Genomic DNA, 57,671 nt, shown 5'->3' on the forward strand with positions numbered 1-57,671 from the left:
CGCGCCGGCCACTTCCTCGCCTTCATCCATCTCGCCGCAGCTATGTTATGGATGCGCTGAATGTCGATTCAGCCTAGTTTTCACCGGTGAATTGTGATGCATCTTGTTCAGATCCTGCTCCCCTGCTCGGACAACAACGGCCAGCCTTTCGCTCAAGAAGATTTCGACCGCGTGAAGGAAGAACTGGCGAGTCGCTTCGAAGGCGTTACTGCTTACCTTCAGGCGCCTGCCGACGGTTTGTGGAAAAAGGGTGCCGAGTCCAACGCCGACAAGATTGTGATCTTCGAAGTCATGGCCAACGAGGTCGATCTCATCGACTGGCGTGAACGCCGGATCGCACTCGAGCGGTGGTTTCGACAGGAGAAGGTGGTTATCCGCTACATGCCGATCGCGCTGGTGTAGTCGTTCTTGTCCATGCACGGGAAATCAGAGCCGGCGCCTCTCCTCCCGGCGTAGCTCAGATGAGTTCGCTCGGCCCGTCGGCATCAGCCGGTCCCGAACCATTCGATGGCCGGGCGGGTGATCATCAGCCATAAGATAGCGGCGACCGCGCCGAAGGCCGGAAAGCCGAAGACGAACCAGAGCCGGAAAAGCCGGTGATAGCGCAGCGGAAGCAACTGGCCGGCTTTCGCCGCCGCCAGGGCAAGATCGCGCATCTCCATCTGCATCCAGACCACGGGAAGCCAAAAAACACCGGTCACGACGTAGAGAAGGATCGACAGCGCGATCCAGCCGTCCCAGAGCGAATAGCCGACGAGCCGGGCAAGCGCGACGCCGGTGATCGGTTGCGCTACAACTGCCGTTGCCGTGAACAGGAAATCGGCAATCACGACAATGCGCGCGACCGCGGCCACGGTAGCCGGGTTGCCGGTCCGGTGTGCAAGCAGCATGAAGAAGGCGATGCCAGCGCCCGTCCCCAGCAGAACCGCCGCGCCCACGATATGGAGATATTTGAGACCGAAGTAGAGCATCAGCGCTCCTCCAGGATCGCCAATGCGACGAAGTGCAGAAGAACGATCGGCAGGATCTTCATCAGCGGGCCGAGCGGTTCATTCCACAGATCGGGCCGCAGGAGCGTGCCGGCCAATGCATAAAAAACGCATACGCCGATCGCTCCCCAGAGCCCAACGCGCGCGGTTTTGCGAAGCGCGATGAGAAGGCCGATGACCAGGTCGGCCAGCGCGCCGGCGATGACCAACGGCGCCGCCAGCGCGCTCACCGCGGTACCGATCAGGAGTTGGACGCCGCTCTGCCATCCGGTTGTCAAGGATATGATTCCGGTCATGATCCAGAAGAACGGCAGCACCGTAAAGATCGCGGGTTTGATGAAGTAGAGGCCGGCAAACCACCTGTCCTGCACCGTGGCTGGGTTTGCGGCGAGTGCTGTCGGGAGACCTCGCGGCTCGATCCCGGTTATCGCCTTCCAGGGTCCGGGATCACCGGTTGCTCCCCGGCTGATCTCAAGGGCGGCGTTGGTGCGCATGGGAGGGCGCCATCCCAGCACACTGACGGCGTCACCCAGCCGATAAAGTAGACGCGCCGCCCATCTCGGGAGAGCCAGGACGCGAGCCTCGTCCCATCCAAGCCACCTGCGGTAATGCGCGACTACCTCCTCCATGGCGAAGGCGTCCGGACCAGCAAGGTCGAGAGCGATCCGTGACGGGCTGTCAGGGCTGAGGAAAAACGCCACCGTTTCGACCACGTCCTCAAGTTGAACCACCTGCAGACGGCCGGAGCCGGGCATGGAGGGCAGTAGAGCAAGCGCGGCAAGGCCGCGAAACAGGGCGCTCGCTCCAAAAACGGGGCGGCCCAGAACGACGGAGGGTCTCAGCACGACCCAATCCAAGTCGAGCGTCATCAAGGCCTCATCGCCGGCATATTTGCTGGCGGAGAAGGCCGAGGGTTGCTCACGATCGACGCCGATAGCGGAAAAGTGGATGACCCGGCGCACCCCGGCTTGCTGGCAGGCACGAAACAGCGCCGCTGCGCCCAATGCATGAACCCCTGTCGTATTTTCGCTGGCGCTGTCCTGCAGAACACCGGCACAATTCACCACCACGTCAACGCCTTGAAGAGCACTGCCCCAGTTCTCGGGGGCGAGCGCCTTCGCCATATCGATGGCGACCGTTCCCGCCTCCCCCGCCCGGCTTGATCGGCGTCGTGAGGCCCGCACGACCTCGTGCCCTGACGCGACCAAACGCGCGCACACCGCTGTGCCGATGAGACCGTTCGATCCCGTTACGAGAACCTTCATTGCCGATGTCCCGCCGGACAAGACAGCGCGGCGGGCCGAAGGGTCGGATCGTTCCGCAGAACGCGCCGCCCGGTCACCGGCTTCTCCTCTCGGCTTGCTGGTCGAACGCCTCGATGGCGGCGCGTTCCATCTCTCTCAGTGATCTCGAAAGCGTCAGGCCCCAAACGACATGAGCTGCAATCATCAGCATGTTTCTCCTGATGGGGTGGCGGTGCGCCGGGGTCAGAATGCGGGCGGCGGGAATCCAACCGAGATAGCTCAGCGCCCAGATGCATAAGCCGTAGGCGATCCCGCTCCCTCGAGTGGTGGGCAGCAGGGCAAACAAAGCACCGGTGAGACCGCCAAACCCGAAATGCGCAAGCAGTGTTCTTGAACGTGCTTCGCGCTCGTCAACAGCTGGAAAAGTGCGGTCGACGATCCCGCGAGGCGGAAGCGGATAGCGCTCGTCGTCGGGCAGGACTGCGTGCAGGCGCCTCATCGTTGCTGTCATCGCCATGGTCGCCGCGACGCCTGCCACAGCCCCAAGCAACGCCTTATCGAGCGGCCGCATTGCTCACCATCTCTTCTCCATTGGGATCGAAAGACGACCTTTGCGTCCAGCCTGACGTCGACGCTTCAGGCCAGAAGCAAGAATCAACGCCGTCGTCCTCGACCCTCACTTCGCTTTAAAACCTCCATCAACCCGGCAAGCCGGTCAGGGAGCCACCTCTCGGTCCGAAACAGCGGAAGTGCACGCAGATGGCGCCTCATTATCTCACTGGAAAACTGGCGCCTCAGTAGCTGCGCAATCTGCTCATTATTATGTCTTCTATGTCCAACCATTTTCGTGACCGCAATCGGTTCGGTCACCAAACCGGAAAGACTTGCAGTTTGTTCCTGGACAGCTGAGCTCTTCTGCCGGCTCCATCATGCTAAGTGCTCGTCGTCCTGTTCTGAGGTTGGCCATCCGTGTTTTCGCCGAATTGCACCCGACGACGGGCGCCGATATTGGAGCACGACCGGGGCGGGTCGCACCAAGAATGGTGACATGGGCGGCGCCGCCAACATCCAGAAGGCGCCGGCGCGGGCAGCAGCCGCCACTCGCAGAACCAGGTAATCCTATTGGCCGCGAAGCAAGCTCTCGAAAGCTTCCTCGAACAGCCTGGCCATCTCGGCATAGCCGTCGTCGGACGGATGCAGGCCGTCGCCGCAATCGAAGGCGGCGAGCAGCCTCGACGGGTTGGCGGGATCGGCCAGCGCGCGCTCGAAATCGACGACGGCATCGGCTTCGCCCGATGTCCTGATCCAGGCGTTCACCGCCTCGCGGTCGCGCTCCTTGGTCGGAGAGTAGAAAGTTCTGAGCGGCTGGCCTTCGAAGGCGCCACCGAAGGGCGGCAGCGTGCCAAGCAGCACCTTGATGCCGTTGAGGCGGGCGCGTGCGATCAATTGCCGGTAAGCCGCGATCAGGCTTTCGACGGCGACGGCCTCCTGAGGGCCGGCAAGCATGGTTTCCGGCCAGCCGATGTCGTTGATGCCTTCCAGCACCGAGACCCACCGGACGTTGGGAAAACCCAGAACGTCGCGGTCGAAGCGGGCGAGCGCGTTGGCGCCGCGGGCGCGGCTGGCAAGCACGCGGTTGCCGCCGATCCCCTGGTTGAGGACGCCGATGCCTGACAGCCGGCCGCTTTTCGCAAACCGCTCCGCCAGCCGGTCCGGCCAGCGCGCATTGCCGTCGACGGTCGAGCCGAAGCCGTCGGTGATGGAATCGCCGAGACAAACCAGAGAGCCACTGTCAGGCCCGCTCTCGACCAGCACGGCGCTGAGGAAATAGCGGCTGGTCGAGGTCTGCTGCACCGGCAGTTCGGCTGCGTCGGCGAAGTCGCCGATTTCGGAGATGTAGGCGGTCTGCTGCGCCTCGTAGTGATAGGTCTCGATCGGCGCGAAATCGGGGAAATAGAGGCTGATCGCGATCTGCCCGAGATCGGCAACCGATAGGTCCACAACATCGCCGAGCAGCGGCGCGCCGGGCGCCAGATCGGTCTGCCGTTCGCCGCCGAACGTCACCTGCCGGATGCTGCCGGCGTCGACCTCGCCGTCTTTCGCGGCAAGCGCGACGGTCGCGGCGCCGATCCGAATCGGCGAGCCGCCATATTCATTGGACAGCCTCAATCGGAACCTCTCACCGCCGGTGCTGACGCGCACGACTTGGCGTACCGTCTGCTGGTGGAAGCCATAGAGCACGGCGTCTCCCGGCCAGACGTTCATCGGGCTTGCGCTCCAGGTTCCGATCCAGTGCTTCATTCTCTCCATCCCTTCGGTTTCGACGCGCGGCCCTCCGCCAGACAGATAGTCGCGGCTTGCGGCGCGAGCTACCGGTTGCGCTTTCCCCGACACATAGATTTTTGACTCCGAATGCAACGCGCCGGAGGTCGAGCATGTTGTAGCGCAGTCGTAATCGCGGCCTCGGCTTTCACTAGCGGAATCAAAAAAGTACTAACACCCGCCCCGGAACGTGGTGGCTGGCCGGATAGCGCGCGCCTAGCCTGATCAGATCGTCCGGGGGAGGAAACGTTCCGGGGGATGTTTGGGGCTGAGTGCCCCGCCGGGCGGGCTTGGTGGAAAGCTCTACCGGCAAAGATTCCAACCATTTCAGGGAGCGAGACATGGGTTGCGAGACCAAGAGCTTAACATTGAACCGCCGCGCGCTTTTGCAGGGCGCGGCAGCCACTGCCGGCGGCCTGTTGCTGGCGGGCGGCGAGCGCGCCGCGGCGCAAGGCACGACCTCCAAGGTTGTGGCTTGGGAGACCGGCTATCTCGGCTTCTTCTTCTTCGTCGTGCTGCAGGAGGCGCTGAAGCGCAAGGTCGAAGGCCTCGGCCTGGAATTCGTCGGCAAGGACGCCAATGGCGATGCCAACGCGCAGGTCAACGACTGGAACAGCCTGCTCTTGCAGAAGCCGCGCTACCTCATTTCCGACGCGCTGGATTCGGAGCTGCTCATCCCACTGAGCAAGAAGGCGAAGTCGCTCGGCGTGCCGCTCGGCATGGTCGACACCGTGCTTACCGGCGGAGAAGTAGCCGCTTCGGTGACCTTCGACAACAAGCAGTCGGGCGTCATGGCGGCGGAGAAGACCGCCGAGCTGCTCACCAAGAAGCACGGCTCGCCGAAGGGCAGCGTGCTCAACAATTACGGCTCGCTGACCGCCGTGGCGCTGCGCGATCGCAAAGACGGTTTCGAGGACACGCTTAAGAGCAAATATCCCGACATCGAGATCATCTCGCGGCCGCAGAACAACCAGCATGAGCAGGCGCTCGCCGTGGTCTCGGCGACGCTGCGCGAGCGGCCGGACCTCGACGCCATCCACATGCCGACCGACATCTTCGTCGTTGATGCCCGCAAGGCACTCGAAACGCAGAAACGGCTGTTTCCGGTCGGCCATGAGAAGCACATCATCCTGACCAGCATCGATGCCTCGCCGAATGCGCTGGAATGGGTGAAGGCCGGCGAGATCGACGCCGACATCGCACAGGACCCGATCGCCTATGTCGAGATCGTCGTCGACCTGTTGGAAGAGTACACGCTGAAGGGCAAGCCGGTTCCGACCGGACCTTACGAAAACAAGAAGTATTTTTGGGAGAAGGGCACGATCGCCGACAGCCCGTCCGGCCCGCTGCTCACCATCCCGCCCTACTTCCTCACCAAGGAAAATGCCGACGACCCGCGCCACTGGGCCAATGTCGTGACCCAGGTGTGGAAGATGCAGCAGAACGCCGGCTGAGATCGCAGCCGACGAGGCGGGTGAGAACGCGCCCATCGCGTTCTCACCTCATTTCGAGATTGCCGGTTATCCCAATGGTCAACGCCGACGGCACAATCGTGCCCGATAGCCTTGCGCAGGACGGTGCCAACGCTGTTCTGACCGTCGACAATGTCTTCAAGCGCTTCGGCCCGCTTGCGGTGTTGGACGGCGTCTCGCTGAGCGTGTCGCGGGGCGCGATCCATGGCCTGCTCGGCAAGAACGGCGCTGGCAAATCGACGCTGTCCAACATCATCGCCGGGCTGTTGCGTCTCGACAGTGGCACCATCCTGTTGAATGGGGAGGACGTGTCGGCTCTGCCGTTGACGGCGCGCAAGAAGCGCGGGCTCCACCTTCTGTCGCAGCATTCGGAGATCTTCGAAGACCTCTCGATCGGCGAAAATCTTCTGCTGCCGGATGTGCCGAGACGCTACGGCTTGACCGACTGGCCCGCGCTCCGCCGCCGGGCGGTGCGCCAGCTCGAAAGCCACGGCATGCCGGTCGATCCGAGGCGGCGCGCCGGCGACCTCGGCGCCAGCGACAGGCGAAGGCTCGCCATCATCAAGGCGGTCGCGGCCGAAGCCTCGCTGATCATCCTCGACGAGCCGACCGCAGGCCTTGCGGCGGCCGAGCGGCTGCATCTGCTGGAATGGGTCGAGAGCCTCACCCAACGCGGCACGTCTTTCATCTACATCTCGCACCACAACGACGAGGTGCGCCAGCTCTGTTCGGAATACACGGTGCTGCGCGACGGCAAGGTGACCGCCAGCGGCAAAGCGGCGGAGCTTTCGGCCGAGGCCATGGCGCGCGTCATCACCGGCGCCGACGTCGCCGAATTCCACCGCGCCCGCAAGGATCATGGCGCGGCCATCGAGCTCAGCGGGCTATCCTTTTCCGGCGGCGGCCCGGTCGATCTTGCGATCGGCCACGGCGAGATCGTCGGCCTCGTCGGCCTGCTCGGCGAAGGGCCGCAGGAATTGATGCGGGCGCTGGGCGGCCTGCTGCCCATCGAGGCCGGTGCCGTCCTGATCGATGGCCGGGAAGCGCGTCTCGGCTCGCCGGGGCAGAGCCTCGGCTCGGGCATTGCCTACCTCACCCATGACCGCATCGGCGAAGGCCTGGTCGGCTCGATGTCGGTGACCGAGAACCTCAACCTCGGCAATTGGCCGCTATCGCTCGGCTGGCTGGTGAGCGGCGCCGGCATGAACCGCCGCATGCGCGAGGCGCGCGGCGCCATGGAGATCGTCATGGGCAGCGGCGCCCAGGAGATCGGCGAGTTGTCTGGCGGCAACCAGCAGAAGGTGCTGCTTGGCCGGCTGCTGGAACGCAAGCCGAGATTGCTTCTGCTCGACGAACCGACCGTCGGCGTCGATGTCGCCGCCAAGGAGCAGATCCACCGCCTGATCGACGATGCGACGAAGGAGGGCGTTAGCGTGCTTCTGCTCGCGCAGGACCCGGAAGAGATGCAGCGCCTCGTCGACCGTGTGGTGATCTTCTCCAAGGGTCGAATCGCGCGAATGCTGAGCGGCGCCGAGATCACCATCGATGCGATCGCCGAAGCGAGAGCGGCGCGATGACAGGGGCAGTATCAGACATGACCAGCAAGAAATTCCTTCTCGACAATGTGGTCTGGATCCTGATCATCGTGTTCAGCATCCTCGCCGGCTTCCTCAATCCCTTCTTCCTTTCGGAAGGCAATCTGCAGAACGTGCTGGTGCAGGCGACCACGCTGGGCGTGCTGGTGCTGGCGGTCTCCTTCACGCTTCTGATCGGCGAGATCGATCTCTCGGTGGTCGGCAATCTGGTCTTCTCGAGCATGGTCGGCGCCTATGCCATGCAGCAGTTCGGCGTCCACTGGACGCTGGCCGTACTCATCACCATCGTTGCCGGGGTACTCGTCGGTCTGCTCAACGGCTACTTCGTCGCCTATTTGCGCATGAATTCGCTGATCGCGACGCTGGCCATGGGGCTTTTTCTGCAAGGCGCGGTGCTCGGCGCCACCCAGGCCCGCACCATGGTGGTGACCGATGAAGGCTACAGCTACATAGGCAGCGCCACCATCGGCAGCTGGCCGGTAATGCCGATCGCCCTCTTCGTCGCCTATCTCCTGGCGCATGTCGTGCTTGCTTATTCGGCCTGGGGTCGCAACCTCTATGCCACCGGCGGCAACCGCCGGGCGGCGAATGCCGCAGGCATCAACGTCAAGCGCGCGAGGCTTGGCGCCTTCAGCGCTTCCGGCTTCCTCGCTGGAGTGGCCGGCTTCCTCTACACCTCCTATCTCGGCGGCGTCAGCGTGACCGTCGGCAGCACGACGCTGCTCTATGCCGTGGCAGCACCCGTCATCGGCGGCGTCTCGCTGTTCGGCGGCCGCGGCCGCGTCATCGGCATGCTCGGCGGCACGCTGCTCATCACCGTCATCCAGACCGGCCTGCAGCTCATCAACGTCTCGGCCTACTACATTCAGATGATCGGCGGCGCGATGATCCTGCTTGCGATCGCCGTCGATGCCTTCCGCATAAGGAGCGAGGAACGCGGCGTCGTTTGAGGCGCCGCTCAGCGCCGTGGAGGCTCAGAATAGTCAAAAAAGTACCAATGGTGTGACGCGAACATGGTGGCGAAGATCTTGTCGGCTCGATAGCTTGGCTGACATGAGGCCGAAACCGACGGCGCGTCGTAGAGGGGACGCGCCTTGGCTTCAATACGGGAGGAGCAGCGATGAAACCCGATCTTGAAGTTGTGCAGATCAGGCCGGGCGAGTCTTTCACTGCCTGGTCGCACGGTTACCCGTTCCGCACGGTGCGCTGGCATTTCCATCCGGAATACGAACTGCATCTCATCGTCGCCACCCGCGGCCGCTATTTCGTCGGCGACTTCATCGGCGAGTTCGAGCCGGGCAATCTGGTGCTGACCGGCCCCAACCTGCCGCACAACTGGGTGAGCGATGTGCCAAAGGACGCGACGGTGCCGCTCCGCTGCCGCATCATTCAGTTCAATGAGGGCTTTATCGAAGGCGCTATCAACACCTTCCCCGAGCTCGCGGCGCTGACGCCGGTGCTCGAAGCCTCGCGCCGCGGCGTGCTGTTCAGCCGCCAGACCAGCAAGCAGCTTGGCCCGCTGATGGAAGAGATCATGAATTCGCAAGGCGTGCGCCGCATCGAGCTGTTCATGATGATAATGGGTCTGCTCAGCCGCGCCGAAGGCGCGCGCATGCTGGCCAGCGCGAGCTACCTGCCCGATCCGTCGGGCTATATGTCGGCCGGCATCAACAAGGCGCTTGCCTATCTGCGCGAGAACCTGACCCAGCCCTTCAGCGAGACGGACCTGGCCGCCATCGCCGGCCAGTCGCCCAGTGTGTTCTCCCGCTCCTTCCGCCAGCACACCGGTATGACGCTGGTTCAGTATGTGAAGCGGCTGCGCATCAACCTGGCCTGCCAGATGCTGATGAGCGACGAGCAGGCTTCGATCACCAGCATCTGCTTCGAGGTCGGCTACAACACCCTTTCCAACTTCAACCGGCAGTTTCTCGCCGAAAAGGGCATGACGCCCTCGCATTTCCGGCGGCTGACACTGCACAACATCAACCTGGCGAAAGCGGCCTAGCCAGCCGGCACGACAAGCAGCGGCGTCGAATTGGCATGGGCAAACGTGCGCGGCAAGGCAAAGCTTTGCCTGCGCCGCTAGCCGGAACGGCAACACCGATAGGGAACGAAGGTGACATCACCGTCCGCGACCTTGTCATCCTGCCGCAAAGCAATGACCTATAGCAACCGAACGGATCGGGCGAAGGATCTGAAGTCATGAGCAGTCATTTCATCGGCATCGACATCGGCACCGGCAGTGCCCGCGCGGGCGTCTTCGACGAAGCGGGCGCCATGCTTGCGTCCGCCAAGGCCGACATCGCCACCTGGCATGCCGAAGGCCATATCGTCGAGCAATCGAGTAATGACATCTGGCGCGCCGTTGCTACGACCGTCCGCGAGGCGGTGTCGCTTGCCGGCATCTCGGCGCAGTCGGTGCATGGCGTCGGCTTCGACGCCACCTGCTCGCTTGTCGTTCTAGGGCCGGGTGGCGAGCCGCTGACGGTCAGCCCGTCAGGGGATCGCGAGCGCAACATCATCGTCTGGATGGACCACCGCGCCACCGAGCAGGCGCGCAGGATCAACGGCACCGGCGAGGATGTGCTGCGCTATGTCGGCGGCACAATCTCGCCCGAGATGGAAACCCCGAAGCTCTTATGGCTCGCCGAGAACATGCCGCGGACCTTCGCCGCGGCATGGCAGTTCATGGATCTCGCCGATTTCCTCACCTGGCGCGCCACCGGCAGCCTGGCGCGCTCGACCTGCACGGTGACTTGCAAATGGACCTATCTCGCGCATGAGGCACGCTGGGATGATGGCTATTTTCGCAAGGTCGGGCTCGGCGCGCTCGCGGATGAGAAATTTGCCCGGATCGGCACCGAGGTCGTGGCGCCGGGGAGCGCGCTGCCCAACGGCTTGAGGAGCAAGGCGGCGGCCGAGCTTGGCCTTTTGCCCGGAACGCCGGTCGCCGCCGGCATGATCGATGCGCATGCCGGCGGCATCGGCTCGGTCGGCGCGCGCGGCGGCGCCGGCGATGTGACCACGCGCATGGCCTATGTCTTCGGCACTTCGGCCTGCACCATGACGACGACCGAGCAGGCGGCTTTCGTGCCGGGCGTGTGGGGGCCCTATTTCTCCGCGATGGTGCCGGGGCTGTGGCTGAACGAAGGCGGCCAGTCGGCCGCGGGCGCCGCCATCGATCGCCTGGTCGGCATGCACCCCGCCGCCGTCGAGCTGGCCGGGATCGCGGCGCGAGGCGGCCAGAACCTCAGCCAGTGGCTGGCGCAGGAGGCGGAGCGGCATGGCGGTGCGGCGAAGGCGGACAGACTGGTCGGCGGCTTGCATGTCGTTCCCGAATTTCTAGGCAATCGTGCCCCCTTGGCCAATCCCGACGCGCGCGGACTGGTCGCCGGCTTGGACATGGCGACCGGGGCCGACAGTCTCGTCGCGCTCTATGTCGCCGGCCTCTGCGGCCTCGGCTATGGCGCCCGCCAGATCCTGGCCGCCATGCATGGCCGCGGCATCAACATCGATACGATCGCCATCAGCGGCGGCGCAGGGCAGAGCCCGCTCGTGCGACAGCTCATCGCCGACTCCACCGGCAAGGTGGTCTACGCGCCAACGTCCCCCGAGCCGGTGCTGCTCGGCTCAGCGATGCTCGGCGCGGTGGCCGCCGGGCGCCACTCCGACCTTCGCGCGGCCATGGCGGCGATGTCGGAGGTGGGCGAGGTCTATTCGCCGAACGCCGCGCTCGCTGCCTGCCACGACGGGCGCTTTGCCGCGTTCGAACTCCTGCAGGCTGCTGCGCTGTCAGTTTTGGCTGTGTGAGATATCCAGCCGTCGCCCGCCAACATTCACCGTCACTTGCCCTCTTGGGCCGGAACCATCGCCGGGCGGAGGGGTTGTGTCGTCAGACTTCGATACATGGAAGGAAAGACGATGCGGACATTGACGATGATGCTCGCTCTTTCGACCCTTGCCCTGGCGCAGTCGGTCTCGGCTCAACACGCCGATCCGCAACCGCCCCAGGTTCTGCCACCGGCTGAACAACCTCGGCTCGACCAGGTGCAACCCGATCCGCCAAGTTCCGGCCAGACCGTTACTAACGTCGTGGTGGTGGCGATGGAGGACCTGCCCGCGGAGATCAAGGTTCAGGCCGAAGCCGTGGTCACCAGGACAACCGCCACGGACCTGGCCAAGCTGCAGAAATCGATCGATGCCTCGCCCGAGGCGGTATCGGTGCTGCATGCGAACGGGCTGAATTCCTCGCAGGTCGTCGCGGCCAACATCGATGGCGACGGCACGCTGACGCTGATCATCCAGACCACGACATGATCAGCGGCGCCGCGGGCGGTTGACCCGACTGCAGCGGCCAAACAAAATGAGAGTCCGCGAAGAGGCCGCCATGGCCGAAACCGCAATTCGCAACTTCACGCTCAACTTCGGACCGCAGCACCCGTCGGCGCATGGTGTGCTCAGGCTAGTGCTGGAACTCGACGGCGAGATCGTCGACCGCGCCGATCCGCATATCGGCCTGCTCCACCGCGGCACCGAGAAGCTGATCGAATACAAGAACTATCTGCAGGCCCTGCCCTATTTCGACCGGCTCGACTATGTGGCGCCGATGAACCAGGAGCATGCCTTCTGCCTCGCCGCCGAGAAGCTGCTCGAAATATCGGTTCCCCGGCGCGGACAGCTTATCCGCGTCCTGTTTTGCGAGATCGGCCGGCTGTTGTCGCACCTGCTCAACGTCACCACGCAGGCGATGGATATCGGCGCGCTGACGCCGCCGCTCTGGGGCTTCGCCGAGCGGGAGAAGCTGATGGTCTTTTATGAGCGCGCGTCGGGCGCGCGCATGCATGCCAACTATTTCAGGGTCGGCGGCGTGCATCAGGATCTGCCGGGAGAGTTGCTCGACGACATCTGGAATTTCTGTGATCCGTTCCTGGGAACTTTGAGCAATCTCGATGAACTCCTGACCGAAAACCGTATCTTCAAGCAGCGCAATGTCGACGTCGGCGTGATCGGACAGGACGATGCTTGGGCATGGGGTTTCTCCGGCCCGATGGTGCGCGGCTCGGGCGCGGCCTGGGATTTGCGCAAGGCGCAACCCTATGAATGCTATCCCGAAATGAATTTCGACATTCCGGTCGGCAAGCACGGCGACTGCTACGACCGCTATCTCGTGCGCATGGAGGAGATGCGGCAGTCGGTTAGGATCATGAGGCAATGTCTGGAGAAGCTGCGCTTGCCCGACGGGCACGGCCCGGTCGCCGTACCGAACCAGAAGATCACGCCGCCGCCGCGCGCCACCATGAAGCGTTCCATGGAGGCGACGATCCACCATTTCAAGCTCTACACCGAAGGCCATCATGTGCCGCAGGGCGAGGTCTACGCCGCGGTGGAGGCGCCCAAAGGCGAATTCGGCGTCTATCTTGTCTCTGACGGCAGCAATGTTCCGTACCGCTGCAAGATACGTGCGCCGTCTTTCGCCCACCTTCAGGCGATGGACTTCCTGTCGCGCGGGCACATGATCGCCGATGTCGCGGCCATCATCGGATCGCTGGATATCGTGTTCGGAGAGATCGATCGCTGAGTGGAGGTGCGGCGCGGGCAGCCCTAAGAGCAAATTCCAGACATAGTCCCAAACTTCGCGCGGGGAATTGCATCAACAGCAGAATGAGCGAAGCAAAAAGATAGAGCGGTTCGACGTTCTCGCAAAACGGTGAATCGCTCTAGCTACCGACGGCTGGGGACAACTCCCCTCCGTCTCCGATAAGGATTGAACTTGCCGCGGTTCTTCGAACCGCGGCAGTCGTCTTAGTGCATGAACACCGATCTCAGCCAGGCAAGAATGCCCGAGCCTGGAGAGATGGCCGCGCGAACGCGGGACGCCGCCCAGCGTGCCGGCAGATTGGCGCCGACATGGCAATGGCAGACGACCTCGTGCAGTTGCCAGTCGCTGAGTTCGAAGAAGCGCTTTGCTTCGCCGTAGGTGTCGTCCTTCAGGCCCTGAGCACGAAAGATCGGGTCTTCGAAGGCGACAGTAATCGGCGATCCGGTGGAACGCATCTTTTCGCGCACGTCGGGTGTGGCGTATTCGGTGCCCGCAAGCGCCATAAGGCGCCGGCCGGGATCCTGCTCGAGAAGTTGCGCCCAGCGTTCGAGGCGTTGGCCACGACTGGCGATGAGAACCGCTGCTTCAGCATGAACGTCGGCAACGGCATTGAGTTGGTCTACGGTTTGGTGCTTCAAGGCCGCCTCCTATGTCGGCAGATGATCACCCGCCCCGCAAACGGAACTAAGGCGCTGCATGGCGCCGGCAAGGGCGAAATGGGCGACGGGAAATCATTTGATCGTCATTCGTGTCCGACCCCGCCGAAGCGCGGCGGGATCGCTGTGGAACCATCCCCGGTCGAGGCCGTTCTGCCATGCGTCAGCCGCCGGTGATCAGGTGTCGATGAAGCGTCGGATGAGGCGGCTCTACCCATCATGTTCTGGTCGGGCAGATACCGGTTGCCCAAACCGCATCTCGCGGACTGCTCTGCCAGCGCAACGAGGGACGACCTTATGGCTATTCTCCCCACTCCCGACCCCACGCCAACGCCGGTCCCCACGCCGCCGCCGTTTCCCGACCCAAAACCGATGCGCGAACCAGATCCGGAGAGGCTGCCGGACGAGGAACCCGTTCCCAATCCGGATGAGAACGACGTGCCTCCCAAGCACTCGGGTGCGCTCGGTGCAGGGCCACGAGGCCATATCGGTGCGGGACATCATCGATGAGGCCGACCTCGGCCGCTCGGCTGATTGGCCACACGTCGGCCGGTCGCGCCGCCCCGCATTGTAAAGCGGATTGAACGATTCAAAGCACCAAGCCGGCGTCTATTCAAACCGCGCCGGCGTCCAGGCTCCTCCGGCCGCGTTCGACTCCACTGCCGCCGCCAGGAACTTCACACCACGAGCGCCGTCGACGACGTCCGGCACCTGCGCCGCGCGCGCAACATCGACCGCAGCGCCCGCTCGATGCGCGCGGATGATGTCGGCGGCATCGCGGTAGAAATTGGCGAAGGCCTCGATATAGCCCTCGGGATGCGCCGCCGGCATGCGCGAGACGCGCCGGGCTTCCGTCGTCGAGCCGTGGCCGCCGCGCACCAGCGTGCGTGCCTCCTCGCCATACGGCGCGAAGCGCAGTTCCTCCGGCCGCGTGCCCGACCATTCGAGCCCGGCCCGGTCGCCATAGATGCGCACCGAGAGATCGTTGTAGTGGCCGGGCGAAGTCTGGCTGGCGAGGATGGTGCCGCGCGCCCCGCCGGTCCAGCGCACGAGGACATGCGCGTTGTCGTCGAGGCGACGACCTGGCACGGCGGTGAAAAGGTCCGCCGATACGGCGTCAGCCTCGAAGCCGGAGATGAAGCTCGCCAGGTTGAAGGCGTGCACGCCGATGTCGGCAAGCACCGCCGATTGCCCGGCGCGCGCAGGGTCGGTGCGCCATTCGGCCTGCTTCTGGCCTTGCGCGTCGATCGGCTGCGTCAGCCAGTCCTGGATGTAGGCACCGTGCACGGATAGGATGCGGCCGAGTTCGCCCGCTGCCACCATTTCGCGCGCCTGCCGCGCCATGGCGTAACCGGTGTTGTTCAATGTGACGAGGAAGCGGCGCTTCTTGGCTTTCGTCAGCGCCACCAACGCCTCAGCCTCGGCAAGCGTTGTCGACAGCGGCTTGTCGCAGATGACGTCGATGCCGGCTTCTAGGAAAGCAGTGGCGATCGGCGCATGCAGATGGTTGGGCGTGACGATGACCACCGCCTCGATGCCGTCCGTCCGCGCCGCTTCGGCCTTTGCCATCGCATGGTAGTCGTCATAGCTGCGCTCCGGCGCGATGCCGATCTCAGCGGCGGATGCCGCAGCGTTCTCGGCATCCGAGGACAGCGCACCCGCCACCAGCAGGATCTGGTCGTCGAGCCGCATGGCCAACCGATGAACCGCGCCGATGAAGGCGTTGCGACCGCCGCCGACCATGCCGACCGTCAGGCGCCTGCGGAAGGTTCCGTCAGCGGTTGCGTAGACCATGGTTCGAGTCCTCCCGGATGCCGTCCAGCACAGGGACTATAGGAGGCGCCTCGCCAATTTCGAACAGCCTTTCCAAATTTTGTTTTGTAAAACGATCGTGCCGCACTAGCCTTATGCGAGACCGGTGGAGGAGGGTTCGAATGGTGAAGCGTCGCATGGCTACCTGCCGGCTTGTCCAGGCGATGGAAGCAAGACAATCGCTTCAGGTTTTGAATTCTCCCCTTTCTCCAAACGTCGACAATTGGCGATCTTCATCGCAAGTTCGGGGCGCCTCAGGTACAACAGCTCGAATCCGGCCCATCTGATGAGCGGCGCACGAACCTCACCCGGCGAGAGCGTTACCCGGAAACGCGGCCGTTCGCTGGCGGCACTTGGCCACACGAAACCACAAACCTATGAGGAGCTGCGCGCGGTGCTCTCCTCCGGCACCGTGCATTTCCCGAAAAGGATGCGCCAGGTCGCCATCTTCCTATGGCAGCATCCGAGCGACGTTGCGCTTGGCACCATCGCCCAGGTGGCGGCGCAGGCAGGCGTGCAGCCCTCGACGCTGGTACGCTTCGCGCAGATCTTCGGCTATGCCGGCTTTTCCGACTTCCAAGGCCTGTTCAAGGACCACATGAAAGGCTCCTGGCCGGAAGGACGCACGCGCGACAACAAGGGACCGGCAGCAGCCGAACCCCACGCCGACTTGCATTTCCTCAACGGCATGGTCGGCGCCTCGCAGGCTTCGCTCAACCGCATCGGCAATGGTTTCGACACCGACAGCTTCGACAAGATGGCCGACTTGCTGGCGGGAGCCGAGCTGATCTATGTCATCGGCAGCAAGCGCGCTTTCCCGGTCACCACCTATCTGTCGCTGACGCTGTCGCAACAGGGCGTGCGCAACGTGTTGGTCGACAATGTCGGCTCGACCGCGCTCGATCAGGTCGGCTGCATAAGCCAGCGCGACGCGGTGCTCGCCGTTTCCTTCAGCCCTTACAACTCGATTACGCCAGACCTGGTCGCCCTCGCCCATGATCGCGGAGCACGCATCGTCGCCATCACCGACAGCACCTTCTCACCGCTGGTGAAACTCTCCGACACCTGGCTGGAAGTGGTGGAACAGGACTTCGCAGGCTTCCGCTCGCTCGCCGCTTCGCTCGCCGTCGGCATGGCTTTGGTCCACGGCGTCGTCGCGCGGCGGACAGGCTGATCGGCGCAGTTGACTGCAAGGAACTGTCGTTCCATATTCGAGAAAATAGAAACTTTGTTCCGGGAGGAGGAATGGAGGTTCGGCTCGACGGCAAGGTCTTGTTGATCACCGGTTCGACCCAAGGCATCGGCCGCGCGATTGCCTGGACGGCCGCCCGTTCCGGCGCCGAAGGTTTGCTGATCACCGGCCGCAACCGGCAGCGCGGCGACGCGGTCGCGGCGGAACTGTCGGCGATCGGGGCGCCGTCCGCTTTCCTGGCAGCCGACCTCGGCGTCCCGGAGACTCCGGCCCTGCTCGCCGCCGCATGCACCGAGCGCTTCGGCCGCATCGACGGGCTGGTCAATGCAGGGGCTCTGACCGACCGGGCCTCCTTCGTCGATGCCGGCCTCGACGACTGGACATCATTGTTCGCCGTCAATGCGCGTGCGCCTTTCTTCCTGATGCAGGCGGCGATCGCCGACATGAAAAAGCGCGGACAAGGCGGCGCCGTCGTCAACATCCTGTCGATCAATGCGCATTGCGGCGCGCCGGATCTCGCCGTCTATTCCGCCACCAAGGGCGCCCTGGCGACGCTGACCAAGAATGCCGCCAACGCGCACCGCTTCGATCGCATCCGCGTCAACGGCATCAATGTCGGCTGGACCGACACGCCCGCCGAACGCGTCATGCAGGCCGAAACGCTCGGCCACGGCCCGGGCTGGCTAGACGCGGCCAATGCCGCGCAGCCCTTCGGCCGGCTACTCTCCGTTACCGACGTAGCGAACCTCGCCGTCTTCCTGCTTTCCGACGCGGCCGGGCCGATGACCGGCGCGCTGATCGACCAGGAGCAATGGGTGATCGGAGCGAACCGGTGAGCATCTCACCCTCCGCCAATCTCGGCCCCGCCCTGCTCGGCGGCCTGCCGCCTGAAGTCCGCAAACCGGCTTACGCTCGCTCGGCGCTGCAGCCGGGCATTGCCCATATCGGCGTCGGCGCCTTTCACCGCTGCCACCAGGCCGAATACACCGATGACCTCCTGGCGGATGATTTCGACCGCTGGGGACTGGTCGGCATCAACATCCGGCCTCCCGTGCTTGCCGCGACGCTCGGCCGGCAGGACGGCCTCTATACGCGGCTCATCCGTCAGAACAACGAGGTCGAGGCCCGCGTCATCGGCAGCATCGCCCGTGTGGTCGACAGCCAGCACAGCGCCGCGCCCGCACTCGAGGTGCTCGCCTCGCCCGATATCGAGATGGTCACGATGACGGTGACCGAAAAGGGCTATTGCCACATCCCGTCGAGCGGCGCGCTCGACCTAGACCATCCCGACATTGTCCGCGACCTCGCCAACCCCGAGGCCCCGCGCAGCGTGCCCGGCATCCTGGCACGAGCGCTTGAGCTGCGCATGGGCTCGCATGGCCGCCCGGTGACGCTGCTTTCCTGCGACAATATCCCGGCCAACGGCACTATCCTCGGCAATGTCGTGCGGACATTCGCCGAGCGGTGCGGCAACGGCTTGGCGGACTGGATCGCCGCCAATGTCGCCTTCCCCTCGGCTATGGTCGACCGCATCGCGCCGGCAACGACCGAGGACGATATCGAGACGGTCGAGCAGCGCTTCGGCTATCGCGACAGCGCCGTCGTCGTCGGCGAGCGCTTTCGGCAATGGGTGATCGAGAACCGCTTCGCCGGCCGCGTGCCGCGCTGGGACCGCATCGGCGCCGCTTTCGTAGACGACGTCACGCCGTTCGAGCATCTCAAGATGCGGGTGCTGAACGGCGCCCAGACGACGCTCAGCTATCTTGGCGTTTTGGGCAGCTTCGAGCACACATCGGACGCCATGGCCGACCCGTTGCTTGCCACCTTCGTCCGCCGCATGCTGACGGAAGAGACGCTGCCGACGCTGATGCCCGTGCCCGGCATCTCGCCGTCGGCCTATGTCGAGCAAAGCCTTTCGCGCCTCGCCAACACGGCGATCCGCCACCGCAATCACCAGATTGCTACCGACGGCTCGCAGAAGATCGTCCAGCGCCTGCTCAACCCGGTCAGTGATCGCCTGGCTAAGGGCCAAAGCATCGCGCTGCTGTCGGTTCCGATCGCGGGCTGGATGGCCTATCTGATCAAGGCATCGCCGCGCTTCGGCCGCACCTGGCAGGTCTCCGATCCTTTTGCCGAAAAGATTGCGGCCATCGCCGACCGCGTTGGTTCGGACAGCAAGGCGCTTGCCAATGCAATCCTTGCCATCGAAGCCATCTTCCATCCGTCACTTGCTGCCAGCGACGTGTTCCATGCAAATGTCGTCACCAGCCTCGATCGTTTGCTGTCAGATGATCCGATGGCCTTTGTCAGACATGTGTGCACTGACCCAACAGATGCACGGTTGAAGCGACCAGCACGATCTGCATAGTACGAAGCGGGAGGCATCATGAAGCTTGGACTGCTCACGGCACCATTTCCGGATATTGCCCTCGGCGATGTCGCCGACTGGGCGAACTCGGCCGGCTTCGAAGCGCTCGAGATCGCCTGCTGGCCGAAGACTTCGGGCGCCAGCCGCCGCTATGCCGGCACCAGCCATATCGACGCCGCCGGCACATCCCCCGCGCAAGCCAAGGACATTGCGGCCGAGCTCGCCGGCAAGGGCCTGACGATCTCCGGTCTCGGTTTCTATCCCAATCCGTTGCATCCCGATCAGGCGCATCGCGATGCGGTGATCGATCACCTGAAGAAGGTGATCGTGCTGGCAAGCCGAATCGGTGTCTCGCTCGTCAACACCTTCTGCGGCGGCGACGCCTCGAAGACTGTCGACGACAACTGGCAGGCCGCGCAGAAAATCTGGCCCGCGATCATCGCCCACGCGCGCGAGCTCGGCGTCAAGCTCGCCTTCGAGAACTGCCCGATGATCTTCAGCTATGACGAATGGCCGGGCGGACACAACATCGCCTATTCGCCCTATGTCTGGCGCCGGATTCTCGAGGCCTGGGGCGGCGACGTCGGCATGAATTTCGACCCCTCGCATCTCGTCTGGCAGATGATCGACAAGGAACGCTTCATCCGCGAGTTCGGCCCGCACATGCTGCATGTGCATGCCAAGGACCTGATGATCGATCATGATGGTTTGTATGAGCGCGGGATCCTTTCCGCAGGCATAGGCTGGCAGGTGCCACGCATGCCGGGGCTTGGCGACATCACCTGGAGCAGCATCTTTTCGGGCCTTTACCGGGCTGGATATGACGGGCCGGTGGTCATCGAGCATGAGGACCGCCGGTTCGAGGGAAGCGACGAGAAGGTCAAGCGCGGTTTTCTGCTGGCTCGCGACGTGCTGCGCCCCTTCGTCAAATGAGGGGACAAACGGCTAGGCTTCGATCGCTTCGGAGCCCAGGAACTGAAATCAATGTGGAGGAGTACTGAAATGAAGAAATACCTGACGATGGCCCCGCTGCTTGCCGGCGCTGCCTTGCTTGCCTCGGTGGGCGTGTCGTCCGCCGAAGGCAAATACACGATCGGCATCTCCAACACCGTGCAGGGCAATGGCTGGCGTGAGGAAATGATCTGCGCCATGAAGGCCCAGGCGCTCGCCTCCGGCGAAGTGGCGAAGCTCAACATCGCCCACCGCAACACCGACGCCGCCGGCCAGCTCGAGGACATCCGCAATCTGATCAGCGCCAAGGTAAACGCCATCGTCGTCAACCCGGCCGATCCGGCCGGCATCAAGGCCGGTCTGGAGGAAGCCACCAAGGCGGGTATCGTCGTCGTCGCTGTCGACCAGGCGGTGACCGAGCCGTCCGCATACATCATCTCCAACAACCAGGAACAGTATGCCTATCTCGGCGCCAAGTGGCTGTTCCAGCAGATGGGCGGCAAGGGCGAGGTGCTGTACATGCGCGGCGCCGCCGGTGCTTCCGCCGACAGCGACCGCGACAAGGGCTTCAAGAAGGCGCTGGCCGAATTCCCCGACGTGAAGGTCGCGCAGGAAGTCTTCACCGGCTGGCAGCAGGACCAGGCCAAGCAGCAGATCCTGTCCTTCCTCGCCACCGGAACGCCGATCAACGGCATTTGGACCTCCGGCATCGACAACGTCATCGTCGACGCTCTGGTCGAGCAGCAGGCGCCGATGGTGCCGGTTGTCGGCGCCGACAATGCCGGCTTCGTCGGTCAGTTGAACACGGTTAAGGGTCTGGTCGGCGCTGCCGTCACCAATCCCGGCTCGATCGGCGGCGCCGGCGTTACGCTCGCACTGCAGATCCTCGACGGCAAGAAGCCGGCGCAGCAAACCGTTCTGGTCGAGCCGCAGCTCTGGGAAAATGTCACGGAGGAAGGCAAGGCCAAGCTGAAGGCGGCCGCCGATCCTTCGCTCAGCCCCGAATGGCCGGTCTCGATCTCTATCCCGGACTGGACCACCTACACCAAGGAGCAGATCGTCGCCTGCAAGGGTCCGGGCGAATAGTCGCCTGAGCGACTTCAACTCCGCAGATTTCGCAAAAAGCATCCTACGGTTTTTGCGATAAGGAACTGCGGCAGATAAGGTCGCCGGGACGGCAGGTGCGAACCTGCCGTCCTTGGCGCTTGATGCGAGAACGCTGGTTTTGACGACGAACGAATTGCCGAACAATACATTGCTGGACGCCACCGGCGTGGCGAAGAATTACGGCGCGGTTTCGGCGCTGCGTGACGCATCATTATCGGTGCTGCCGGGCGAAGTGCATGCGCTGATGGGCGCCAACGGCGCCGGCAAGTCGACCCTTGTTAAGATCCTGACCGGTGCGATCCCGGCGGATGCCGGCCGCATCCTGATCCGCGGCGAAGCTCGCGATGTCCGCTCTCCGGCCGCCGCGCGTCGCGCCGGCCTGCTGCCGGTCTACCAGGAACCGGCGCTGATCCCTGACCTCGATGTGCTTTCCAATCTCAGGCTCACTGGCACGCCGGTCGAGCCGTTCCGCGCCTGGGTGCGCGAGCTCGGCATTCCGAACCTCGACATACGCGAGACCGCGCGCGACATTCCGCTGGCCGTCCTGCGTGTGCTCGACCTAGCGCGCGCGCTCGCCGCCGAGCCCGACGTTCTGCTGCTCGACGAGATGACGGCCGCGCTGCCCGCCAACCTTGCCGAAAAAGTGCTGGAAGTCGTGCGCCGCCAGGGCGACAGCGGCCGCTCGGTCATCTTCATCTCGCACCGTTTCGTCGAGATCTCGGCGCTGTGCGACCGAGCCACAGTGCTGCGCGACGGCGCAACCGTCGGCGTCGTCGACATCGAGCCCGGCGTCGAGGAAAAGATCGTCGAGATGATGCTTGGCGCCCGTATCGAGAAGACCAGCGTCGCCGCGGCGCGCACGGCAAGCGAAGCGCCGGTCGTGAAGGACAGCCACCCTCGGCTTTCGGTCCGCAACCTGCAGCTCGGCACGAAGCTGCATGACGTCTCTTTCGATCTCGCCAATGGCGAGGTGGCCGGCGTCGTCGCGCTCGAGGGCCAGGGCCAGGACGAGCTCTTCGCCGCCCTTGCCGGCTCGATCCGCCCGGCCGGCGGCACGATCGCCGTCGATGGCGCGCCGGTGAAGTTCTTCCATCCGAGCGATGCCATCCAGGCCGGCCTCGCCTACGTGCCGGGTGACCGCACAGAGGCTTTAGCCATGCAGCGTTCGGTGCGCGAGAACATCGCGCTGCCTTTCAGCGCTGCGCTGCGCAAATGGGGACCGATCAAGGTGCGCCGGGAGCATATGGTCGTTTCAAGCGCCATCGCCCGGCTGCAGATCGACACCCGCGCGCAGGGCGAGGTCCAGCGCCTTTCCGGCGGCAACCAGCAGAAGGTGACGATTGCCCGCTGGATCGCGGCAGATGCCCGCACCATCCTCTGCTTCGACCCGACGCGCGGCATCGATGTCGGCACCAAGCAGGAAATCTACAAATTGCTGCGCGAGCTCGCCGGCCTCGGCAAATCAGTCCTCTTCTACACATCCGAGCTGGAGGAAGTGCAGCGTGTCTGCGACCGCGTCATCGTCATCTTCGGCGGCCGTGTCGTCGACACCTTCCCGGTCGAGCTCGCCGACGAGCCGGCTCTGATGCGGGCCGCCTACGGCCTGCCGCGCGGCGCCAGGGCGGATGTCGGCATCCTTGCCGATGTCAGGCCAACGTCCGACGCGGAGACCGCGCCATGATGCGCTTCCTGCGCCGCCAGGGCTGGGTCGCCGGCCTGCTCGCCCTGCTCGTATTCCTGTTCGTCGTCACCAAGCTGATCCAGCCGGGCTACGGCAGCGGCGACTTCGGCTCGCTGGCGCGGGCGGTTCTGCCCTACGCCTTCGCCGTCGCGGCGCAGACTGTGGTGGTCATCGCCGGCGGCATCGACCTCTCGGTTGCCGCCATGATGGCGCTGACCAGCGTCACCGCCGCCTCGATGATGAACGGCGCCAGCGAGGAATATGCGTACTTCGTCGTGCCCTTCGTGCTGGCCATGGGCCTTGTGCTCGGCGCGCTGAACGGCCTCCTGATCGTGGTGACCCGAGTGCCGGATATCGTGGTTACTTTAGCCACGCTCTTCGTTTTGCAAGGCGCGGCGCTTCTGGTGCTTGACGCGCCCGGCGGCGCAGCCGCCGAATGGCTGAAGGCCACCGTCGTCGGCACCATGCCGATCCCCGGCCTGCCGGATTGGGCCGATGCCTGGGTCCCGAAGGCGCTGGTGCTGCTGCTTGTCTGCCTCTTCGTCATCTGGATCCCGCTCAGGCGCTCGCGGCTTGGCCTCTCCATCTACGCCATCGGCAGCAACGAGCTCGCCGCCTTCCGCAGCGGCGTGCCGGTGGCCCGCACCAGGATCGTCGCTTACGCGCTCTCCGGCCTGTTCGCAGCACTTGGCGGGCTGTCGCTCACCATCAGCACCGGCATCGGCGCCCCGATCCCCGGTCCCTATCTGCTGGCCAGCGTCGCGGCGGTGGTGCTGGGCGGCGTCGCGCTCGGTGGCGGCAAGGGTGGGCTGCTCGGGCCGATCATCGCCGTCTTCGTGCTCAGGCTGGTGCGCACCGACCTGACGCTTCTGGCCATCGATCCCAACGTCACGGCCATCATCGAGGGCGCGATCATGGTCGCCGTGGTGATGTTCGGCGCCTTCATCACCATCCGGGGCCGCCCGGCAGGAGCAACACCATGACGAACAGCGCGACCATGCCCCAGCCGGTCTCGCCCGGCCGCCGCCTGAAGCGCTTCATGGCGGACCGGCCGCTCATTCCCCTGATCATCCTGCTCGTCATCCTGGTGCTGATCCTGCAGGTTCTTCGCCCCGGGATCGTCAATGAGCGCTGGATCGCCAACACCGCCAAGTTCGCCATTCCGCTGGCAATCCTCGCGGGTTGTCAGACCATGACGATGCTCACCGGCGGCATCGACCTCTCGGTCGGCACAGTGGCGACGATGAGCGCCTTCATCATGGCGACGCAAATCGTCAACCAGGATCCGACGGTGGCTTTCATCCTCGCCATGCTGCCGGCGGTACTGATCGGCCTCGTCAACGGCGTCGGCGTCGGCGTCTTCCGCGTCCATCCGCTGATCATGACGCTCGGCACCAGCCTGATCGGCACCGGCTTCCTGCAGGTCTACCAGCGCACCGTGATCGCCTCCGGCGCCAAGATCCCGGATTTCCTCAACTGGCTGGGCACCGGCCTCACCTACGGCTTCCCCAACGCGCTCTTCCTGTTCGTGCCGGTGGCGGTGCTGATCGTCTTCACCTTGAACCGTACAGGCTTCGGCCGCCTGCTCTACGCCGTCGGCGACAATGAGCGAGCCGCACGGCTTTCCGGCGTCCGCTACTGGCAGGTGATCACGGCGCTCTACGTCATCTCCAGCCTGCTCGCCGGCATCACCGGCCTGCTCTATATCGGCCTGATCAAGGCGCCCTCGCTGTCGCTCGCCGAGCCGCTGGTGCTGCCTTCGGTGGCTGCCGCCGTCATCGGCGGCACCTCGATCTTCGGCGGCCGCGGCGGCTATATGGGAACCATTGTCGGCGCGCTGATCCTGACCGTGCTGACGACGCTGCTCACCATCCTGCATATGCCCGAAGGCGGCCGCCGCATCCTCTTCGGCTTCATCGTGCTGTTCGTGACCGCGGCCTATTTGAGGATCATCGAGGACAGGTAACAGGGGAAGCTATGCCGAGGCGTTGATTACCTTGCCACGCGCTGCGGCATGTATGGCCACAACAAGGTCTTTTTCGTCGAACGGCTTGCCGACGAGCGCGACATCGAGGGGGCGCTCCACGATTTTCTCCGCATCCGCATAGCCGGTGATCATAACCGCGGGCCAGCCGGCACGCAGATTGCGGGCAAACCGGATCACGTCTATGCCCGAGATAAGGGGCATGGCAAAGTCGGTGACGATCACGTCGAATCGATCCGGCTCTCTCTCAATGGCGGCAAGCGCTTCGGCTCCGCCGGAGGCCCCTACGACCTCGAAGCCGGACTGCCTGAGCGACATGGCCGTCATTTCTCTCAAGGAGTGGCTGTCATCGATGAGCAGAACGGTCAGTGATCGTTCGCCAACCGCCGTGGCGCGCTCCGCGTCGGCAGCCTCGACAGCCTCTGCCCCGGCAACAGTGATAGCCTCGGTGACATCCTGCGGCTGATTGGATCGGGGCAGCCACAGTTCTATGATGGTGCCGCGGTCCACCTCGCTCTCTATCCTGAGCGTGCCGCCCGACTGCTTGGCGAAACCATAGACGGTGCTGAGACCCAGCCCCGTGCCCTTCCCGATCGGCTTGGTTGTGAAGAACGGCTCGACCACCTTGCTTATCATGTCGCCGGCAATTCCGGTCCCGGTGTCCTCGACAGCGACCACCACATAGTCGCCGGCCGGCAGTTCGTCGCCCGCATGGCCGACGCTGCGGTTGCTCGTTCGGACGAGAACCGTGCCTCCCGAAGGCATTGCGTCTCGCGCATTGAAGATGAGGTTCATCAAGGCGAGCTCGAGCTGCGCCGCATCCACATATACGGGCCATGTGTCGTCACTCACCAGCCACTTGAAGCGCACGAGGCCTCCAAGGACCGGGGCAACCAACCCGTTCATCGTATCCCCAAGGCTCGACAAGGGTACTGCCACGGGCTTCAGGTCCTGGCGTCGCGAAAAAGCGAGCATGCGCTGGACGAGATCCCTGCCTTGCCCGGCGGAGCGGCGTGTCATGTCGAGGATCTTGGTAGCGTTGCCGTCCAGCGTCAGCTGTCGCTCGAGCAGGCTTAGGCCGGAAAGGATCGCCGCGAGGAGGTTGTTGAAGTCATGGGCGAGTCCGCCGGTCAGTTTGCCGATCGCATCGAGCCGCTGCGACTGCAGCAGCTGGCTCTCCAGGCGGCGTTGCTCTGTTATGTCTTGCATGGTGCCAAGCAACTCGAGCCCAGCGTCATCTTTGGAAACCACGCCCCGATCGAAGAAGATGCGATATTCATCATTGGCGCACCGCCAGCGAAATTCGCAGCCATAGGACCCCGTCTCGCATGCCGCCGAAAGCGACCTGGTTACCTCCTCGCGATCGTCGGGGTGAACCCGGCTGAGCCCGAAATCCGGATGCGACAGGAAACGGCTCGGCGGGAACCCTGTCAGCCGCTCGACGCCTTTCGAGACGTAGCTTGGGGCGAAAGGCGCCTCAGCCGAGCGGGCATGAAAACAAATTGGAAGCGAGGCAAGAATAGCCTCCTGCCTTGCTTCCGAATGGCGCAGCGCCCGCTCGGCATCGAGTTTGTCCGACTTGGCCTTCAGCGCCTGTTCGAGCAGCCGCTGCTCCCGCGCCGCGTTTCGCTCGATCTCGCGCGTCTTCTCATGAAGATCGACGAAGACCATAACCTTGGAGCGAAGCATCACCGGGTCGAACGGCTTGAACAGGTAGTCGACAGCGCCGACGTCATAGCCGCGCAGCATATGCGCCTCTTCCTTGCTGATCGCGGTAAGGAAGATGATCGGCGTGTTTTTCGATCGTTCACGCCGGCGGATCAGCGTGGCCGTCTCGTAGCCGTCGAGGTTCGGCATGAGCACGTCGAGCAGGATGACGGCGAAATCTTCCTTGAGCAGGAAGCGCAGCGCTTCCTCACCCGACTGGGCGCAGACGACCTCGCCGACTTCGCCAAGCACCTCCGCGATGGCAAGCAGATTGCGTTCGTCGTCATCGACCGCGAGAACGCGTGCCCGCAATCCTTCGACCGGTTCGCTTCTTTCTGCCTCGATCGCGGCCATTCCTTTTACCTGCCGGAGCGCTTTCAGATGGCGGTCATCAATGCCGGCGCGAAGGGCTCAGCCCGCGCCCGCGCGCGACCGATCCAAACCCGCAGCAACGCAAGCAGCAGATCGAGGTCGACCGGCTTGGCGATGTAGTCGGATGCGCCGGCGTCCAGGCATTTCTGACGGTCGCCTTTCATCGCCTTGGCGGTAACCGCGATCAAGGGGATGTGGGCTATCGCCGGCATGGCGCGAATCCGACGCATGGTCTCGTAGCCGTCCATTTCCGGCATCATGATGTCGATCAGGGCGACGTCGACGTCGGGCGTTTCTTCGAGCAACGCGATGCCGTCCCGGCCCCGTTCGGCATGCTGCACATCAATGTCGTAAGTCTCCAGCACGCTGGTCAACGAGTAAATGTTGCGAATGTCGTCGTCGACGATCAGAACCTTGGCGCCGGCGAGATCGGCATTGTCGACCTGCTCGGTGGCCAAGATCTGTTCGCTCTGCGTGTCGCTTGGCAGTGCCGCCGAGATCAGGAGACCGAGCTGGCCGAAGTTATCGGCACGTGGGACATCGCCCAGTGCCGGATGCAGCGCGACCTGCTGCAGAAACGCGTCCGGGTGCGGCGTGAAGAACAGCAGGCGCGGTAGAGCGTCGCTGAACTGAGACACGATTTCGTCGAGCATCTGGGCGTTGTCCTTGGCCGAACGCCCAAACCCGAAAACAATCGCGTCATAAGCGGCGGCGCCCGGCTCGTCCGCGTTGGCGGCGACACGACCGACCGCGGTGACCGAGGTGATGCCATCTCGAATGGCTTCCACCAGGGCCAGGCGGCGCTCGGGGTCAGGATCGGCGATCAGCACGTTGCGCTGCACCCTCAGGTTCCGCGAATGGATTTCCTCGAAAACGCGGGCGAGCTCGCCGGCCGAAACCGGCTTGCTCGAAACGCTTGCAGCGCCCCTGCGCGTCAGCACTTCGAGATCTTCGGCGCCGGAGATGACATGGATCGGAATGTTCCTGGTCTTCTGGTCATGCCGCAGAAGGTCGAAAAGCACCCAGCCGTCGATGTCTGAAAGGCCGAGATCGAGCGTGATCGCATCGGGCATGAGCTTGCGGGTCAGTGCCAGCGTGCCGGAGCCGGCCGTTGAAAGCACCCCCTTCAGTCCGGCGGATCGAGCAAGACCGAGCAGCAGCCCTCCGAAAGTCGGGTCGTCCTCGACAATAAGCACCACCCTGTCCGAGGGGTTGATCGAGTCACGATCGTCCGCAAGTTCTGGGGTACCCGAGCTGTCTGCTGGCTGGACGCCCGCCGCGGTGACGTCGGCAGGCGAAAGCTCGATCGGCGCCGCCAGGCTGCTGCTGCGCGGGCCGTCGAAGGGGATGACCAGGGTGAAGGTCGATCCCTTGCCTGGCTCGCTTTCGACGCGCAGCTCACCGCCGAGCAGCCGGGCGATTTCCCGGCTGATGGAAAGGCCGAGGCCTGTGCCGCCGTATTTGCGGCTGGTCGTGCCGTCGGCCTGCTGAAACGCCTCGAAGATGAGCTTTTGCTTGTCTTCCGGAATGCCGATCCCGGTATCGGTAACGGCGATCGCCAGTGCCCGGGGCGGCGCCGCACCGTTTTTGCGGCCGGTTCTCTCGGCATGGATGTTCAGCATCACCTCGCCATTGGACGTGAATTTGAAGGCATTGGACAGCAGATTGAGCACGATCTGCTGCAGCCGCTTTTCGTCCGTGCGGATCGTCTCAGGCAGGGCTTGCTCGATCTTGATGGTGAAGCCGAGCCCCTTGTCAGCCGCAAGCTGTCTGAAAGTCCGCTCCATATGCTGGCGCAGGTGTGCGAGCGGCATGTCGTTGATTTCGATCGACACCGTGCCGGACTCGATCTTGGAAAGATCCAGTATGTCGTTGATGAGGCTGAGCAGGTCGGTACCTGCCGAGTTGATCGTACGCGCGAAATCGATCTGCTTGTCGTTCAGATTCCCCTGCTGGTTGGTCGCAAGCAGATTGGACAGGATCAACAGCGAATTCAGCGGCGTCCTCAGCTCGTGACTCATGTTCGCCAGGAATTCGGATTTGTATTTGGAGGTCAGCGCCAGTTGCTCGGCCTTCTCCTCCAGAGCCCGCCTGGCCATCTCGATCTCGAGGTTCTTGTTTTCCACCTGCTTCTTTTCATTCTCGAGCAGTTGCGCCTTTTCCTGCAGCTCCTCATTGGTGGCGTGAAGCTCTTCCTGCTTCTTGGTGAGCTCGGTCTGACGCGACTGCAGTTCGGACGTCAAAAGCTGCGATTGCTTGAGAAGCCCTTCCGTGCGCATGGTCGCGGCGATCGTGTTGAGCACGATACCGACCGATTCCATGAGCTGCTCCAGGAAAAGGCGGTGCGTATCGCTGAACCGGCTGAACGAAGCCAGTTCGATAACCGCCTTGACCTCGTCCTCGAACAATGCCGGCAGGACGATGGCGCTCGCCGGCGGGGCCTCGCCCAGGCCGGAGGTGATGCGCAGGAAGCTCGATGGGACGTCATCGAGCATGATTGCCCGTTTGTCGGCGGCGCACTGCCCGATCAGGCCTTCGCGGAAGTCGACCCGTTGGCGGACGGTGGCCTTGCCTTCGGCGGCGTAGGACGCGGCCAATTCCAGATAGGATTCCTCCTCGTCGCGATTGGTGACGTAGAACAGGCCGTATTGCGCGTTCACCAGCGGCGCGAGCTCGGAAATGATCATCCGCGAAACCGTGGCAAGGTCCCGCTCGCCCTGCAGCATGCGCGAGAAACGGGCGAGATTTGTCTTTAGCCAATCCTGCTCGGCATTCTTCAAGGTCTGGTCCTTGAGGTTGCGGATCATCTCGTTGATGTTGTCCTTCAGCGCCGCGACCTCGCCGGAGGCCTGCACGCTGATCGAGCGGGTGAGGTCGCCCTTGGTGACCGCGGTCGACACTTCGGCGATGGCCCGGACCTGGGTCGTCAGGTTCGCCGCCAACTGATTGACGTTGTCGGTCAGGTCGCGCCACAGGCCGGCGGCGCCCGGCACCCTGGCCTGGCCGCCGAGCTTGCCCTCGATGCCGACCTCGCGAGCCACGTTGGTCACCTGATCCGCGAAGATCGCCAGCGTCTCGATCATGCCGTTGATCGTGTCCGCCAACGAAGCAATCTCGCCCTTGGCATCGACCGCAAGCTTGCGCTTCAAATTGCCCTGGGCAACCGCGGTGACGACGTCTGCAATGCCGCGCACCTGGTTGGTCAGATTGGTCGCCATCAGATTGACGTTGTCGGTCAAGTCCTTCCAGGTACCGGCCACACCCTCCACCCGAGCCTGACCGCCGAGCTTGCCTTCGGTGCCGACTTCGCGCGCCACGCGCGTCACCTCGCCGGCGAACGAGTTGAGCTGGTCGACCATGGTGTTGATGGTCGACTTCAGCTCCAGGATCTCGCCCTTCACGTCGACAGTGATCTTCTTCGACAAGTCGCCTCGCGCCACCGCTGTAGTAACTTCGGCGATGTTGCGAACCTGACCGGTGAGGTTCTCGGCCATCGAGTTGACGTTGTCGGTCAGGTCCTTCCAGGTGCCGGCGACGCCGCGCACCTGTGCCTGACCGCCGAGCTTGCCTTCGGTGCCGACCTCGCGAGCCACGCGCGTCACTTCCGAGGCAAAGGAGTTCAATTGGTCCACCATTGTGTTGATGGTGTCCTTGAGCTCCAGGATTTCACCGCGCACATCGACCGTGATCTTTTTCGAAAGATCGCCGAGTGCGACGGCCGTCGTCACCTCCGCAATGTTGCGCACTTGGCCAGTGAGATTGGCGGCCATGGCGTTGACGTTGTCGGTGAGGTCCTTCCAGGTGCCTGCGACGCCGCGTACCTGCGCCTGTCCGCCGAGCTTGCCGTCGGAACCCACTTCGCGGGCGACGCGCGTCACCTCCGAGGCGAACGAGTTCAACTGGTCCACCATCGTATTGATGACGTCCTTGATCTGCAGGATTTCGCCCAAGGCGTCGACGGTGATCTTCTGGGTCAGGTCGCCGGTGGCGATTGCGGTCGCGACTTTGGAGACGTCGCGCAATTGCACGGTCAAATTGCCGGCCATCGCGTTGACATTGTCGGTCAGATCCTTCCAGGTGCCGCCGACGCCCTCGACGTGCGCCTGACCTCCCAATTTGCCTTCCGAGCCCACTTCGCGCGCCACGCGGGTGACCTCCGACGCGAAGGAATTGAGCTGGTCCACCATGGTGTTGACGGTGTTCTTCAGTTCGAGGATTTCGCCCTTCACATCGACGGTGATCTTTTTCGAAAGGTCGCCCCTGGCAACGGCCGTGGTAACATCGGCGATATTGCGCACCTGCCCGGTCAGATTGGCGGCCATCAGGTTGACGTTGTCCGTCAGGTCCTTCCACGTGCCGCCGACTCCGCGGACTTCAGCTTGGCCGCCCAGCTTGCCCTCGGTGCCGACTTCGCGTGCCACGCGTGTGACTTCCGAGGCGAAGGAGTTCAGCTGGTCCACCATCGTGTTGATGGTGTTCTTCAGCTCCAGGATCTCGCCTTTCACATCGACCGTGATCTTCTTCGAGAGGTCACCCAGTGCCACCGCGGTAGTCACTTCGGCGATGTTGCGCACTTGACCGGTAAGATTCGCCGCCATGGAATTGACGTTGTCGGTCAGGTCCTTCCAGGTGCCGGCGACACCGCGCACCTGTGCTTGGCCGCCGAGCTTGCCTTCCGTGCCGACCTCGCGCGCCACGCGAGTCACCTCGCCGGCAAATGAGTTGAGCTGATCGACCATGGTGTTGATGGTCGATTTCAGTTCCAGGATTTCGCCTTTCACGTCGACCGTAATCTTCTTGGAAAGGTCGCCCAAAGCCACCGCCGTCGTCACATCGGCGATGTTGCGCACCTGGCCGGTCAAGTTGGCGGCCATCAGGTTGACGCTGTCGGTTAGGTCCTTCCAAGTACCGCCAACGCCCTCGACACGGGCCTGGCCTCCGAGTTTGCCCTCGGTGCCGACCTCACGCGCGACGCGGGTCACCTCCGAGGCGAAGGAGTTGAGCTGGTCCACCATCGTGTTGATGGTGTTCTTCAGTTCGAGGATCTCGCCCTTCACGTCGACGGTGATCTTCTTCGACAAGTCGCCAGATGCGACAGCCGTGGTCACCTCCGCAATGTTGCGCACCTGGCTGGTCAGGTTGGTCGCCATCGCGTTGACATTGTCGGTCAGGTCCTTCCACGTGCCCGCCGCCCCCCTGACGCGTGCCTGACCGCCCAGCTTGCCTTCGGTGCCGACCTCGCGCGCCACACGCGTCACCTCCGACGTGAAGGAGGCGAGCTGCTCAACCATGGTGTTGACGATTTTACCGATGCGCAGGAATTCGCCACGAAGCGGCCTGCCGTCAATTTCCACCATCATGGATTGGGACAGATCGCCCTTGGCGACGGCGCCGATGACGCGGGCAACTTCCGCGGTGGGCTGCACCATGTCCTCGATCAGGTCGTTGACCGAACGGACGCTCGATTCCCAGCTGCCTTTGGCGTTCCTCACATGGCCGCGTTCGCCGATGCGGCCGTCCTTGCCGACGACCCTACTCAGCCGCGCAAATTCTCGCGCCATCTGGTCGTTCAACTCGACGATCTGGTTGAATGTGTCGGCGATCTCGCCGTTCAACCCTTCATAAGAATTCTCGATGCGGACGGAGAAGTCACCGTTTCGAAAGGCTTTGAGGGCGTTGAGAATCTGACGGGAATCGAATTGTTCCTTTGACGAACGAGAAACGCCCACACTCCCCTCCGCGCCTGCCCCGACAGCTATATTAAGCCGAGGGCCAAAACGCATCGCGGCCTGTTTGGTTCCGTGCCTGTTTGAACAGGTGGTTAATCAGATGTGGCGAAGCTTGCCGTAGAGACGCTCAGGCCGGATTCTTATGCAGCCGAACTGCCCGGCTCTTCTTCTCCGGCATTCGGATCGCCCGGGGCCGTTGCCCAGGCGAGCTCGACCAGCGTCACCGTGCGGCGGCCAGCACCGTCGATCTGGCAGACGATCAGCCCCTGCTCCTCGATGTAATCGAGCAGGCGCCGGGCGCGACGCAGCGAATGCGAGCCATAAGCGCGGGCGATCGCCGCGTCGCTCGGGCAGGGCCAGCCTTCCTTCGCCGCCCTCGCGATCATCATGAACACGCCCTGCATGTCCTCCGGCAGAAGCGATGCGCGCACGGAGACGTCGCGCCACGCGTCGTCCTCGGCGATGTCCGAGCCGACGCCGGCGCGGGCGCGCGTCAGCATGCGTCGGAATTCCGAAAGGTCGGGCACCACCGAAGCGAGTCCTTCGATTCGGCAGCGGACCACGAACTCCTGATAGAGCACGCCGATGACGCGGAATCCGGCATCGGGCTCAGCCAAGATGGCGCGCAGGATACGGTCCATCCGCTCGCGCCGCTCGGCGAGGTCCTCGGCGCTCGGCTGCGGCTCGGCCGGCTCGGGGCGGATGTCGAGCGGCGCGGCCTTGGCCGCCATCAATTGATCGAGCAGGTCGGGCGAAGGCCGGCGGTGCGGCCGGACCGTCTCCGGCGGCGGTGCCGCGAGGATGATGGCGCGCGCATCTTCGAGCGTCGCTTCGGGCAGCGGCATCAGCCGCGGCGTGCCGTTGCGCGGGCTCGTCTCCGTCGATCCGATCCGCACGCTGAGCGGGCGGCGCGACAGCGCCGGACCGAGCGCCATGAAATGCCCGCGCTCGAGATCGCGGAAGGCTTCCGCCTGCCGCCGCTCCATGCCGAGCAGGTCGGCGGCGCGCGCCATGTCGATGTCCAGAAAGGTGCGGCCCATCAGGAAGTTGGAGGCCTCCGCCGCGACGTTCTTGGCGAGCTTCGCCAGCCGTTGCGTGGCGATGATGCCGGCAAGCCCGCGTTTGCGGCCGCGGCACATCAGATTGGTCATGGCGCCGAGCGAAAGCTTGCGCGCCTCATCCGAGACCTCGCCTGCAGCAGCCGGCGCGAAGAGCTGCGCCTCGTCCACCACCACCAGCATCGGATACCAATGGTCGCGCGCGACCTCGAACAGCCCGCCAAGGAAGGCTGCGGCGCGCCGCATTTGGTTCTCGGCATCGAGCCCTTCGAGGTTTAGCACCGTCGAGACGCGGTGGATGCGCGCTCGCTCGCCGGCCGCCTGCAGGCCGCGCTCGGTATGATCCTCGGCGTCGATCACAAGATGGCCGTAGCGCTCACCGAGCGAGACGAAGTCGCCTTCGGGATCGATGATGGTCTGCTGCACCCAGGGCGCGCTCTGCTCCAGCAGCCGGCGCAGCAGATGCGACTTGCCCGAGCCCGAATTGCCCTGCACCAGCAGGCGGGTCGCCAGCAGCTCCTCAAGGTCGAGGGCCGCCGGCGCGCCTGCCGACGTCTGCCCCATCTCGATCGCAACCGTCATATTCTCGACTCGGATAGTCTCCCTGCGCGGGAGGGACTTAGCAACCGGCGCGCGGGGCGTCGAGCATGGGGCCAAGGGCTCGGCGCGATGTTCCACACTTAACGGCAGGCCATCGCCAGCTGAACTGGTCCGACCACCATTTCGCTGGCGCAATCCCCCGATCAGCGTATCATCCCTTGAGGGAGGGGTTCATGGCAGGAGGAGGCTTATGAACGTCGCTGCGGAAGTGCCCGTCATAGACCTGACGGTGCAAGACATTGTTTCGTCTGCTCTTTCGAAATTTCGCGCCGGCGACACTGTTTCGACCCGGGCAATGCTCGATGCCATCCGCCAATCGGACCCCGCCTGCGGAGACAGCGACGACCATCTGGTCGAACTGATCGTCATGGCCGCTGTTGGTAAGACCATGGGCGTCGTCTTCGATCACCGCTCGCCCGACGAGCGGTTGCCGCGCCTGTCCTAAACCTCGTTGCGCTGAAAAGGATTAGGCGAGGCGCTGTAAATCCTTGTTTGGGGCATGTCGGTGTCCCAGAACGCGCGCACGTCCGGGCGACATGCATTAGCTTCCCAGCGGATGCGGCATATAACCGACGAAGCCGGTGATCTTCCAGCGCCCGCCGACCTTGCGGCAGAAGTAGAGCGTCTGCCATTTCAGGCGGTCGACGCTGCCGTCGGCCTTGGCGATCGAGCCGTCGAACTTCTTGTGCAGCACAGCACGATCGCCGTCGACGTCGATGTCGCGCAGATTGGTGACGCGGAAAATCGCCTCGCGTAGCGGCTCGGCGAATTCCGTCGCGGCTGTTTCCTTGGCCTGCCGCAGCCATTCGTCGCGATAGATTTCCAGCTTGGGAAACTGCAGCCGCCAGGCGTCGGCATTGGGCAGGAAATGCGCATGCATGCCGAAGAAGCTCTCGGCGATGAAGTCGTCCTCGACCAACGACCAATCCTGGCCGAGGAAGGCGTCGATGTCGCGCCGCACCAGCATTTCCCACAGCGCATGGCGATCGGCATCGCCTTCCGGAAACGGGTTCTTGTCAAAGGTCATGTTGGTTCTTCCCCTTGCGTTCGATCAGCAACCCACCGGTCGCATCTCAGGATTCGGGGTGCAGGATGCTCACGATTTGTAATAAAGCAACACGAATTTCCGAAAAAATGTTGCTTTCCGACATTGCCTCTTGGAGGATCACCTCTACAAGCGTAGACGGCTGCAAGAACGGTCCTTACGCTCGACAACAGGAGATTCATTTGCCCAAGCAGTGCTTCGGAAAGTCGCATGTCCCGCTCTCGCCTGCCGTCCGCGCCGGCGATTTCGTCTATGTCTCCGGCCAGGTGCCGGTGGGCAGCGACGGCCTGGTAGTCAAGGGCGGCATAACTGACCAAGCCGAGCAGGTGCTGCAAAACGTCAAGGCTGCGCTGGCGCTGGCCGGATGCACCATGGACGACGTGGTGAAGACCACCGTCTGGCTCGAGGACGCCCGCGATTTCGGCGCCTTCAATACGGTCTATGCCAGGCACTTCCCGAACGACCCGCCGGCGCGTACCACCGTCGAGTCGCGCCTGATGATCGACATCAAGATCGAGATCGAGGCCGTCGCCTACCGGCCGGTCTGATCGCGGCCAGACAGCAACGGAGGCGCGGAATGCAGTTCGATCTGTTGATCAAGGGCGGCCGTGTGATCGACCCGGCTTCCGGGTTGGATGCGCCGCGCGACATCGCTGTCGCCGATGGCCGAATCGCCGCCATCGAAGCGACTATCGATAGCGAGACCGCCGATGAGGTGGTCGACGCCGGGGGCTGCATCGTCACCCCCGGCCTCGTCGATCTGCACAGCCACGTCTACTGGGGCGGCACCTCGCTCGGCGTCGACGCTGACCGTCTCGCCGCCAAGAGCGGCACCACCACCTTCATCGATGCCGGCAGCGCCGGCGCCGGCAATTTCCTGGGGTTTCGCCGCCATGTCATCGAGCGTTCGAAGGTCCGCATCCTTGCCTACGTCAACATCTCGTTTGCCGGCATATTCGGCTTCGCCGAGACCATATCCGTCGGCGAATGCAGCGATCTCAGGCTCTGCGAGCCGCGCGAGACGGTGGCCGCGGTGCGCGAGAACGCCGCCGTCGTCGTCGGCGTAAAAGTCCGTTCCGGGAAGCATGCCGGCGGCACCAGCGGCATCGCGCCGGTCGACCTCGCGCTCGAAGCCGCAGACCGAGCCGGCCTGCCGCTGATGGCGCACATCGACGAGCCGCCGCCCGGCCGCTGGGAAGTGCTGCCCAGGCTCCGCCGCGGCGACATCCTCACTCACTGCTTCCGGCCGTTCCCCAACGCGCCGGTCTTCGCTTCGGGCGCGGTGCGGCCGGATATGCGGCAGGCGCGCGAGCGCGGCGTCATCTTCGACATCGGCCACGGCATGGGCTCCTTCGACTTCGAGGTGGCGAAGGCGATGCTGGCGGAAGGGCTGGCGCCGGACGTCATCTCGAGCGATGTGCATCTCTACTGCGTCGACGGCCCTGCCTTCGATATTCTCGTCTGCATGTCGAAGCTCATGGCGCTCGGCATGCCGCTGGTCGAGGTCGTGCGCGCCGCAACGCAGCGCCCGGCCGAAGCGATCGCCAGGCCCGAGCTCGGGGCGCTTAAAGTCGGCGGCATCGGCGATGTCGCGGTGCTGAGGCTGCAGCCCGGCCGCTTCACCTTTGTCGACGCGGTCGGTGCGTCACTTATTGCGGACCAGCGGCTGGTCTCGAATGGCATCGTCATTGGCGGCAAATGGTGGCGGAACGAGACGCCCGACCACAATGAGACCGAGCGCTTCGAGGCCCATGCGCACCACACGCATGTCGAGGTTGCGGCCAGGCACTTCGGGCGCTGATTGGCTCACCGTCGCGAATTGCTCGGCTCGCCATAGACCGGCGTCGCAATCCCCTCCATCCGCGCCTTGAGCTGCAGCGCCACGAACTTCGAATAGAAGCGCGACAGCGCGAGATTGCCGCCGTGGAACCATAGCGCCTCCTGGGCGGTCGGCTTCCACATGTTGCGCAACTCGCCCTGCCACGGGCCGGGATCGCCCTTGACGCCGGAGCCGAGGCCCCAGCACGGGCCGACCTTGTCGGCGACCTCCCGGGAAACGATCCCTGCCACCGTCTCGTTCATCGACTGGTAGCCGGTGCAGGAGACGATCGCGTCGACCGCCAGCTCGCTGCCGTCCTCAAACAGGATGCCGGTCGGCGTCAGCGATTTGATGCCGACGCCGCTCTTCACCGCGATCTCGCCGTTCAGGATCAGCGCGCAAGCGCCGACGTCGATGTAATAGCCGGAGCCGGTGCGATAGGCCTTCATCAAAAGGCCGGTCTCGTCCTCGCCGAAGTCGATGGCAAAGCCTCTGTCGCTGAGGCGCTTATAGAAATCCGCGTCGCGCTCGCGGATGACGTCATAGAGCGCCCGCTGTCCCTGTGGGACCAGCGCGAAGGGCGTCGAAGCGACGATCATGTCGGCCTTGTCGGTGGTGATGCCCCGCGCCAGCGCCTTTTCCGAAAAGATCTCGAAGCCGACCTCCATCAGCGTGTCGGACTTCACCACCGTCGTCGGCGAGCGCTGCACCATGGTGACCTTGGCGCCGGCTTCCCAGAGGTCGACGCTGACATCGTGGCCGGAGCTCGCCGCGCCGATCACCGCGACGCGCTTGCCGCGGAATTTCTCGCCGGTCGAGTACTGGCTGGAATGCAAAAGCTCGCCTTCGAAGCTGTCCGCGCCAGGCAGATCGATCTGCCGCGGCGGCCCGTAGGCGCCGGTGGCGAAGACGATGTGCTTCGGCTTCAGCGTGATGCGCTCGCCGACGCGGTCGACCACCACCGTCCAGACCTTTTTGGCCTCGTCATAGGCCGCACTGATGCATTTGGTGCCGACCCAGTAGTTCAGCTCCATGACGCGGGCATACATTTCCAGCCAGTCGCCCATCTTGTCCTTGGGCGTGAACACCGGCCAGTTTTCCGGGAACGGAATGTAAGGCAGATGGTCGTACCAGACCGGGTCGTGCAGCACGAGCGAGCGGTAGCGGTTGCGCCAGGAATCGCCGGCGCGCGCGTTCTTCTCGACGATGAGGGTGGGAACGCCGAGCTGCCGCAGACGGGCGCCGAGCATGATGCCGCCCTGGCCGCCGCCGATCACCAGGCAATAGGGCTGCTCGTGCACACCGAGCTCACGCGCCTCGCGCGCTCTTGCTTCCGCCCAGGTCTCGCGTTCGGGATCGGCCTTGTGGCGGATGCCGAGCGGCCGGGCAGGCCCCTTCTGCTCCTCGAAACCCTTGAGCTCGCTCATCGCCGTGAACAGCGTCCGGCAGCGGCCGTCCTTGAGCCGCAGGATGCCCTCGCCTCGCGCCACGGCCGTCTCGAAGCTGAACCAGGCCTCGATGACGCCGTCGGCGACGCTTGACTCCCCGGACAGGCGCCAGTGCGATGGTTGCGTCGAGGAAAGCGTCGCCTTGAGCATCTCGCGGACCGCCGGTTGGCCCTCCATGGTCTTGATGTTCCATGTGAAGGTCAGCAGATCGCGCCAGTAGCAATCGTCCACGAAAAGGTTCGTCGCCGCCTCGATGTCACCCGCCTCGAGCGCGCGGCCGAATGTGCCGAGCCAGGTTGCCGCCTGTTGCGATGGTGCGATGTCGAGCATTGATGTTCGTTCCCCTGAATACGCAGATCATAGCCGCGTTGCGGCTGTTCTCAGTCGCCGAGCGGCTCCATCTCCTTCCCCGTCCGATGGATCTGGGCGTTATATTTGATGCGGCGCACCGTCTCGCGCGCCGGGCCGTCGAGCTTGTAGGCGGACGCGACCGCGAGCAGGTCGATGGCCGCAAGAAAGGCGTAGCGCGAAGCGGTCGGCTTCAGCGTGTCGGGATATTCGGGAACCGCCATCGTCAGTTGGACATCGCAGACGCGTGTCAGCTCCGTGTCCGGCGCCGTCACGCAGATCGCGTCGGCGCGATAATGCTTGGCAAGTTCCACCGCCTCGATCACCTCCCGGGTACGGCCGGTCGCCGAGATCGCGATCACCACATCGCCCGGCTTCAGCGTCGAAGCGGTCATGCGCATCAGATACGGATCGCATTGCGCGCTGATGGTAATGCCATAGCGAAACAGGCGATACTGCGTCTCTTGCGCCAGCGCCGATGAGCTGCCGCCAAGTCCGAATACCGTCACTTGCCTGGCCTTGGCGATCAGCTCCGCCGCTTTCTGCAACTGCCCTGGATCGATCTGCCGTTCGGCCTCCTGCAGCGCGCGGCGCGCTTCGCCGAACACGGCGTTCCAGAACGGCATGCCGCTGTCGCCATTCGTGGGTTGCGGTTTGGTGCTAAGATAGAGCGCTCCGACGACGAGGCTCTGCGCCAGCTTCAGCTTGAAGTCGCGCACGCCGTCGCACCCGATGGCGCGGCAGAAACGGGTGACCGTCGGCTCGCTGACCTGGGCGCGCTGTGCCAGCGCGGCATTCGATGCATCGACGGCATATTTGACGTCGTCGAGCACGACGTCGGCGACGCGGCGCTCCGCCGGCCGCAAGTCCGTGTAGCTGTCCTTCACCTGCGAAATGATGTCGGGGAAGCGCCTGACATGATCATGCCGGCCGTCATCTCCGTCGGAAATCCGCAGCGCCTGGCTGTCAGCTTCGGTCATTGGCCGCCCTTCTCTGCCGTTTCTGGACCACCATATTTGCGATTATCCGCCGGCTGGCCATAAGCAATCAACCGAAGTGAGTATGTAGGAAAGTAACACACACTGCAAGCGCGTCAAAACACAGGGGAAATCAGACGCTTAGACAAGCTTTGGTCGATTCTGACAGCACCAGATCTTTGCCCGCCGCTTGACAGTAAAGTAGGATAGTTACAGACTGACTTCGCGGACAGAGGGGGCTCCGGCAACCCAATCACGCAGTCTCCGAGGGGAGCATGAATACCGGCAGCGCAAGAACGCCGAAGCTCGGCGTGCAGGCAGCGAGCAAGGTTTATACCACGGCCTCCGGCGATCTTCTCGCCCTGGACCGCTGCAGCCTCGACGTGCACGCCAACGAGATCGTCTCCATCGTCGGCCCCTCCGGCTGCGGCAAGACCACGCTCTTGTGGTCGATGTCGGGCCTGCATCGTCTGACCAGCGGCGCGATACTGCTTGACGGCAAGGAGGTCACCGGCCCGCGTCCCGAGATCGGTATCGTCTTCCAGGAAGCGAACCTTCTGCCCTGGCGCAATCTCGACGCCAACATCAACTTCCCTTTCGAGATCAAGGGCGAGAAGCCCGATCGCGCCTGGATCGCGCATCTGCTTCATCGCGTCGGGCTCGACGGCTTCGGCGGCAAGTTCCCGCGCGAGCTTTCCGGCGGCATGCAGCAGCGCGCGGCGATCGTCCGCGCGCTGGCGCTGAAGCCTTCCGTGCTCTTGATGGATGAGCCCTTCGGTGCGTTGGACAGCTTCACCCGCGAGGAGATGAACCGCCTCGTCGAGGAGATCTGGCTCGATACCAAGACGACCATCGTTTTCATCACCCACAGCATCGAGGAAGCGATCTTCCTCTCCGACCGGGTCGTGGTGCTGACCGCGCGGCCGGGACGCGTCGCCAAGGTCTACGACGTGCCGTTCCCGCGCCCGCGCTCGCTGGAGATCATGGCCACCAAGGAGGTCTTCGACCTCACCAACCGCATCAAGATGGACATCGTCGGCGAGCGCCGTCCGAGGGCGCAGGAGCAGTTGCAACACAAGAGCGCTGAAATCGTGAGGATCAGGCCGTGAGCGGGGGCGACGCCATTCCGGAATTCTCCAAGGCCAAGTCCGGCGACGGCCAGGATGTCAGCCTCACCAACCTCTCCGCCTTCGCCGGCGGCCCGGGCGTCAAGTCCGGTGCCGAGGTGGCCGCGATTCTCGTCGTCGCGGTGGTGATCATCGGCGGCATCGAGCTGGCGCTGCGCATCTTCCACGTGCCGCAATACATCATGCCGCCGCCGAGTGCGATCGTTTACGCTTTGTTCGACGAGTTCCCGCTGATCGCGCCGCATCTCGGCTACACGCTGGTCGAGCTCTTCTCCGGCTTTGCCATCGGCGCCGTCGTCGGGCTGGTGATGGCGGCGGTGATCACGCAGTTTCCCTTCGCCGAGAAGATCGTCGCGCCTTACATCTTGATCCTCGTCACCACGCCGATGCTGGCGCTGGTGCCGCTTCTCATCCTGCGCTTCGGCTTCGGCTACACGCCGCGCATTATCGCGGTAGCTTTAGCCGCCGGACCGATGGTGATGATCAATGCCGCGACCGGGTTCCGGCGCGTGGACAGCGCCAAGATCGCGCTCGCTCGCTCCTATGGCGCGAGCACCTTGCAGATCTTTTGGAAGATCCGCGCGCCGATGGCGCTGCCGATGATCCTGGTCGGGCTGATGATCGGCGCGATCTTCGGGCTCCTCACTGCGGTAGGTGCCGAGATGGTCGGCGGCGGCTTCGGCCTCGGCAACTGGCTTACCTCGTATTCGTCGATGATCCAGATGCCGCAATTCTTCGCGGTGGTGCTGATCCTGTCGACGCTCGGCATCCTGATCTACGTGCTCTTCTTCCTGATCGGCAAGAAATGGGCGAGCTGGGAGGCATGAGCGCGGACGGATGAGATCGCCCGGGAGACGGGCGAAGGCAAGGGCAAGCGATCGATAAGGGCAATCAACAAAAGGGGAATGCCATGACCAACGAAAGCTTATTCAGTACGGCGACAAGAGCGGGCATCAGCCGCCGCTACTTCCTGCAAGTAACGGCCGCCGGCGTCGTGACCGCCACCGCGCTCGGCGCATCGGGTCTGAAAGCCAGCGCGGCGGCTTATGAAAAATTCACCTGGATTTCGCCGCGCGGCACGCTCGAAGTGCTGGACGACTATCCCTACTGGTCGGCCAAGAAGGCCGGCTATTTCGGCGACCTCGCCACCGACATGCAGCCGGGTCCGTCTGACGGCACCGCGACGGTCAAGTTCGTCGATGTCGGCCAGGCCGACATGGGCTTCCCCTCGCCCGGCGTCTTCTCCTTCGCCATCCAGAACGGCATGAAGCTGAAGTCGGTGTTCCACATGGGCGCGCGCGACACCTTCAGCATCGCCTTCCGCAAGGGCCAGGGCACCAAGAACCTGAAGGACCTCGAAGGCAAGACGATCCTGCTCGGCTCCGCCGCTTGGCAGGCGATCGTCGATCCGCTGCTTGCCGCGCAGGGTGTCGACATCAAGAAGGTGAAATATGTCGAGGCCGGGTGGCCGACCTGGGGCACCGCGCTCGCCGGCGGCCAAGGCGATGCCGCACTCTCCTGGGAAGGTCTGCGCGCCGAATGGATCGCCAAGGACCTCGACTTCGAATATTGGCTCGGCGTCCAGAATTCCAAGCTTCCGGCCAACACCTTCGTCGTGCGCGCCGCCGATCTCGAGGATCCCGACAAGAAGGCCTTCCTCGAAAAATATCTGCGCGGCTGGGCGATGGGCCTCGAATTCGGCTACCAGAACCCGCGCGCGGCCGTCGAAGCCGTGTTCGAGCAATTCCCGACCTTGGCCAAGAACCTTGGCCCTGAGCTCGGCACCACCTCGATCCTGCAGCAGATCAACGTCTTCCGCGGTGACATGGACAAGCGCAGTGGCTGGGGCTCGCACGACATGGCGAGCTGGCAGGGCTTTTTCGACGAGATCCTGAAGATCGGCCAGATCACCGCGCCGGTGAAGGCCGAAGACGTCTGCACCAACGACCTGATTCCGACCGCCAACGACTTCGACAAGGCGAAGGTCAAGGCCGATGCCGACGGCGTGAAACTGTCGGAAGGCTTTGCCGCGCTCGACGTCGAGAAGATCAAGGCGCACCTGTTCGATTCCGCCGTCAAGTAAGGCGGGCGCATTGACCATCGGGCGGCGCCTGATGCCGCCCGAGCTACTGTTCAAAGAGCATTGGGGAGGCTGACATGGCCGACAAAGTAAAAATCCTGGTGGTTGGTCTGGGCAATATGGGCGCTTCGCATGCGAGCGCCTATCACCGCTCCGACGGCTTCGAGATCGTCGGCATCATGAGCCGCACCATCAAGAGCAACAAGAAGATCCCGAAGGAGCTCGCCGGCTATCCGCTCTATGAGGATTTCGACTTGGCGCTGAAGGAGACCAAGCCGGACGCGGTCTCGATCAACAGTTGGCCGAACACGCATGCCGAATACGCGCTGAAGGCGATCGCCGCCAACTGCCATGTGTTCATGGAAAAGCCCCTCGCCACCAACATCGCCGACGCCGAGAAGGTGGTGGCCGCCGCGCGGGCCAAGAACCGGAAGCTGGTTCTGGGCTACATCCTGCGCGTCCACCCGTCCTGGATCAAATTCATCGAGGTCGGCAAGACGCTCGGCAAGCCCCTGGTGATGCGCCTCAACCTCAACCAGCAGAGCAGCGGCAGCGCCTGGCACTGGCACAAGAACCTGATCGACTCGCTGATCCCGATCGTCGACTGTGGCGTGCACTATGTCGACGTCATGTGCCAGCTGACCGGCGCCAAGCCGGTGCGCGTGCACGGCATCGGCGCCAAACTCTGGGCCGAGGCCGACAAGCAGAACTATGGCCATCTGCACGTCACTTTCGATGATGGCTCGGTCGGCTGGTATGAAGCCGGCTGGGGCCCGATGATGAGCGAGACCGCCTATTTCGTGAAGGATGTGGTCGGCCCGAAAGGCGCCGTTTCGATCGTCGCCGGCCAGTCCGCAAGCAGCGCCAAGGAAGCCGAGGAGGTATCGGATTCCGCCGACATCGACCGCCACACCAAGACCGACGCGCTGAAGATCCACTACGCGCAGGTCGATGGCGACAAGAACTTCTCGAAGCCCGACGAGATCGTCAGCATGGAGGACGAGCCCGGCCATCAGGAGCTTTGCGACCGCGAGCAGGCCTTCTTCCTGCGCGCCATCCGTGAGGACCTCGATCTGACCGAGCAAATGGATGCCGCCGTCAACAGCCTGCGCATCGTTTTAGCCGCCGAGCAGAGCATCGCGGAGAAGCGGACCGTCGAGCTGACCTGAAGCTTCCGGTCAGCCTGCCGCGCAACCTCACATCTAGCCGCTTCGCGGCTGGGCAGTCCGCCGGCGGCGTGCCGATCGGCATGCAGCCAGTCGGCCGCTATGTAGCGCTCTCCACGCAGTTGGAAGAGGAGATGCCGTGCAGGGACCGGCGGCCGGCCAACCAGCTTCCGGATCTTTGGAACAGCACGTTGCCGCCGCCTTCATCCCGTGGCGTCAATTTCCTATAAGATTCCTATTTCTTTGCTCCCCGCCTCGTCTCGAACCCTTATGGCGGTCGGGTCCATATTCCCCTCGAAAAACACTTTCATCGCCGTCGCCGCCAAGGTGACGGGCGGTCCTGTGCAATTTTGAACTCGACCGTGTCGGGGTGCAAAAACAAGCCGAAACAAGGAATGCCTGCAATGGACCTCGTTGTTCTCGGGATGGGGATTTTGTTCTTCGTCCTGTCCTTAGCTTACGTCAAAGCCTGCGACAGAATCTGATCGAAGGGTCTTACAATGCTTTTCGACTACGTCCTCGGCGGCGCGGTGACCTTGTTCTTGCTTGCCTACCTCACCTACGCCCTCATCCGCCCAGAGCGCTTCTGATCGGCATACGGAAAGTCAGTTCATGACACTCAACGGCTGGATACAGATCCTCGTCTATTGCGGGATCCTGCTTTTGCTCGTGAAGCCGCTCGGCGGCTACATGCACCGCGTCTTCAAAGGCGATCGTACGTTGCTGTCGCCCGTGCTTGTCCCGATCGAGCGCGGCCTCTATCGCCTCGCCGGGACAAGCGAGAAGGAAGAACAGCACTGGGCCGCCTACGCCACCGGCATGCTGCTTTTCAACCTCGCCGGTTTCCTCGTGCTTTATGCCTTGCAGCGGCTGCAGGGCGCGCTGCCCTACAATCCCGCCGGGATGGCTGCGGTCGAACCGGAGCTCGCCTTCAACACCGCGGCGAGCTTCGTCACCAATACCAACTGGCAGAACTACGGCGGCGAAAGCACGATGTCCTACCTCGTGCAGATGGCCGGCCTCACCGTCCAGAACTTTGTTTCGGCCGCCACCGGCATTGCCATTGCGATCGCGCTGATCCGCGGCTTTGCCCGCGCCTCGGGCAAGTCGATCGGCAGTTTCTGGGTCGACCTGACCCGCTGCACGCTTTACGTGCTCCTGCCGGCCTGCATCGTGCTGACGCTCGTCTATGTGTGGCTCGGCATCCCGCAGACGCTTGGACCCTATGTCGACGCCACCACGCTGGAAGGCGCCAAGCAGACGATCGCGCTCGGCCCAGTCGCCTCTCAGGTCGCCATCAAGATGCTTGGCACCAATGGCGGCGGCTTCTTCAACGCCAATGCCGCGCATCCTTTTGAGAATCCGGACGCCATCTCGAACCTGATCCAGATGCTGTCGATCTTCGCGCTCGGCGCCGGTCTCACCAACGTCTTCGGGCGGATGGTCGGCAGTGAGCGCCAGGGTTGGGCCATCCTTGCCTCGATGGGCGTGCTGTTTCTCGTCGGCGTCATCGTCTGCTACTGGGCCGAGGCCGCCGGCAGTCCGCTGGTGCATGCGCTCGGCATCGACGGCGGCAACATGGAAGGCAAGGAGACGCGCTTCGGAATTGCGTTGTCGGCGCTGTTCGCGGTCATCACCACGGCCGCCTCGTGCGGCGCCGTGAATGCCATGCACGATTCGTTCACCGCGCTTGGCGGCATGATCCCGCTGATCAACATGCAGCTTGGCGAGGTCATCGTCGGCGGCGTCGGCGCCGGCTTCTACGGCATCCTGATGTTTGTCGTCATCGCCGTCTTCGTCGCCGGCCTGATGGTCGGCCGCACACCGGAATATCTCGGCAAGAAGATCGAGGCCAAGGAGGTCAAGATGGCGATGCTTGCCATCCTCTGCCTGCCGCTGGCGATGCTGATCTTCACGGCTATCGCCGTGGTCCTGCCGAGCGCGGTGGCCTCGATGGCCAATGGCGGCCCGCACGGCTTCACCGAGGTGCTCTATGCCTATACGTCGGCGGCCGCGAACAACGGCTCGGCCTACGGCGGACTGACCGGCAACACGCCCTGGTACAACATCACCATCGCGATCGGCATGCTGATGGGCCGCTTCCTGGTCATCATCCCGGCTTTGGCCATCGCCGGCTCGCTGGCCACGAAGAAGACCGTGCCTGCTTCCGCCGGCACCTTCCCGACCGACGGCATGCTGTTCGTCGGTCTCCTGGTCGGCGTGATCGTCATCGTCGGCGGCCTCACCTTCTTCCCGTCGCTCGCCGTCGGTCCGATCGTCGAGCATCTGGCGATGATCCTCGGACAGACTTTCTGAGATGACCATGCCCTGGTTCAACAACATACGTCGGCACGATCGTCACCAATCCGGTGACGGAACGCCCGATGACGGAGGGGACGAGAAGCCTCGTCCTTTCCCGACGCTCTCCACCTTCCTCGGCATGGCGGCCGTGCTGTTCGTGCTGTGGCTGCTGGCCTCGGGCCTTCCGCATCTGTTGCCGAAGACCGAACACCCGGCGCCATCCAACATCACCGATACCGGAGTCCTGAAATGAGCCAGTCCAAATCCGCGAGCATTCTGGATGCCAGCATCCTGATGCCCGCCATCGGTGGCGCTTTCCGCAAGCTCGATCCGCGCACGCTGATCAAGAACCCGGTGATGTTCGTCGTCGCCATCGTCTCAGCACTCACCACCGTCCTGTTCGTCAAGGATGTCATCACCGGCGGCGGCGATCTCGGCTTCACCTTGCAGATTATCATCTGGCTGTGGTTCACCGTGCTGTTCGCCAACTTTGCCGAGGCCGTGGCCGAGGGGCGCGGCAAGGCGCAGGCGGACTCGCTGCGCAAGGCGCGCACCGAGACCCAGGCCAAGCTGCTCGTCAACGCCGAGGATCGCGGCAAGTTCAAGTTGGTGCCTGGCACCAGCCTGAAGGTCGGCGACATCGTGCTGGTCGAAGCCGGCGACATCATCCCTTCCGACGGCGAGGTGATCGAAGGCGTGGCTTCCGTCAACGAGGCGGCAATCACCGGCGAATCCGCGCCTGTGATCCGCGAATCCGGCGGCGACCGCTCGGCCGTCACCGGCGGCACGCAGGTGCTGTCCGATTGGATCCGCGTGCGCATTTCCGCCGCCTCCGGCCAGACCTTCCTCGACCGCATGATCTCGCTGGTCGAAGGTGCGGAGCGCCAGAAGACCCCGAACGAGATCGCGCTTAACATCTTGCTTGTAGGCATGACGCTGATCTTCGTCCTGGCCACCGCGACCATCCCGAGCTTCGCCTCTTATTCCGGCGGCTATATCCCGGTGACGATCCTCGTCGCTTTGTTCGTGACGCTGATCCCGACCACGATCGGCGCGCTGCTTTCGGCCATCGGCATTGCCGGCATGGATCGCCTGGTGCGTTTCAACGTGCTTGCCATGTCCGGCCGCGCCGTCGAGGCTGCCGGCGACGTGGACACGTTGCTCCTCGACAAGACCGGCACCATTACGCTCGGCAATCGCCAGGCGACCGAGTTCCATCCGGTGAAGGGTGTGTCCGAACAGGAACTGGCCGATGCTGCTCAATTGGCCTCGCTGGCTGACGAGACGCCGGAAGGCCGCTCGATCGTGGTGCTGGCGAAGGAAAAATACGGCATCCGCGCCCGCGATATGGCGACCTTGCATGCCACTTTCGTGCCCTTCACCGCGCAGACCCGTATGAGCGGCGTCGACATCGACGGCTCGTCGGTGCGCAAAGGCGCGGTCGATGCCGTGCTAGCCCATGTCAATCAAGCAACAGTCGCAAGCCATGGCACGCGTCCGACAAGCGACACCATGCGCGACCTGCAGGCCAGGGCCGACGAGATCGCCCAGGCCGGCGGCACGCCGCTGGCGGTCGAGCGCGACGGGCGCCTGCTCGGCGTCGTCCACCTCAAGGACATCGTCAAGGGCGGCATTCGCGAGCGTTTCGCCGAGTTGCGCAAGATGGGCATCCGCACGGTGATGATCACCGGCGACAATCCGCTGACCGCAGCGGCCATCGCGGCCGAAGCCGGCGTCGACGACTTCCTGGCCCAGGCGACGCCTGAAAACAAGCTGTCGCTGATCCGCGAGGAACAGGCCAAGGGCAAGCTTGTCGCGATGTGCGGCGACGGCACCAACGATGCGCCGGCGCTCGCCCAGGCCGATGTCGGCGTCGCCATGAACACCGGCACGGTCGCCGCGCGCGAGGCCGGCAACATGGTCGACCTCGACAGCGATCCGACCAAGCTGATCGAGATCGTCGAGATCGGCAAGGCGCTGCTGATGACGCGCGGTTCGCTGACCACCTTCTCGATCGCCAACGACGTCGCCAAGTATTTCGCCATCATCCCGGCCATGTTCGCCGTGTTCTACGTCGCGCCCGGCCAGTCGGTAGGCCCGCTGCAGGCGCTCAACATTATGCATCTGGCGACGCCGCAGAGCGCCATTCTGTCGGCGATCATCTTCAACGCGCTGATCATCGTCGCGCTGATCCCGCTGTCGCTGAAGGGGGTGAAATACCGCGCCATCGGCGCCGGCGCGCTGCTCACCCGCAATCTTCTCGTCTACGGCCTTGGCGGCATCATCGTGCCGTTCGCCGGCATCAAGGCGATCGACCTGATCGTCACGGCTCTTGGCCTGGCATAGGAACCCATTCCGATGTTCAAGCAACTCAGACCCGCTATCGTCATGATCGTTTTCTTCACGGTGCTGACCGGCCTCATCTATCCGATCGGCATGATCGGCATCGCGCAGGCGCTGTTTCCCAGGCAGGCCAATGGCAGCCTGATCGAAAAGGATGGTAAGGTTATCGGCTCCGAACTGATCGGCCAGGCCTTCGCCAGCGACCGCTATTTCCACGGGCGGCCCTCGGCCGCCGGCGACGGCTACAACGCCGCCTCCTCCGGCGGCTCGAATCTCGGGCCGACCAATGCGAAGCTGATCGAACGTATCAAGGCCGACGCCGACAGGCTGAAGGCTGAGAACCCGAACGCACCGGTTCCGATGGATCTCGTCACCACGTCTGGCAGCGGCCTCGATCCCGACATCAGCCCGGAGGCGGCCTATTTCCAGGTGCCGCGGATTGCCAAGGCCAGGGGCATCGATGAAGCCAAGGTGAAATCGCTTGTCGACGGCCATGTCGAGGATCGCGAGCTGGGCTTCATGGGTGAGCCGGTGGTCAATGTGCTGGCCCTCAACATGGGGCTCGACGATCTCAAATAATCAGCACTCGCAGCGGGGATCGACACGATCCCCGGTGCAATCCATGATTGGACTTGATGCCGGACGACAGGACCAACTTCGAGAACAGACCTTCTCCCGACGCGCTGCTCGAGCACGCGGAGCGGGAGGGCCGCGGCCGTCTGCGCATCTTCCTTGGCGCGGCGCCCGGCGTCGGCAAGACCTACGAGATGCTGTTGGCAGGCCGCGCCCGGCGCGCCGACGGCATCGACGTCGCGATCGGCGTCGTTGAAACGCATGGCCGCAAGGAAACCCAAGCGCTGGTCGAAGGCTATGAGGTGATCCCGCGCCGCGAGGTCGAATACAGGGGCCGGGTCCTTGACGAGATGGACATCGACGCCATCCTGAAACGGCGGCCGGAGCTGGTTCTGATCGACGAGCTCGCGCACACCAACGGGCCCGGCAGCCGTCATCCCAAGCGCTATCTCGATGTTCAGGAAATCCTGTCGCAGGGCATCGACGTCTACACCACGCTCAACATCCAGCATGTCGAAAGCCTGAATGACGTCGTGGCGCAGATCACCCGCGTCAGGGTGCGTGAAACCGTTCCGGATTCCATCATCGACGAGGCCGACGACATCGAGGTCATCGACCTCACCCCGGACGACCTGATCAAGCGGCTGCATGAAGGCAAGGTCTATTTCCCGCAAACCGCTCAGCGCGCGATCGAGAACTATTTTTCGCCTGGCAATCTGACGGCGCTTCGCGAGTTGGCGCTGCGACGCACCGCGCAGCGCGTCGATGAACAGCTCCTCAGCCATATGCAGTCCCACGCCATTCCGGGACCGTGGGCGGCCGGCGAGCGGGTCCTTGTCTGCGTCGACTCGCGTCCGGACGGGAGCGCTCGTATCCGCTACGCGCGCCGGCTCGCCGATCGCCTGCGGGCGCCATGGACGGCGCTGCATGTCGACACGCCTCGCCTGGCCGGCATGTCCGAAGAGGACAAGGACCAGCTGGCAACAAACCTGCGCCTTGCCGAACAGCTCGGCGCCGAGGTGGCGACCATCCCGGGCCAGAACGTCGCCCAGGACATCGTGCGCCATGCGATGGCGAACAACTTCACCCATATCGTCATCGGCAGGCCGACCCGCTCGCGCTGGCGGGAACTGATCGAGGGCTCGCTCACCTATGACCTGATCCGCAATGCCGGCGACATCAGTGTCCATGTCATTTCGGGCAAGGAGCGCGATGCCAACATGCCGTCGGCCCGGGTGAAGGCCGCGCCCGAGCAGAAGCCCTTCCAGATCTGGCCCTATCTGTTCTCGACGGCCTATGTCGCCGGCGCGGTGGCCGTCAGCTCGATTCTCGATCAGTTCCTCGATGTCCGCAATCTGGCCAGCGTTCTGCTGCTGGCGGTGCTGACTTCTGCGGTGACGTTCGGACTCTGGCCGGCGCTCTACGCTTGTTTCCTGAGCGCGCTTGCCTTCAACTATTTCTTTCTCGAGCCGCGCTATACGTTCACGATCAGGGATCCGGAGAGCATCGTTGCCTTCGCGGTCTTTCTCGTTGTCGCAGTCATCGCCAGCAATCTGACGGCGCGCGTCCAGCGCCAGGCGGTCGCCGCCCGCTCACGCGCGCGAGCCACGCAGGACATCTACTCGTTCTCGAAGAAGCTCGCTGGCGCCGGCACGCTTGACGACGTGCTGTGGGCCACCGCCTTCCAGATCGCCTCGATGCTGAAAGTGCGCGTGGTGCTGCTTCTGCCCGAGAATGGAACGATCACCGTCAAGGCCGGCTATCCGCCGGACGACACGCTCGCCGAGGCCGACATCGCGGCGGCCCGCTGGGCCTGGGAACATGACCGCCCGGCCGGCCGCGGCGCCGATACGCTGCCCGGCGCGAAGCGCCTCTATCTGCCCTTGCGGACGGGGCGCACGGCGGTCGGTGTCGTCGGCCTCGACAACGACAAACAGGGCCCTTTGCTGACCCCAGAGCAGCAGCGCCTTCTCGACGCGCTTGCCGATCAGGCGGCGGTCGCCATCGAGCGCATCCAGCTTGTCGCCGATGTCGACCGCGCCAGGCTGGCGGCGGAAGCGGACCGGCTGCGCACGGCGCTGCTTACCTCGATCTCGCATGACCTGAAGACGCCGCTGGCCGCCATCATGGGTGCCGCCGGCACGCTGCGGGAATACGCGGCCGCCCTTCCCGAAGAGGACCGCGCGGAACTCCTGTCGACGGTGGTCGACGAATCGGAGCGGCTCAACCGCTTCATCGCCAATCTGCTGGACATGACCAAGATCGAGTCCGGCGCCATGGAGCCGAACTACGCCCTCCATTATGTCGGCGATATCGTCGGCTCGGCGCTCGATCGCGCTCGCAAGATCACCGGCGAGCACCGCATCGACACCGACACTCCGCCGGACTTGCCGATGCTGCGCCTCGACCCGGTGCTGTTCGAGCAGGCGCTGTTCAACCTCCTCGACAATGCCGCCAAATATTCCGCGCCCGGCTCAACCATCCGCCTCAAAGGCTGGGTCGACAACGGCTCCGTCATCCTGCAGGTCATGGACGAGGGACCAGGCATCCCGCCGAACGACCTCGAACGGATCTTCGACACCTTCTATCGGGTGCGCAAGCGCGACCAGGTCCGCGCCGGCACGGGTCTCGGCCTGTCGATCAGCCGCGGTTTCGTCGAGGCCATGGGCGGCACGATCTCGGCGACGAACCGCACCGACCGGCCCGGCGCGATCTTCACCATCCGCATGCCGGTGCCGCAGGAAATTCCGGAACTTGCCGTGGCCAAAACGGATGACGCCGCATGACCGGTCAGAACGTCAGCATCCTGGTCGTCGACGACGAGCCGCCGATCCGCAAGCTGCTTCGGGTCGGCCTCGGCAGCCAGGGCTATGCCGTATCGGAGGCACCGAACGCCAAGGCAGCGATCGAGCTCATGCAGGCGCAGCGGCCCGACCTGATCCTGCTCGATCTCGGCCTCCCGGGGATGACGGGCCTCGAACTGCTCGGCAAATGGCGTGACGACGGCCTCGACATTCCGGTCGTCATCCTGTCGAGCCGCACCGACGAGGCCGGCATCGTCCAGGCGCTCGAGATCGGCGCCGACGACTATGTGGCGAAACCCTTCGGCATGAACGAGCTCGTCGCCCGCGTCCGCGTGGCGCTGCGCCACAAGCTCCAGCAGCAGGGCGAGAAGCCGGTGTTCCAGGCCGGCGACCTCTCGGTCGACCTGGTGAAGCGCATCGTCAAGGTCGAGGGCAAGGAAGTAAAACTGTCGCCGAAGGAATACGATATCCTGCGCATGCTCGTGCAGTATGCCGGCAAGGTTCTGACCCATCAGTTCCTGCTGAAGCAGATCTGGAACGAGTCGACGGACGTGCAATATCTCAGGGTCTATGTCCGCCAATTGAGGCAGAAGATCGAGAGGACACCGGACCAGCCGCGCTACATCATCACCGAGACCGGCGTCGGCTACCGTTTGCGCGAGGTCGATTGAAGGATCCGAGCGGCGGGCATCATCCAACCCATCGAGGCTGTGCCGCGAGATCGGTCGCTTGAACCATGGTAGATCCGCACAAACACCCTATATTACGGCAAGGTTTCTGTTTTCGTTCGGGAAGGAAGCGATGTCGCGTCCTCGGCTATCGGCGGCTTTGATTGCCGCGGCTTTGTCGACTGCCGCCCTTTTGGGCGCGCCTTCACATGCCTCCGCGCAGGTCGTCATCCCCACAGACCGCAACGCCCTGATCCAACATAACGAGCTGCAGGCGCTCCGGAACCAGCTGCAGCGACGACAGTTCCAGCAACAGCAGCAGCTTTACCGCGAGCAGGACCGGCAGATCGTTCCGAAGGCTCGCCCTGAAGTGCCGATCGTCAAGCAGAATTGCCAGTCTCAGGTGATCGGCACCACGATTTCGCGCGTCTGCCGCTGACATTTTTCTTTTTTCGGTTTACTTAGCCGACTTACTGTCGGCGGCGTCCGGCTTGCGTGGGCGGCGGTTTTGGGATTTGCAGGAGCGAGGTTTTGCCGTGCGGATAGCGTACGGCAGGAATGCGCTTTGATCGGATTTTGGGATGGCAGCAGCCAAGAAGAAAGCAGTACGCAGGGCAAAGAAGGGAGAGCGGATCCGCCAGGTGGCGGCCATTCCCTTTCGCCTACGCGGCGACGGCCAGCTTGAAGTCTTGCTGGTCACCTCGCGCACGACCAAACGTTTCATTGTGCCCAAGGGCTGGCCGATGAAGGGCAAGAGCGGGCGCAAGGCCGCCGCGATCGAGGCCCAGGAAGAGGCGGGCGTGCTGGGCAAGGCGCTGAAGCAGCCTGCCGGCGGCTACTCCTATTGGAAGCGCATGGCCAGCCGTTTCGTCCGTGTCGACGTGGTCGTCTACCTGCTCGAGGTCAGCGAGGAGATGGCCGACTGGCGGGAGGCCGTGAACCGTCAGCGGGCCTGGCTGCCGGCGGCCGATGCGGCCCTGCTGATCGACGAGCCGGAGCTTTCCACGCTGCTGAGGGATTTGACGGCCTTGGCGACCGATCCGGCGTAAGACGATGGCCTGGCGCAATTCCACGAAAGCGTGACACGGCTGTCCGTCAGGAATTCCGTCACAACAAAATGGATGGAATGGTTCGCCGTTTTCCGTGGAACGGTGAAACGCTCTAATCGGAGTCGCCAGGAAACGGCCGTGCCGGGGTGCCGCTATAAGCCCACAGCCATTCTTTGGGCAGAGGTCCCTTGTTGCGGTCGCTCTCCTGTGATTGCTCCCAGGCATGCGCCAGTATGCCTACCGAGCGCGACAGCACGAAGAGGCCGCGCGTCAGTGGCGGCGGGAAGCCAAGCTCGCCATAGATGACGGCCGTGGCGCCATCGATGTTGAGCGGGATCGTCTTGCCCTTGCGTGTCGCCACCTCCGCCTCGATCGCCTCGGCAATGTCGGCAAAGCGCCCGCTGACGACGCCGCGACCGGCGAAGTCGTGCGTCAGTTCGATGAGGCGTGGCGCCCGCGGATCGATCGGGTGGAAGCGATGCCCGAGGCCGGGCACGTAGCCCTTTTCCTCGGCGAAGAACCGGTCGAGCCGCGCACTCACCGCTTCGGCGAGGCTCGCGCCACCATCGATTGCGGCGGCGATGTTGCCATAGAAGGAAAGCGCCTGCTCGCCGGCCCCGCCATGCACGTCCCCCAGCACATTGATGGCGGAGGCCATGGCGTTGTTGATGCCGACGCCGCAGGTCGCCGCCATGCGCGCGATCGCGATCGACGGCGCCTGCGGGCCGTGGTCGACGGCGGCCCCGAGCGCGATGCCGAGCAGCGCCGCCTGATCGTCGCCCGGCAATTCGCCGCGCAGCATAAGCCAGATCATCGCCGGAAAGCTGACCCGGCCGATCAGATCCTGGATCTGGTAGCCGCGCAGCCGGATCACGCCGGGCTGCATCTCGATGATGCCGGTCCGCCACCACTCCTCGCCGCGGTCGCGGCCGGTCTTTTTGTCCGCGCTCATGCCCGCGCCCTCCCCTTGCCGCGCGCCGGCAAGCTGGCGAACACGTCGTCCATATGCGCGCCAAGACGTGGCGGAGGGCCGGCTGGCACGGGAGCCGCACCGTCGACCATAAAGCCGCCGCGCACCACCGTGAGCGGCTTCTCCATTCCGGGTATCTCCTGGAAGCGCGTCGTCATGCGGCGCTCGATGACCTGGCGTTCCTGCAGCACTTGCGGGATCGTCAGCACCCGCCCGGCCGGCACGCCGGCGCGGTTGAGCTTTTCTTCCCAGACCGCCGCAGGAGCGCCGGCAAGCGCGTCCTCGATGAGCGGCTTCAGCGCTGCCCGGTTCCCTTTGCGCGTCTCGCGTTCGGCGAAGCGCGGATCCGAAGCCAAGTCTGGGCGGCCGATCAAGCCGCAAAGGATCACGAACTGCTCCTGCTTGTTGGCGGCGATGTTGAGCAGGCCCTCGCCGGTGCGGAACGCGCCGGAGGGCGCGGCCGTCATGTTCTCGTTGCCCATGGCTTGAGGCTCAACGCCCGCCGTCAGATAGTTCGACACCGGCCATCCCAAGGCCGACAGCGTGCATTCGAGCATCGACACGTCGAGGAAGGCGCCTTCGCCGCTGGTCTTCTGCCGCACCAGCGCCGCAGCGATGGCGAAGGCCCCCACCAGCCCGCCCAGCGTGTCGGCGACCGGATAGCCGACGCGCAGCGGCGCCGTTTCCGGCGTGCCGGTGATGCTCATGATCCCGGACAGCCCCTGGATGATCTGATCATAGGCCGGGTTGCCGCGCATCGGGCCGGTCTGGCCGAAACCCGATATCGCGCAATAGACGAGGCTTGGCCGCACCTCCTTCAGCTTCTCGTGGCCGAGGCCGAGCCGATCCATCACGCCCGGCCGGAAATTCTCGACCAGTGCGTCCGCCGTGGCGACCAGGTTGAGGAACCGCTCGCGGTCGGCCTCCTGCTTCAGGTCGAGCACCACCGATCGTTTGCCAGCGTTCTGCGCCAGGAAGGATGCACCCATGCCGGCTTTGTTGAGCTCCGGCGAGGCGCCAAGCTGGCGCGCGAGATCGCCGCCCGGCGGCGCCTCGACCTTGATGACGTCGGCGCCGAGCAGCGCCAGCTGGTAGGCGCAGTAAGGACCTGCCAGCACATTGGTGAGGTCGAGGACGCGTATGCCGGAAAGCAGGTCTGTCATGATGCTCCAGATCGGTCAGGCATCGCCCGGCACATGCTCTGGTCCGCGCGTGCGCCGGCGTTCGATCCAGGCCCAGATATGCGGGCCGACCAGACCGATGAAGGCGAGCGTTAATAGCGTCAGCGAGAGCGGGTGCCGGTAGAACACCGTCCAGTCGCCATTGGCGATCGTCATCGCCCGGCGGAACTGCGTCTCGGCGAGCGGCCCGAGGATCATGCCGATGATGACCGGCGCCGTCGGAAAATCGAAGCGGCGCATAAGGAAACCCGCCGCGCCCAGCAGATAGAGGATGATGAGATCGATCGGCGACTGCGAGATGCCGTAGGTGCCGACGGTGGCGAACACCAGAATGCCGGCATAGAGCTGCGGCGCCGGGATCTTGAGCAATCGTACCCAAAGGCCGATCAACGGCAGGTTGAGGATGACGAGGATGACGTTGGCGATGAACAGGCTGGCGATGAGGCCCCAGACGAGATTGGCCTGTGTCGTCAACAGCAGCGGTCCGGGATTGATGCCGTAGCTCTGGAAGGCCGACAGCATGATCGCCGCCGTTGCCGAGGTCGGCAGGCCAAGCGTCAGCATCGGCACCAGCACGCCGGCAGCCGACGCGTTGTTGGCAGCCTCCGGCCCGGCGACGCCTTCGATGGCGCCGACCGTGCCGAACTCCTCCTTGTGCTTGGAAAGCTTCTTTTCGATGGCATAGGACAGGAAGGTCGGGATCTCGGCCCCGCCGGCGGGCAGGGCGCCGATCGGGAAGCCGATTGCCGCGCCCCTGAGCCACGGCTTCCACGAGCGCGCCCATTCGGAAGCAGTCATGTAGAGCGAGCCCCTCAGCGGCACGATCTCGTCCTTCCCGGCATAGCGGCGCGAGGCCACATAGAGAGTCTCGCCGACCGCAAAGAGGCCGACCGCGACGATGATGACGTCGACGCCGTCGAGCAACTCGCCCATGCCGAAGGTGAAGCGCGGCTGCCCGGTCTGCAGGTCGACGCCGATCATGCCGATGACGAAGCCGACGAACAGGCTGGTAAGCCCCCGCACAGAGGACGAGCCGAGCACCGCCGAAACGGTGATGAAGGCGAGCACCATCAGCGAGAAATATTCCGCCGGCCCGAAAGCCAGCGCCAGCTTGACCACGATCGGCGCCAGGAAGGCGACGCCCAGCGTGCCGATGGTCCCCGCGACGAACGAGCCGATCGCGGAAGTCGCGAGCGCCGCGCCGCCGCGGCCCGAACGCGCCATCCGGTTGCCCTCGAGGGCGGTGACGATGGTGGCGCTTTCGCCCGGTGTATTGAGCAGGATCGACGTCGTCGAGCCGCCATACATGGCGCCGTAATAGATGCCGGCAAACA

General features: G+C 64.1%; 48 protein-coding genes (1 of these 48 running past the window's edge). 33 read left to right on the plus strand and 15 right to left on the minus strand.

The annotated features are described in order from the left end of the window. Window positions 1-96 precede the first annotated feature (96 nt). Complete coding sequence (locus EOD29_RS13925) at window positions 97-402, plus strand: hypothetical protein (protein ID WP_067318770.1); 306 nt, start codon at window positions 97-99, stop codon at window positions 400-402. Window positions 403-485: 83 nt separating this feature from the next. On the opposite strand, the gene EOD29_RS13930 is transcribed toward EOD29_RS13925, so the two are convergent. The 4 genes from EOD29_RS13930 to EOD29_RS13950 all read right to left on the minus strand — a co-directional run bounded on the left by EOD29_RS13930 (window position 486) and on the right by EOD29_RS13950 (window position 4,534). Next, the gene (locus EOD29_RS13930; protein WP_127247012.1) at window positions 486-971 is read right to left on the minus strand and encodes a DUF2269 family protein; all 486 of its coding nucleotides are present in this window, start codon (window positions 969-971) and stop codon (window positions 486-488) included. Continuing rightward, window positions 971-2,254: an SDR family oxidoreductase gene (locus EOD29_RS13935; RefSeq protein WP_127247013.1), complete on the minus strand. Its 1,284-nt coding sequence runs from the start codon at window positions 2,252-2,254 to the stop codon at window positions 971-973. Before EOD29_RS13935 ends, EOD29_RS13930 begins: the two co-directional genes overlap by 1 nt. Window positions 2,255-2,327: 73 nt before the next feature. Continuing rightward, window positions 2,328-2,804, minus strand: coding sequence for a hypothetical protein (locus tag EOD29_RS13940; protein ID WP_127247014.1), 477 nt, complete (start codon window positions 2,802-2,804; stop codon window positions 2,328-2,330). Window positions 2,805-3,352: 548 nt separating this feature from the next. Beyond that, window positions 3,353-4,534 carry an SGNH/GDSL hydrolase family protein gene (locus EOD29_RS13950; protein WP_164763765.1) on the minus strand — a complete coding sequence of 394 codons (1,182 nt, stop codon included), beginning with the start codon at window positions 4,532-4,534 and terminating at the stop codon, window positions 3,353-3,355. 362 nt (window positions 4,535-4,896) lie between these two features. Here EOD29_RS13950 and EOD29_RS13955 point away from each other — a divergent pair, with 362 nt between their 5' ends. The 7 genes from EOD29_RS13955 to EOD29_RS13985 all read left to right on the plus strand — a co-directional run bounded on the left by EOD29_RS13955 (window position 4,897) and on the right by EOD29_RS13985 (window position 13,200). Beyond that, entirely contained in the window at window positions 4,897-6,009 is a 1,113-nt protein-coding gene (locus EOD29_RS13955) for a sugar ABC transporter substrate-binding protein (RefSeq protein ID WP_067318782.1), read from the plus strand. Between the two features lie 74 nt (window positions 6,010-6,083). Beyond that, window positions 6,084-7,604, plus strand: a complete 1,521-nt coding sequence (locus EOD29_RS13960; RefSeq protein WP_164763766.1) for a sugar ABC transporter ATP-binding protein — start codon at window positions 6,084-6,086, stop codon at window positions 7,602-7,604. A gap of 17 nt (window positions 7,605-7,621) precedes the next feature. Then, complete coding sequence (locus EOD29_RS13965) at window positions 7,622-8,572, plus strand: ABC transporter permease (RefSeq protein ID WP_164747628.1); 951 nt, start codon at window positions 7,622-7,624, stop codon at window positions 8,570-8,572. A 170-nt stretch (window positions 8,573-8,742) separates the two neighbouring features. After that, entirely contained in the window at window positions 8,743-9,627 is an 885-nt protein-coding gene (locus EOD29_RS13970) for an AraC family transcriptional regulator (RefSeq protein ID WP_127247017.1), read from the plus strand. A 197-nt stretch (window positions 9,628-9,824) separates the two neighbouring features. Next, entirely contained in the window at window positions 9,825-11,432 is a 1,608-nt protein-coding gene (locus EOD29_RS13975; protein WP_127247018.1) for an FGGY-family carbohydrate kinase, read from the plus strand. Between the two features lie 111 nt (window positions 11,433-11,543). Continuing rightward, window positions 11,544-11,939, plus strand: coding sequence for a hypothetical protein (locus tag EOD29_RS13980; protein WP_127247019.1), 396 nt, complete (start codon window positions 11,544-11,546; stop codon window positions 11,937-11,939). Window positions 11,940-12,009: 70 nt separating this feature from the next. After that, window positions 12,010-13,200, plus strand: coding sequence for an NADH-quinone oxidoreductase subunit D (locus EOD29_RS13985; RefSeq protein ID WP_127242088.1), 1,191 nt, complete (start codon window positions 12,010-12,012; stop codon window positions 13,198-13,200). A gap of 224 nt (window positions 13,201-13,424) precedes the next feature. On the opposite strand, the gene EOD29_RS13990 is transcribed toward EOD29_RS13985, so the two are convergent. Next, complete coding sequence (locus EOD29_RS13990; RefSeq protein WP_067003930.1) at window positions 13,425-13,859, minus strand: hypothetical protein; 435 nt, start codon at window positions 13,857-13,859, stop codon at window positions 13,425-13,427. Between the two features lie 315 nt (window positions 13,860-14,174). On the opposite strand from EOD29_RS13990, the gene EOD29_RS37160 reads away from it, so the two are divergent. Next, the gene (locus EOD29_RS37160; protein ID WP_082953623.1) at window positions 14,175-14,387 is read left to right on the plus strand and encodes a hypothetical protein; all 213 of its coding nucleotides are present in this window, start codon (window positions 14,175-14,177) and stop codon (window positions 14,385-14,387) included. A 99-nt stretch (window positions 14,388-14,486) separates the two neighbouring features. On the opposite strand, the gene EOD29_RS14000 is transcribed toward EOD29_RS37160, so the two are convergent. Next, a complete protein-coding gene (locus EOD29_RS14000) occupies window positions 14,487-15,671 on the minus strand; it encodes a Gfo/Idh/MocA family oxidoreductase (RefSeq protein WP_127213971.1) in 1,185 nt (394 codons plus the stop codon). 304 nt (window positions 15,672-15,975) lie between these two features. On the opposite strand from EOD29_RS14000, the gene EOD29_RS14005 reads away from it, so the two are divergent. From EOD29_RS14005 to EOD29_RS14040, 8 genes are all read left to right on the plus strand, one after another. Beyond that, the gene (locus EOD29_RS14005; protein ID WP_095800653.1) at window positions 15,976-16,863 is read left to right on the plus strand and encodes a MurR/RpiR family transcriptional regulator; all 888 of its coding nucleotides are present in this window, start codon (window positions 15,976-15,978) and stop codon (window positions 16,861-16,863) included. A gap of 71 nt (window positions 16,864-16,934) precedes the next feature. Beyond that, window positions 16,935-17,717: an SDR family oxidoreductase gene (locus EOD29_RS14010; RefSeq protein ID WP_095823471.1), complete on the plus strand. Its 783-nt coding sequence runs from the start codon at window positions 16,935-16,937 to the stop codon at window positions 17,715-17,717. Continuing rightward, a complete protein-coding gene (locus EOD29_RS14015; RefSeq protein WP_245475343.1) occupies window positions 17,714-19,249 on the plus strand; it encodes a mannitol dehydrogenase family protein in 1,536 nt (511 codons plus the stop codon). The genes EOD29_RS14010 and EOD29_RS14015 overlap by 4 nt, the downstream gene beginning before the upstream one ends. Before the next feature lie 18 nt (window positions 19,250-19,267). Further along, window positions 19,268-20,182, plus strand: coding sequence for a sugar phosphate isomerase/epimerase (locus EOD29_RS14020; RefSeq protein ID WP_127247021.1), 915 nt, complete (start codon window positions 19,268-19,270; stop codon window positions 20,180-20,182). Between the two features lie 69 nt (window positions 20,183-20,251). After that, entirely contained in the window at window positions 20,252-21,286 is a 1,035-nt protein-coding gene (locus tag EOD29_RS14025; protein ID WP_067003942.1) for an ABC transporter substrate-binding protein, read from the plus strand. 154 nt (window positions 21,287-21,440) lie between these two features. After that, window positions 21,441-22,988 (plus strand): sugar ABC transporter ATP-binding protein, encoded by a 1,548-nt coding sequence (locus tag EOD29_RS14030; protein WP_127247248.1) that lies wholly within the window; start codon window positions 21,441-21,443, stop codon window positions 22,986-22,988. After that, entirely contained in the window at window positions 22,985-23,971 is a 987-nt protein-coding gene (locus tag EOD29_RS14035; protein WP_067003944.1) for an ABC transporter permease, read from the plus strand. The genes EOD29_RS14030 and EOD29_RS14035 overlap by 4 nt, the downstream gene beginning before the upstream one ends. Further along, the gene (locus EOD29_RS14040; RefSeq protein WP_127247022.1) at window positions 23,968-24,954 is read left to right on the plus strand and encodes an ABC transporter permease; all 987 of its coding nucleotides are present in this window, start codon (window positions 23,968-23,970) and stop codon (window positions 24,952-24,954) included. Before EOD29_RS14035 ends, EOD29_RS14040 begins: the two co-directional genes overlap by 4 nt. A gap of 9 nt (window positions 24,955-24,963) precedes the next feature. Here the strand turns inward: EOD29_RS14040 and EOD29_RS14045 are convergent, their stop codons facing one another. The 3 genes from EOD29_RS14045 to EOD29_RS14055 all read right to left on the minus strand — a co-directional run bounded on the left by EOD29_RS14045 (window position 24,964) and on the right by EOD29_RS14055 (window position 34,420). Continuing rightward, window positions 24,964-27,033: a response regulator gene (locus EOD29_RS14045; RefSeq protein WP_127247023.1), complete on the minus strand. Its 2,070-nt coding sequence runs from the start codon at window positions 27,031-27,033 to the stop codon at window positions 24,964-24,966. A gap of 23 nt (window positions 27,034-27,056) precedes the next feature. Further along, window positions 27,057-32,780 carry a HAMP domain-containing protein gene (locus tag EOD29_RS14050; RefSeq protein ID WP_245475344.1) on the minus strand — a complete coding sequence of 1,908 codons (5,724 nt, stop codon included), beginning with the start codon at window positions 32,778-32,780 and terminating at the stop codon, window positions 27,057-27,059. 140 nt (window positions 32,781-32,920) lie between these two features. Next, entirely contained in the window at window positions 32,921-34,420 is a 1,500-nt protein-coding gene (locus tag EOD29_RS14055) for an ATP-binding protein (protein ID WP_127247025.1), read from the minus strand. 208 nt (window positions 34,421-34,628) lie between these two features. On the opposite strand from EOD29_RS14055, the gene EOD29_RS14060 reads away from it, so the two are divergent. Next, window positions 34,629-34,883: a hypothetical protein gene (locus tag EOD29_RS14060; protein ID WP_067318808.1), complete on the plus strand. Its 255-nt coding sequence runs from the start codon at window positions 34,629-34,631 to the stop codon at window positions 34,881-34,883. A 96-nt stretch (window positions 34,884-34,979) separates the two neighbouring features. Here the strand turns inward: EOD29_RS14060 and EOD29_RS14065 are convergent, their stop codons facing one another. Then, window positions 34,980-35,465: a hypothetical protein gene (locus EOD29_RS14065; protein ID WP_095823478.1), complete on the minus strand. Its 486-nt coding sequence runs from the start codon at window positions 35,463-35,465 to the stop codon at window positions 34,980-34,982. Window positions 35,466-35,665: 200 nt separating this feature from the next. Here EOD29_RS14065 and EOD29_RS14070 point away from each other — a divergent pair, with 200 nt between their 5' ends. Continuing rightward, window positions 35,666-36,031 carry a RidA family protein gene (locus EOD29_RS14070; RefSeq protein ID WP_067318812.1) on the plus strand — a complete coding sequence of 122 codons (366 nt, stop codon included), beginning with the start codon at window positions 35,666-35,668 and terminating at the stop codon, window positions 36,029-36,031. Between the two features lie 29 nt (window positions 36,032-36,060). Continuing rightward, window positions 36,061-37,284 carry an amidohydrolase/deacetylase family metallohydrolase gene (locus EOD29_RS14075; RefSeq protein ID WP_127247026.1) on the plus strand — a complete coding sequence of 408 codons (1,224 nt, stop codon included), beginning with the start codon at window positions 36,061-36,063 and terminating at the stop codon, window positions 37,282-37,284. 5 nt (window positions 37,285-37,289) lie between these two features. Here the strand turns inward: EOD29_RS14075 and EOD29_RS14080 are convergent, their stop codons facing one another. Then, the gene (locus tag EOD29_RS14080; RefSeq protein WP_127247027.1) at window positions 37,290-39,080 is read right to left on the minus strand and encodes an NAD(P)/FAD-dependent oxidoreductase; all 1,791 of its coding nucleotides are present in this window, start codon (window positions 39,078-39,080) and stop codon (window positions 37,290-37,292) included. Window positions 39,081-39,130: 50 nt separating this feature from the next. Beyond that, on the minus strand, window positions 39,131-40,078 hold the full coding sequence (locus EOD29_RS14085) for a MurR/RpiR family transcriptional regulator (protein ID WP_067318818.1): 948 nt from the start codon (window positions 40,076-40,078) through the stop codon (window positions 39,131-39,133). A gap of 272 nt (window positions 40,079-40,350) precedes the next feature. On the opposite strand from EOD29_RS14085, the gene EOD29_RS14090 reads away from it, so the two are divergent. The 13 genes from EOD29_RS14090 (at window position 40,351) to EOD29_RS14150 (ending at window position 54,186) form a co-directional block, all read left to right on the plus strand. Then, complete coding sequence (locus EOD29_RS14090; RefSeq protein ID WP_095823482.1) at window positions 40,351-41,184, plus strand: ABC transporter ATP-binding protein; 834 nt, start codon at window positions 40,351-40,353, stop codon at window positions 41,182-41,184. Then, window positions 41,181-42,029, plus strand: coding sequence for an ABC transporter permease (locus tag EOD29_RS14095; protein ID WP_127247028.1), 849 nt, complete (start codon window positions 41,181-41,183; stop codon window positions 42,027-42,029). Before EOD29_RS14090 ends, EOD29_RS14095 begins: the two co-directional genes overlap by 4 nt. Window positions 42,030-42,112: 83 nt before the next feature. Then, window positions 42,113-43,285: an ABC transporter substrate-binding protein gene (locus EOD29_RS14100; protein ID WP_067318823.1), complete on the plus strand. Its 1,173-nt coding sequence runs from the start codon at window positions 42,113-42,115 to the stop codon at window positions 43,283-43,285. A 74-nt stretch (window positions 43,286-43,359) separates the two neighbouring features. After that, window positions 43,360-44,451: a Gfo/Idh/MocA family oxidoreductase gene (locus EOD29_RS14105; RefSeq protein ID WP_067003969.1), complete on the plus strand. Its 1,092-nt coding sequence runs from the start codon at window positions 43,360-43,362 to the stop codon at window positions 44,449-44,451. 497 nt (window positions 44,452-44,948) lie between these two features. Continuing rightward, window positions 44,949-45,038: a K(+)-transporting ATPase subunit F gene (locus EOD29_RS14110; RefSeq protein ID WP_067003971.1), complete on the plus strand. Its 90-nt coding sequence runs from the start codon at window positions 44,949-44,951 to the stop codon at window positions 45,036-45,038. Window positions 45,039-45,060: 22 nt separating this feature from the next. Next, on the plus strand, window positions 45,061-46,764 hold the full coding sequence (gene kdpA, locus EOD29_RS14115) for a potassium-transporting ATPase subunit KdpA (RefSeq protein WP_127247029.1): 1,704 nt from the start codon (window positions 45,061-45,063) through the stop codon (window positions 46,762-46,764). 7 nt (window positions 46,765-46,771) lie between these two features. Beyond that, entirely contained in the window at window positions 46,772-47,002 is a 231-nt protein-coding gene (locus EOD29_RS14120; protein ID WP_095783599.1) for a hypothetical protein, read from the plus strand. Further along, the gene (gene kdpB, locus EOD29_RS14125) at window positions 46,999-49,095 is read left to right on the plus strand and encodes a potassium-transporting ATPase subunit KdpB (protein ID WP_127247030.1); all 2,097 of its coding nucleotides are present in this window, start codon (window positions 46,999-47,001) and stop codon (window positions 49,093-49,095) included. Before EOD29_RS14120 ends, kdpB begins: the two co-directional genes overlap by 4 nt. 12 nt (window positions 49,096-49,107) lie before the next feature. Further along, complete coding sequence (kdpC, locus tag EOD29_RS14130; RefSeq protein ID WP_095823487.1) at window positions 49,108-49,671, plus strand: potassium-transporting ATPase subunit KdpC; 564 nt, start codon at window positions 49,108-49,110, stop codon at window positions 49,669-49,671. 56 nt (window positions 49,672-49,727) lie between these two features. After that, window positions 49,728-52,451 (plus strand): sensor histidine kinase KdpD, encoded by a 2,724-nt coding sequence (locus EOD29_RS14135; protein WP_127247031.1) that lies wholly within the window; start codon window positions 49,728-49,730, stop codon window positions 52,449-52,451. Then, a complete protein-coding gene (locus EOD29_RS14140; protein WP_127247032.1) occupies window positions 52,448-53,140 on the plus strand; it encodes a response regulator transcription factor in 693 nt (230 codons plus the stop codon). The genes EOD29_RS14135 and EOD29_RS14140 overlap by 4 nt, the downstream gene beginning before the upstream one ends. A 157-nt stretch (window positions 53,141-53,297) precedes the next feature. Beyond that, complete coding sequence (locus EOD29_RS14145) at window positions 53,298-53,576, plus strand: hypothetical protein (protein WP_348627825.1); 279 nt, start codon at window positions 53,298-53,300, stop codon at window positions 53,574-53,576. A gap of 142 nt (window positions 53,577-53,718) precedes the next feature. Next, window positions 53,719-54,186, plus strand: a complete 468-nt coding sequence (locus EOD29_RS14150) for an NUDIX hydrolase (RefSeq protein WP_067318836.1) — start codon at window positions 53,719-53,721, stop codon at window positions 54,184-54,186. Between the two features lie 112 nt (window positions 54,187-54,298). Here the strand turns inward: EOD29_RS14150 and EOD29_RS14155 are convergent, their stop codons facing one another. The 3 genes in view from EOD29_RS14155 to EOD29_RS14165 are tightly spaced (at most 15 nt apart) and all read right to left on the minus strand, a layout consistent with a single transcriptional unit that may run on beyond the window. Continuing rightward, window positions 54,299-55,138 (minus strand): citryl-CoA lyase, encoded by an 840-nt coding sequence (locus EOD29_RS14155; RefSeq protein WP_127247033.1) that lies wholly within the window; start codon window positions 55,136-55,138, stop codon window positions 54,299-54,301. Continuing rightward, the gene (locus EOD29_RS14160) at window positions 55,135-56,319 is read right to left on the minus strand and encodes a CoA transferase (protein WP_127247034.1); all 1,185 of its coding nucleotides are present in this window, start codon (window positions 56,317-56,319) and stop codon (window positions 55,135-55,137) included. Before EOD29_RS14160 ends, EOD29_RS14155 begins: the two co-directional genes overlap by 4 nt. Window positions 56,320-56,334: 15 nt before the next feature. After that, window positions 56,335-57,671, minus strand: the 3' portion of a protein-coding gene (locus EOD29_RS14165) for a tripartite tricarboxylate transporter permease (protein WP_095778753.1). It continues 187 nt past the right edge of the window; 1,337 of the gene's 1,524 nt are visible here — the last part of the coding sequence; the start codon falls outside the window, past its right edge — the gene reads right to left on this strand; its stop codon occupies window positions 56,335-56,337.

The sequence above is a fragment of the Mesorhizobium sp. M1A.T.Ca.IN.004.03.1.1 genome (genome assembly GCF_003997555.1).
GTDB lineage: Bacteria > Pseudomonadota > Alphaproteobacteria > Rhizobiales > Rhizobiaceae > Mesorhizobium.

What these genes read in the sequence shown, in the direction of transcription:
- EOD29_RS13925 (WP_067318770.1), top strand. Translation starts at nt 97, where the DNA reads ATGCATCTTGTTCAGATCCTGCTCCCCTGCTCGGACAACAACGGCCAG.
- EOD29_RS13930 (WP_127247012.1), bottom strand. Translation starts at nt 971, where the DNA reads ATGCTCTACTTCGGTCTCAAATATCTCCATATCGTGGGCGCGGCGGTT.
- EOD29_RS13935 (WP_127247013.1), bottom strand. Translation starts at nt 2,254, where the DNA reads ATGAAGGTTCTCGTAACGGGATCGAACGGTCTCATCGGCACAGCGGTG.
- EOD29_RS13940 (WP_127247014.1), bottom strand. Translation starts at nt 2,804, where the DNA reads ATGCGGCCGCTCGATAAGGCGTTGCTTGGGGCTGTGGCAGGCGTCGCG.
- EOD29_RS13950 (WP_164763765.1), bottom strand. Translation starts at nt 4,534, where the DNA reads ATGAAGCACTGGATCGGAACCTGGAGCGCAAGCCCGATGAACGTCTGG.
- EOD29_RS13955 (WP_067318782.1), top strand. Translation starts at nt 4,897, where the DNA reads ATGGGTTGCGAGACCAAGAGCTTAACATTGAACCGCCGCGCGCTTTTG.
- EOD29_RS13960 (WP_164763766.1), top strand. Translation starts at nt 6,084, where the DNA reads ATGGTCAACGCCGACGGCACAATCGTGCCCGATAGCCTTGCGCAGGAC.
- EOD29_RS13965 (WP_164747628.1), top strand. Translation starts at nt 7,622, where the DNA reads ATGACCAGCAAGAAATTCCTTCTCGACAATGTGGTCTGGATCCTGATC.
- EOD29_RS13970 (WP_127247017.1), top strand. Translation starts at nt 8,743, where the DNA reads ATGAAACCCGATCTTGAAGTTGTGCAGATCAGGCCGGGCGAGTCTTTC.
- EOD29_RS13975 (WP_127247018.1), top strand. Translation starts at nt 9,825, where the DNA reads ATGAGCAGTCATTTCATCGGCATCGACATCGGCACCGGCAGTGCCCGC.
- EOD29_RS13980 (WP_127247019.1), top strand. Translation starts at nt 11,544, where the DNA reads ATGCGGACATTGACGATGATGCTCGCTCTTTCGACCCTTGCCCTGGCG.
- EOD29_RS13985 (WP_127242088.1), top strand. Translation starts at nt 12,010, where the DNA reads ATGGCCGAAACCGCAATTCGCAACTTCACGCTCAACTTCGGACCGCAG.
- EOD29_RS37160 (WP_082953623.1), top strand. Translation starts at nt 14,175, where the DNA reads ATGGCTATTCTCCCCACTCCCGACCCCACGCCAACGCCGGTCCCCACG.
- EOD29_RS14000 (WP_127213971.1), bottom strand. Translation starts at nt 15,671, where the DNA reads ATGGTCTACGCAACCGCTGACGGAACCTTCCGCAGGCGCCTGACGGTC.
- EOD29_RS14005 (WP_095800653.1), top strand. Translation starts at nt 15,976, where the DNA reads ATGAGCGGCGCACGAACCTCACCCGGCGAGAGCGTTACCCGGAAACGC.
- EOD29_RS14010 (WP_095823471.1), top strand. Translation starts at nt 16,935, where the DNA reads ATGGAGGTTCGGCTCGACGGCAAGGTCTTGTTGATCACCGGTTCGACC.
- EOD29_RS14020 (WP_127247021.1), top strand. Translation starts at nt 19,268, where the DNA reads ATGAAGCTTGGACTGCTCACGGCACCATTTCCGGATATTGCCCTCGGC.
- EOD29_RS14025 (WP_067003942.1), top strand. Translation starts at nt 20,252, where the DNA reads ATGAAGAAATACCTGACGATGGCCCCGCTGCTTGCCGGCGCTGCCTTG.
- EOD29_RS14035 (WP_067003944.1), top strand. Translation starts at nt 22,985, where the DNA reads ATGATGCGCTTCCTGCGCCGCCAGGGCTGGGTCGCCGGCCTGCTCGCC.
- EOD29_RS14040 (WP_127247022.1), top strand. Translation starts at nt 23,968, where the DNA reads ATGACGAACAGCGCGACCATGCCCCAGCCGGTCTCGCCCGGCCGCCGC.
- EOD29_RS14045 (WP_127247023.1), bottom strand. Translation starts at nt 27,033, where the DNA reads ATGGCCGCGATCGAGGCAGAAAGAAGCGAACCGGTCGAAGGATTGCGG.
- EOD29_RS14055 (WP_127247025.1), bottom strand. Translation starts at nt 34,420, where the DNA reads ATGACGGTTGCGATCGAGATGGGGCAGACGTCGGCAGGCGCGCCGGCG.
- EOD29_RS14060 (WP_067318808.1), top strand. Translation starts at nt 34,629, where the DNA reads ATGAACGTCGCTGCGGAAGTGCCCGTCATAGACCTGACGGTGCAAGAC.
- EOD29_RS14065 (WP_095823478.1), bottom strand. Translation starts at nt 35,465, where the DNA reads ATGACCTTTGACAAGAACCCGTTTCCGGAAGGCGATGCCGATCGCCAT.
- EOD29_RS14075 (WP_127247026.1), top strand. Translation starts at nt 36,061, where the DNA reads ATGCAGTTCGATCTGTTGATCAAGGGCGGCCGTGTGATCGACCCGGCT.
- EOD29_RS14080 (WP_127247027.1), bottom strand. Translation starts at nt 39,080, where the DNA reads ATGCTCGACATCGCACCATCGCAACAGGCGGCAACCTGGCTCGGCACA.
- EOD29_RS14085 (WP_067318818.1), bottom strand. Translation starts at nt 40,078, where the DNA reads ATGACCGAAGCTGACAGCCAGGCGCTGCGGATTTCCGACGGAGATGAC.
- EOD29_RS14090 (WP_095823482.1), top strand. Translation starts at nt 40,351, where the DNA reads ATGAATACCGGCAGCGCAAGAACGCCGAAGCTCGGCGTGCAGGCAGCG.
- EOD29_RS14100 (WP_067318823.1), top strand. Translation starts at nt 42,113, where the DNA reads ATGACCAACGAAAGCTTATTCAGTACGGCGACAAGAGCGGGCATCAGC.
- EOD29_RS14105 (WP_067003969.1), top strand. Translation starts at nt 43,360, where the DNA reads ATGGCCGACAAAGTAAAAATCCTGGTGGTTGGTCTGGGCAATATGGGC.
- EOD29_RS14110 (WP_067003971.1), top strand. Translation starts at nt 44,949, where the DNA reads ATGCTTTTCGACTACGTCCTCGGCGGCGCGGTGACCTTGTTCTTGCTT.
- kdpA (WP_127247029.1), top strand. Translation starts at nt 45,061, where the DNA reads ATGACACTCAACGGCTGGATACAGATCCTCGTCTATTGCGGGATCCTG.
- EOD29_RS14120 (WP_095783599.1), top strand. Translation starts at nt 46,772, where the DNA reads ATGCCCTGGTTCAACAACATACGTCGGCACGATCGTCACCAATCCGGT.
- kdpB (WP_127247030.1), top strand. Translation starts at nt 46,999, where the DNA reads ATGAGCCAGTCCAAATCCGCGAGCATTCTGGATGCCAGCATCCTGATG.
- kdpC (WP_095823487.1), top strand. Translation starts at nt 49,108, where the DNA reads ATGTTCAAGCAACTCAGACCCGCTATCGTCATGATCGTTTTCTTCACG.
- EOD29_RS14135 (WP_127247031.1), top strand. Translation starts at nt 49,728, where the DNA reads ATGCCGGACGACAGGACCAACTTCGAGAACAGACCTTCTCCCGACGCG.
- EOD29_RS14140 (WP_127247032.1), top strand. Translation starts at nt 52,448, where the DNA reads ATGACCGGTCAGAACGTCAGCATCCTGGTCGTCGACGACGAGCCGCCG.
- EOD29_RS14150 (WP_067318836.1), top strand. Translation starts at nt 53,719, where the DNA reads ATGGCAGCAGCCAAGAAGAAAGCAGTACGCAGGGCAAAGAAGGGAGAG.
- EOD29_RS14155 (WP_127247033.1), bottom strand. Translation starts at nt 55,138, where the DNA reads ATGAGCGCGGACAAAAAGACCGGCCGCGACCGCGGCGAGGAGTGGTGG.
- EOD29_RS14160 (WP_127247034.1), bottom strand. Translation starts at nt 56,319, where the DNA reads ATGACAGACCTGCTTTCCGGCATACGCGTCCTCGACCTCACCAATGTG.